Annotated in this window: 42 protein-coding genes, 3 tRNA genes and 1 pseudogene; 33 read left to right on the top strand and 13 right to left on the bottom strand. The window is 57.6% G+C overall.

The window, feature by feature from the left end; translation table 11 throughout:
* Positions 1-207: 207 nt before the first annotated feature.
* From HMPREF3044_RS01550 to HMPREF3044_RS01560, 3 genes are all read right to left on the bottom strand, one after another.
* The gene (locus HMPREF3044_RS01550; protein WP_070739000.1) at positions 208-2,031 is read right to left on the bottom strand and encodes a 6-carboxyhexanoate--CoA ligase; all 1,824 of its coding nucleotides are present in this window, start codon (positions 2,029-2,031) and stop codon (positions 208-210) included.
* Positions 2,032-2,154: 123 nt separating this feature from the next.
* A complete protein-coding gene (locus HMPREF3044_RS01555; protein ID WP_070739001.1) occupies positions 2,155-2,835 on the bottom strand; it encodes a 6-carboxyhexanoate--CoA ligase in 681 nt (226 codons plus the stop codon).
* A gap of 180 nt (positions 2,836-3,015) precedes the next feature.
* A complete protein-coding gene (locus tag HMPREF3044_RS01560) occupies positions 3,016-4,572 on the bottom strand; it encodes an aspartate:alanine exchanger family transporter (protein WP_236589108.1) in 1,557 nt (518 codons plus the stop codon).
* Positions 4,573-4,829: 257 nt separating this feature from the next.
* On the opposite strand from HMPREF3044_RS01560, the gene HMPREF3044_RS01565 reads away from it, so the two are divergent.
* Together HMPREF3044_RS01565 and HMPREF3044_RS01570 are read left to right on the top strand one after the other, a co-directional pair.
* Entirely contained in the window at positions 4,830-6,194 is a 1,365-nt protein-coding gene (locus HMPREF3044_RS01565; RefSeq protein WP_070739002.1) for a YkvI family membrane protein, read from the top strand.
* 310 nt (positions 6,195-6,504) lie between these two features.
* A complete protein-coding gene (locus HMPREF3044_RS01570) occupies positions 6,505-7,563 on the top strand; it encodes a sialidase family protein (protein ID WP_070739003.1) in 1,059 nt (352 codons plus the stop codon).
* On the opposite strand, the gene HMPREF3044_RS01575 is transcribed toward HMPREF3044_RS01570, so the two are convergent.
* On the bottom strand, positions 7,544-8,056 hold the full coding sequence (locus HMPREF3044_RS01575; RefSeq protein WP_070739004.1) for a GNAT family N-acetyltransferase: 513 nt from the start codon (positions 8,054-8,056) through the stop codon (positions 7,544-7,546). The two genes, HMPREF3044_RS01570 and HMPREF3044_RS01575, sit on opposite strands and share 20 nt — an antisense overlap.
* 357 nt (positions 8,057-8,413) lie before the next feature.
* On the opposite strand from HMPREF3044_RS01575, the gene HMPREF3044_RS01580 reads away from it, so the two are divergent.
* The 4 genes from HMPREF3044_RS01580 (at position 8,414) to mgrA (ending at position 13,829) form a co-directional block, all read left to right on the top strand.
* Positions 8,414-9,169, top strand: a complete 756-nt coding sequence (locus HMPREF3044_RS01580; protein ID WP_168167230.1) for a glycerophosphoryl diester phosphodiesterase — start codon at positions 8,414-8,416, stop codon at positions 9,167-9,169.
* A 565-nt stretch (positions 9,170-9,734) separates the two neighbouring features.
* A complete protein-coding gene (gatB, locus tag HMPREF3044_RS01585) occupies positions 9,735-11,240 on the top strand; it encodes an Asp-tRNA(Asn)/Glu-tRNA(Gln) amidotransferase subunit GatB (RefSeq protein ID WP_070739006.1) in 1,506 nt (501 codons plus the stop codon).
* A gap of 178 nt (positions 11,241-11,418) precedes the next feature.
* Positions 11,419-12,735: a YkvI family membrane protein gene (locus HMPREF3044_RS01590; protein ID WP_070739007.1), complete on the top strand. Its 1,317-nt coding sequence runs from the start codon at positions 11,419-11,421 to the stop codon at positions 12,733-12,735.
* A 20-nt stretch (positions 12,736-12,755) separates the two neighbouring features.
* Positions 12,756-13,829: an L-glyceraldehyde 3-phosphate reductase gene (mgrA, locus tag HMPREF3044_RS01595; protein WP_034989650.1), complete on the top strand. Its 1,074-nt coding sequence runs from the start codon at positions 12,756-12,758 to the stop codon at positions 13,827-13,829.
* A gap of 122 nt (positions 13,830-13,951) precedes the next feature.
* Here the strand turns inward: mgrA and HMPREF3044_RS01600 are convergent, their stop codons facing one another.
* Positions 13,952-14,635 (bottom strand): LysE/ArgO family amino acid transporter, encoded by a 684-nt coding sequence (locus tag HMPREF3044_RS01600; RefSeq protein ID WP_246820827.1) that lies wholly within the window; start codon positions 14,633-14,635, stop codon positions 13,952-13,954.
* A 141-nt stretch (positions 14,636-14,776) separates the two neighbouring features.
* On the opposite strand from HMPREF3044_RS01600, the gene HMPREF3044_RS01605 reads away from it, so the two are divergent.
* Complete coding sequence (locus tag HMPREF3044_RS01605) at positions 14,777-15,661, top strand: ArgP/LysG family DNA-binding transcriptional regulator (protein ID WP_005392241.1); 885 nt, start codon at positions 14,777-14,779, stop codon at positions 15,659-15,661.
* On the opposite strand, the pseudogene HMPREF3044_RS01610 reads toward HMPREF3044_RS01605, so the two are convergent.
* Positions 15,658-16,767 (bottom strand): annotated as a pseudogene (locus tag HMPREF3044_RS01610) (glutathione S-transferase family protein). The gene HMPREF3044_RS01605 and the pseudogene HMPREF3044_RS01610 overlap by 4 nt on opposite strands.
* Before the next feature lie 90 nt (positions 16,768-16,857).
* Here HMPREF3044_RS01610 and HMPREF3044_RS01615 point away from each other — a divergent pair.
* Positions 16,858-17,754: a DoxX family protein gene (locus tag HMPREF3044_RS01615; protein WP_070739009.1), complete on the top strand. Its 897-nt coding sequence runs from the start codon at positions 16,858-16,860 to the stop codon at positions 17,752-17,754.
* 6 nt (positions 17,755-17,760) lie between these two features.
* On the opposite strand, the gene HMPREF3044_RS01620 is transcribed toward HMPREF3044_RS01615, so the two are convergent.
* A complete protein-coding gene (locus tag HMPREF3044_RS01620) occupies positions 17,761-19,107 on the bottom strand; it encodes a glycosyltransferase family 87 protein (protein ID WP_005392245.1) in 1,347 nt (448 codons plus the stop codon).
* Positions 19,108-19,198: 91 nt separating this feature from the next.
* Positions 19,199-21,034: a dihydroxy-acid dehydratase gene (ilvD, locus tag HMPREF3044_RS01625; RefSeq protein WP_040429091.1), complete on the bottom strand. Its 1,836-nt coding sequence runs from the start codon at positions 21,032-21,034 to the stop codon at positions 19,199-19,201.
* Between ilvD and HMPREF3044_RS12835 the strand changes: the two genes are divergently transcribed.
* Positions 21,033-21,254 carry a hypothetical protein gene (locus tag HMPREF3044_RS12835; RefSeq protein ID WP_141759618.1) on the top strand — a complete coding sequence of 74 codons (222 nt, stop codon included), beginning with the start codon at positions 21,033-21,035 and terminating at the stop codon, positions 21,252-21,254. The genes ilvD and HMPREF3044_RS12835 overlap by 2 nt on opposite strands.
* Positions 21,255-21,294: 40 nt before the next feature.
* On the opposite strand, the gene HMPREF3044_RS01630 is transcribed toward HMPREF3044_RS12835, so the two are convergent.
* The gene (locus HMPREF3044_RS01630; protein ID WP_070739010.1) at positions 21,295-21,834 is read right to left on the bottom strand and encodes a PH domain-containing protein; all 540 of its coding nucleotides are present in this window, start codon (positions 21,832-21,834) and stop codon (positions 21,295-21,297) included.
* Positions 21,835-22,257: 423 nt separating this feature from the next.
* On the opposite strand from HMPREF3044_RS01630, the gene HMPREF3044_RS01635 reads away from it, so the two are divergent.
* The 11 genes from HMPREF3044_RS01635 to HMPREF3044_RS01685 all read left to right on the top strand — a co-directional run bounded on the left by HMPREF3044_RS01635 (position 22,258) and on the right by HMPREF3044_RS01685 (position 35,991).
* Complete coding sequence (locus tag HMPREF3044_RS01635; protein WP_141759619.1) at positions 22,258-24,219, top strand: acetolactate synthase large subunit; 1,962 nt, start codon at positions 22,258-22,260, stop codon at positions 24,217-24,219.
* Positions 24,212-24,742: an acetolactate synthase small subunit gene (gene ilvN, locus HMPREF3044_RS01640; RefSeq protein ID WP_005392250.1), complete on the top strand. Its 531-nt coding sequence runs from the start codon at positions 24,212-24,214 to the stop codon at positions 24,740-24,742. Before HMPREF3044_RS01635 ends, ilvN begins: the two co-directional genes overlap by 8 nt.
* A gap of 121 nt (positions 24,743-24,863) precedes the next feature.
* Positions 24,864-25,880 (top strand): ketol-acid reductoisomerase, encoded by a 1,017-nt coding sequence (gene ilvC / locus HMPREF3044_RS01645; protein ID WP_005392252.1) that lies wholly within the window; start codon positions 24,864-24,866, stop codon positions 25,878-25,880.
* Between the two features lie 258 nt (positions 25,881-26,138).
* Positions 26,139-26,723 (top strand): nucleoside/nucleotide kinase family protein, encoded by a 585-nt coding sequence (locus HMPREF3044_RS01650; RefSeq protein ID WP_070739012.1) that lies wholly within the window; start codon positions 26,139-26,141, stop codon positions 26,721-26,723.
* A gap of 422 nt (positions 26,724-27,145) precedes the next feature.
* Positions 27,146-27,970, top strand: a complete 825-nt coding sequence (locus tag HMPREF3044_RS01655; protein ID WP_070739013.1) for a cation diffusion facilitator family transporter — start codon at positions 27,146-27,148, stop codon at positions 27,968-27,970.
* 24 nt (positions 27,971-27,994) lie between these two features.
* Positions 27,995-29,800: a GmrSD restriction endonuclease domain-containing protein gene (locus tag HMPREF3044_RS01660; RefSeq protein WP_070739014.1), complete on the top strand. Its 1,806-nt coding sequence runs from the start codon at positions 27,995-27,997 to the stop codon at positions 29,798-29,800.
* A 568-nt stretch (positions 29,801-30,368) separates the two neighbouring features.
* A complete protein-coding gene (locus HMPREF3044_RS01665) occupies positions 30,369-31,811 on the top strand; it encodes a hypothetical protein (protein WP_070739028.1) in 1,443 nt (480 codons plus the stop codon).
* A 125-nt stretch (positions 31,812-31,936) separates the two neighbouring features.
* Positions 31,937-33,532 (top strand): phosphoglycerate dehydrogenase, encoded by a 1,596-nt coding sequence (gene serA, locus HMPREF3044_RS01670; protein WP_070739015.1) that lies wholly within the window; start codon positions 31,937-31,939, stop codon positions 33,530-33,532.
* A 66-nt stretch (positions 33,533-33,598) separates the two neighbouring features.
* Positions 33,599-34,018 carry a hypothetical protein gene (locus HMPREF3044_RS01675; RefSeq protein ID WP_231286173.1) on the top strand — a complete coding sequence of 140 codons (420 nt, stop codon included), beginning with the start codon at positions 33,599-33,601 and terminating at the stop codon, positions 34,016-34,018.
* A 127-nt stretch (positions 34,019-34,145) separates the two neighbouring features.
* Positions 34,146-35,162: a 3-isopropylmalate dehydrogenase gene (locus HMPREF3044_RS01680; RefSeq protein ID WP_070739016.1), complete on the top strand. Its 1,017-nt coding sequence runs from the start codon at positions 34,146-34,148 to the stop codon at positions 35,160-35,162.
* 73 nt (positions 35,163-35,235) lie between these two features.
* Positions 35,236-35,991 carry a fumarylacetoacetate hydrolase family protein gene (locus tag HMPREF3044_RS01685; RefSeq protein WP_083318097.1) on the top strand — a complete coding sequence of 252 codons (756 nt, stop codon included), beginning with the start codon at positions 35,236-35,238 and terminating at the stop codon, positions 35,989-35,991.
* 230 nt (positions 35,992-36,221) lie between these two features.
* On the opposite strand, the gene HMPREF3044_RS01690 is transcribed toward HMPREF3044_RS01685, so the two are convergent.
* A complete protein-coding gene (locus tag HMPREF3044_RS01690) occupies positions 36,222-37,322 on the bottom strand; it encodes an isochorismate synthase (protein WP_070739018.1) in 1,101 nt (366 codons plus the stop codon).
* A 33-nt stretch (positions 37,323-37,355) separates the two neighbouring features.
* Between HMPREF3044_RS01690 and gltX the strand changes: the two genes are divergently transcribed.
* The 4 genes from gltX to HMPREF3044_RS01710 all read left to right on the top strand — a co-directional run bounded on the left by gltX (position 37,356) and on the right by HMPREF3044_RS01710 (position 40,720).
* The gene (gene gltX, locus HMPREF3044_RS01695; RefSeq protein ID WP_083318098.1) at positions 37,356-38,837 is read left to right on the top strand and encodes a glutamate--tRNA ligase; all 1,482 of its coding nucleotides are present in this window, start codon (positions 37,356-37,358) and stop codon (positions 38,835-38,837) included.
* Between the two features lie 230 nt (positions 38,838-39,067).
* Positions 39,068-39,139 (top strand) — tRNA-Gln (locus HMPREF3044_RS01700).
* A gap of 33 nt (positions 39,140-39,172) precedes the next feature.
* Positions 39,173-39,245: transfer RNA gene (locus tag HMPREF3044_RS01705), tRNA-Glu, on the top strand.
* Positions 39,246-39,841: 596 nt separating this feature from the next.
* Positions 39,842-40,720: a DUF1963 domain-containing protein gene (locus tag HMPREF3044_RS01710; protein WP_070739020.1), complete on the top strand. Its 879-nt coding sequence runs from the start codon at positions 39,842-39,844 to the stop codon at positions 40,718-40,720.
* A gap of 300 nt (positions 40,721-41,020) precedes the next feature.
* Here the strand turns inward: HMPREF3044_RS01710 and HMPREF3044_RS01715 are convergent, their stop codons facing one another.
* Positions 41,021-41,221, bottom strand: coding sequence for a hypothetical protein (locus HMPREF3044_RS01715; protein ID WP_070739021.1), 201 nt, complete (start codon positions 41,219-41,221; stop codon positions 41,021-41,023).
* A 506-nt stretch (positions 41,222-41,727) separates the two neighbouring features.
* On the opposite strand from HMPREF3044_RS01715, the gene HMPREF3044_RS01720 reads away from it, so the two are divergent.
* The 8 genes from HMPREF3044_RS01720 (at position 41,728) to HMPREF3044_RS01755 (ending at position 50,469) form a co-directional block, all read left to right on the top strand.
* Positions 41,728-42,675 (top strand): carbohydrate ABC transporter permease, encoded by a 948-nt coding sequence (locus tag HMPREF3044_RS01720; protein WP_005392278.1) that lies wholly within the window; start codon positions 41,728-41,730, stop codon positions 42,673-42,675.
* On the top strand, positions 42,676-43,704 hold the full coding sequence (locus tag HMPREF3044_RS01725; RefSeq protein ID WP_005396128.1) for a carbohydrate ABC transporter permease: 1,029 nt from the start codon (positions 42,676-42,678) through the stop codon (positions 43,702-43,704).
* 165 nt (positions 43,705-43,869) lie between these two features.
* Positions 43,870-45,189: an ABC transporter substrate-binding protein gene (locus tag HMPREF3044_RS01730; protein WP_070739022.1), complete on the top strand. Its 1,320-nt coding sequence runs from the start codon at positions 43,870-43,872 to the stop codon at positions 45,187-45,189.
* Between the two features lie 43 nt (positions 45,190-45,232).
* On the top strand, positions 45,233-46,393 hold the full coding sequence (locus HMPREF3044_RS01735; protein WP_005396129.1) for an ABC transporter ATP-binding protein: 1,161 nt from the start codon (positions 45,233-45,235) through the stop codon (positions 46,391-46,393).
* 116 nt (positions 46,394-46,509) lie between these two features.
* The gene (locus tag HMPREF3044_RS01740; RefSeq protein WP_070739023.1) at positions 46,510-47,340 is read left to right on the top strand and encodes a DEAD/DEAH box helicase family protein; all 831 of its coding nucleotides are present in this window, start codon (positions 46,510-46,512) and stop codon (positions 47,338-47,340) included.
* 95 nt (positions 47,341-47,435) lie between these two features.
* Positions 47,436-48,665, top strand: coding sequence for a DEAD/DEAH box helicase (locus tag HMPREF3044_RS01745; protein ID WP_083318100.1), 1,230 nt, complete (start codon positions 47,436-47,438; stop codon positions 48,663-48,665).
* Positions 48,557-49,444, top strand: coding sequence for a DUF3427 domain-containing protein (locus HMPREF3044_RS01750; protein ID WP_083318101.1), 888 nt, complete (start codon positions 48,557-48,559; stop codon positions 49,442-49,444). Before HMPREF3044_RS01745 ends, HMPREF3044_RS01750 begins: the two co-directional genes overlap by 109 nt.
* Positions 49,369-50,469 (top strand): FGGY-family carbohydrate kinase, encoded by a 1,101-nt coding sequence (locus tag HMPREF3044_RS01755; RefSeq protein ID WP_246820829.1) that lies wholly within the window; start codon positions 49,369-49,371, stop codon positions 50,467-50,469. The genes HMPREF3044_RS01750 and HMPREF3044_RS01755 overlap by 76 nt, the downstream gene beginning before the upstream one ends.
* Before the next feature lie 104 nt (positions 50,470-50,573).
* Here the strand turns inward: HMPREF3044_RS01755 and HMPREF3044_RS01760 are convergent, their stop codons facing one another.
* Both HMPREF3044_RS01760 and thrC read right to left on the bottom strand, forming a co-directional pair.
* A complete protein-coding gene (locus tag HMPREF3044_RS01760) occupies positions 50,574-51,269 on the bottom strand; it encodes a metallophosphoesterase (protein WP_005392294.1) in 696 nt (231 codons plus the stop codon).
* Positions 51,270-51,954: 685 nt separating this feature from the next.
* Positions 51,955-53,328, bottom strand: coding sequence for a threonine synthase (thrC, locus tag HMPREF3044_RS01765; RefSeq protein ID WP_070739027.1), 1,374 nt, complete (start codon positions 53,326-53,328; stop codon positions 51,955-51,957).
* Between the two features lie 219 nt (positions 53,329-53,547).
* Between thrC and HMPREF3044_RS01770 the strand changes: the two genes are divergently transcribed.
* Positions 53,548-53,620, top strand: a tRNA-Glu gene (locus tag HMPREF3044_RS01770).
* Positions 53,621-53,789 lie beyond the last annotated feature (169 nt).

Consider the following 53,789-nt stretch of genomic DNA (forward strand, 5'->3'; position numbering starts at 1 on the left):
TTACGCTACTGCACAGGCACTCTTCGGGTAGAACAGCGATTCTGGCGGCTGGGTTTCTCTTGTAGTCCATGTCGCTCGCATGGGGCCATGCCCCCATCCGTAGGTTTCTTTGGCACCCACGGGTTGTGGGACCCTGCAGGAGATTCCCCTGCAGGAGATTATAGACACCCACAGGATTCATCCCGTGGGTGTTTTGCTTGTCGACGCCTATCGTCGCGGTGTGGTCGCAGTCTTGAGGAGTTCGGCAAGCCGGTCGATCTGACTGTGCGTGTGCGCCGCAGAGACCGTTACGCGGATGATCGCCTCGCCTCGTGGCACCGTGGGGTAGCGCATAGCTGGTGCCCACACGCCGTGCTCACGGAGAAAATCTGCAACGCGGACGGCATTGCGCTCGTCGCCAATCGTGACGGGAATAATCGGTGTCATTGGTCCCGCTTTGGAGGCATCGAGGGCAGTGCGTGCGTATTCGATGTTTGAATGGAGTATCGCCACAACGTCAGATTCCTGGATCAGTCGCAGTGCCGTGAGGCTTGCGGCTACCACTCCTGCGGAAAGCGCAGTGGAGTAAACGTAGCTGCGCGCGTGGTTGCGCAAATACATGCCTAGCTCTTTGTCGCAACATACGAAGCCGCCCTCGGAGCCGAAAGCCTTGGACAGCGTCCCGACGAGGATCTCCGGGCGCACACCGGTGAGCTCGGCTGCGCCTCTGCCCGTGTCTCCGAGCGTGCCCAGCCCGTGCGCATCGTCGACGATAAGTGGCGCACCGCAGTCATGTAATCCAGGAAGATCGGCGATGTCTCCTCCCATGGAGAAGAGACCGTCGGTAACGACGAGGGGGACTCGCCCGGAAACCTTTCCTGGCACCCCACCGTGCGCGTAGACGTGCATGGTGGCCCCTTTGCGGCGAGCGAGGGAGAGGCCGTCGATAAGCGAGGCGTGGTTGGCCGCGTCGGAATAGAAGGTGGGGGAAAGCTCACCCAGTGACTGAAGCAGCCCGACATTGGCCTGGTAGCCGGTGGCAAACAGGACACAATCCGGATAGCCCAGCCAGGAAGCAAGTTCTTCTTCCAACCGCGTGTGCAGGTGTGTTGTACCTGTAGTCAGCCTGGATCCTCCAGATCCCGTGCCGTAGCGATGGAGCGCGTCCGTGCTGGCTCGGACTACCTCCGGGTGTGTCGCAAGGCCAAGATAGTTTGAGGAAGAGAACAGTGTGTAGTTCTTCCCGTCCACGATGCACTCCGTGTCCTGGGCCGTGGTAAACACGTGCTCCGAGCGGGACAGTCCGCTTGACCGCCACGTCTTGTTACGGGAATGGAGCTCGTCAGTTAATGAGGTCAGCTGGGGCGGTGGTGTGCGCACGAGTACCGGCTCGTGCTCGAGGTAAGCGATAATTTGTTCGACACTTGCCTGCGTAAGGTCGACGAAGAACGCCCGGCCACCACGTGCGCCAGGTGCGATGCGGGGAATTCGGTGGTACACACCGTCGCGGGCAATATAGCCGGTGGTGTAGCTCGTGTCGTCAGAAACGCAGAGTTCTGCAACGATCCCAGGACAAGACAGCGTTTTTGTGGCCAAGACAAGAGCCTCGCGGAAGTGGTCCTTTGTTGCCTTTGCCTGGACCCCGTGAGTGAGCTCGGCCCAATCCATGTGCGTGACGCGTACGCCCCGCTCGTGATTGGGTTCGACCCGTCTGCCCGTAGCAATATCGATGAGCGCTGCCCCGCGCATCGTCTCCGGTGAGGTGACTACCTCCCATCCGCTTTCCGGAAGGCCGGAAAGAAGCTCCGGGATGCACTCGGGGCCAGCGTGTTCCTGCACAGCGAGGGGATCTAACAACCTGGGTGGGGAGGCCACCTGCTCGCAGGTGAGGGTAAGCGAGTCGGGCGTTCCGAGCTCGTGGGTGAAGCCCCGGGTAACCAAACTGGTGGCGATGCCGGGGATGTCTTCGGTGTGGGAGGTTAGGCGCTCTGCTCCAGAGATATGTGTGGATTGGCGGGATGCGCGCATGCGGACGGAGTAGAAAGGAGTCACCAACCCAGTGTAACTAGAACTGCGTTTAAGTTAAGCGAAATTAGTTAACAAGAGTTGGCATGAATACTGTTTTTTAAGGTGGCCCGTGACCGACAGGTGAGGTGCCCCGAACATCTTTCCGCCTTACATTTCCGTTTCGGCGCGGATGAGAACTGGGCGATGCTCCAGGTAGGCGATGGCCTCCTGCGGGGTGGTGACGTGGGTGTCAAGGTAGAACGCTCTACCCCCGCCACGCTGTCCTAGCTCTTTCATCTTGGGGATGCGGTAGAAGGCCCCGTCTCGGACAATATAGCCACTGGTAAACCCGGGGTCGTCACTGATAGCGAGCTCGGCGACCATACCGGGGCAGTGGTGCACTTTGGTAGCGAGCGCAACCGACTCACGGAAGTGGTCTTCTTCCTCTGTGATGGGCGTGAATTCCCAGTCCATCATAGAGACGCGAATACCTCTATCTGGGTCAGGTTCCAGGCGCTTGCCGGTGTGAACATCGATGAGCGCTGCCCCGCGCATACGGATTTCACTGGCTGCGATCTGGTGGCCGATCTCGGGAAGGCCGTCCAGAAGATCACCGACCTCTTTCACGTTCTTAACCGGCAGCTGGTTAAGAACGAGGGGCGTGGTTCGCACTTGATCCACAGTTATGTGGATTTCATCGGGGACACCGAAAGAGTGATTGAGTGCTCGCGATGTGAGCGCAGAGGTGATTGTCGGGATGTAGACCTGCTGGGTGATTCGCTCGGCGCCGGAGACGTGGATGCCACCGCGAGAAGCGCGCATGCGGACAGAAAAATACTCTTCATTCACATTTTTCTAGTGTACGTATTGCTCGATGGTTGTCGTTGAACAATACGCGGGATGTGGTGGAATTAACACGCCTTCTGGGGCTAGTGGAACGAGCAAACAGAAAGTCGGTGGCGGAGAAATCGGTGGGGCGGAAAAGGAAAACCCAGCCCGGGGGCTGGGTACGTGGGCGAGTGCGGAGGGTTACATGATGACGACCGCTTGCACCGCCAGGATTTTGATAATCATTGCGATGGCGAAGAGGGCAGAGTAACCGGAGTTGGTGCGGGGATCGTCGACAAGCGATTGCGCGTGGGTGAGTAGCGCTGGCTGGCCGACAAAGCCGGCCATGGCACCGGCGGTGCGTGGCATGGAGAGTCCCAGCGTGCGACCGACGAAGGCGAGGGCCACGAGCATGACGGCGAGGAGCACGCCGGCGATGAGTCCTACCTTGATACCCTCGGCGCTGAATGCCGTCGCCGCGAACATCTGGCCGGAGGACAGGCCTACCGTAGCGAGGAAGATGACCAGACCGAACTGGCGGATGGTGAGGTTTGCAGATGTGGGCATCCCCCAAACGAAGGGTCCGGTGCGCTCGAGGTAACCGAGCCAGATGCCCACAACCATGGGGCCTGCCGCGCTCCCCAGTGCAACGGCTGCACCGCCGATAGGCAGGGTGATGAGACCGAGGGCGATGCCGAGCGCGATACCCATGCCAGCTGTCATATAGTCCACCTCGGTGTTCTCCTTCTCGGAGTTGCCCAGGTAGTCCTTGATGGAGTCCAAGGCGGACACAGGGGAGACGACGAGGAGTCTGTCGCCGAGCTGCACCTCCGCCTCAGCCTCCGCGAGCATCACCTCGTCGCCACGGCGAATCCGCGTCACAATCGCGCCGAAGCGCAGCGGTATATAGAGATCTGCGATTGAACGGCCGGCGAGACGGCTGTCGGAGACAAGGATCCATTGGAAATCCACCTCGGAGCGATCCTCGGTGAGGTTGAGATCGGAGGCGTGGCCGAGAGCATCGACTGCTGTGTCCACGGCCTCCGGGTAGCCCACGATGACAATCGCGTCGCCGGGAAGAAGTTCCTGGGCTGGGTGCGCGACAGACGTGTGACCGTTTCGCCGGATATAGGAGACGCGTACCGAGCCACCATAGGTGCCGGGGACGGACGCGATGCCTGGGATTTCGGAAACGCGCATCGGTGTATCGACGATTGCTGTCGTGTTCACGAGACCTTCCGAGGCAGCGTGAGCGGGGTCATTTGTCGCGGGGAAGCGCATACGGGCCAGGATCGTCAGTGCGATCATCGTGACGATGACACCAACGGGGTAGGCGATGGAGTAGCCAACTGCTGGGTTCATCGCCCCGCCGAGGGCATCCTGCGCAGCCGCGAGTGCCGGGGTGGCGGTGAGCACACCCGCGTACATGCCACCGATCATGCCCGCGTCCACGCCAAAGAACTTACCTGCCACAACGGCCAGAGCAGCCATCGCGACGAGAATGACCGTCGCTCCGATGTACAGTTTGTACTGGCGTTTGAACTCGCGAACAAATGACGGACCAGCTGCCAAGCCGATGGTGTACACGAAGAGGGCGAGGCCTACCGTCTGTACGAGGCCGAGTCCCTCACCTAATCGTGGATCCAGCGCGCCGACGGCGAGACCAACGAAAAGTGCACCTGCCGGTCCGAAGCGTAACGGCCCGAATGGGATCGAGCCAAGGACCGTTCCCAAGGCGATCACAACAAACAGTGTCAAGATCGGAGTATCCGCAAGTATTTCTATCACCTAAGTATGTTCTCAAAGATTTCCCCATTCCGGAAAACGAGCACGTGAGAGAGGCAGTAAACCTGGGAATTTGCTAGCAATTCCCTTCGACCCGTTGTCCACTGGAAACACGTCCCATACAGGGCACAGGGGTCGCTAATTGTAGGGAAATAGCAGCGTAACGCATAGAAAAAATACGTTAGCTGTGTAGAATTGCCCCGTTACTGTATCCGATAACGGAGGTATGTGTGTCTTTTAGACGAACACTGTCCATCGCTCTCGCCTTCATTGGCCTCTTGGTCGGTGCGGGCTTCGCTACAGGCCAGGAGGTGATCCAATACTTCGTGGCTGCCGGCAGCGTCGGTGTCATCGGCGCCATTATCGCCGGTGTCATTATCGCCGGAGCTGGCCTCGTCATCCTTCAGCTGGGGAGCTACTTCCAGGCCGACGAGCACAACAAAGTGTTCACATCAGTTTCGCATGCCGTCGTTGCCAGATTCCTAGACATCGCGGTGATCATCACCCTGTTCGCTTTTGGTTTTGTCATGCTCGCCGGGGCCGGATCCACGTTGACTCAGCAGTTCGGCTGGCCAACATGGATTGGGTCCACGGTGATGCTGGCACTCGTCCTCATTTCCGGGTTCCTGGACGTGGAAAAGATCACCGATGTCATCGGCGCGCTCACGCCGTTGGTGATCATCATGGTGATCGTCGCGTTTGGGTACTCCATGACACAATTACCCGTTGATATGGAGACGCTGAACCAGGCCGCTCATACCGCCGACATGCCAGTCACGCCGTGGTACCTGTCCGCGGTGAACTATGCGGGACTTGCTCTCATTCTTGGCGTGTCGATGGTTCTCGTCATCGGTGGCAACTACCTCGATCCCCGGGAAGCCGGGGTCGGCGGCCTCGCTGGCGGTGTCGTGTACATGCTGCTTCTCGCCATGGCTGCCGTATCCATCTACATCAACATTGATGACATTGTGGGGACGGACGTACCCATGCTGGCTCTCTTCCAGAACTTGCAGGGCTGGACGGGATACATCATTGTGTTCATCGTCTATGCGATGATCTACAACACGTGCATCGGCATGTTCTACGCGCTCGGTCGCCGACTGGCAGCTGGCAAACAGTCGAAGTTCCGCGTTTACTTCACAATTTCGGCCGTCATCGGTTGGGCCGTGAGCTTCATCGGCTTCCAGGATCTCATGGGCGTTGTCTACCCCGCACTCGGCTACCTTGGCATCGTCCTCGTTGCCACGCTCGTCATTGCCTACCTCCGCGAGCGCCCGAAGATTTCAGCCGAGTCTCAGCGTCGTGTTCGTATTCGCCAACTTTTCTACAAGCACGAACACCCGGACAAGGGCGATCTGACCCGCAAGGAGCAGCGAGAGCTCACCCGTCTCGTGGAGCAGTCTCCGGTGGATAATGAGGACCTCCAGCAAACCGTGACCGAAGAGGTCGTGCAGGCTCTCGACAGCGATGATGATGTCGACTACTCCGCCGATGAGGAAGGCCAGGAGGCCACCTTCGACGATTTTGACATCGCACCGTCCGCACCTGCCACCGACTCCGGTGACACCGGCACTGCGACAAAGGTAGAAAAGTAAACAATCCAACGAAAACGAGGTCACCTTCACATGGGTGGCCTCCTTTTCTATCTGTACGTGTCTATCTGCACGCGTATCTCTGTACGTGTCAATCTGTACATATCTCCCTGTACGTGTCTACCTGTACACGTCCGGCTGCGAGCGAAAGTCGCTCGCTCATGTTGGTTATTCGGGGGTATGTAGTGAAAAGTGTGATTGGTTCTAAGCGGGTCCACGTGCATTTGTTTAGGGGGCTTGCCGTGGGGATAGACAAAGGCACGTTCATCTGCCAAAGTGAATAGGTATGACCACTGACAAAGGAAGGTGACCAGTGCGTTCTCTGACCATAGCCAGGGCCGGTGACCCATTCCCGGGCTCTGCCTTCGCGTCTCCGATCTATCGCATCCCCGCGCTGTGCGTAACGCAGAGCGGGCGCATACTCCTCGCATACGATGTCCGAGAGGATTGGCGTGACTTGCCGGCTGACTTCGACATCGCCGTGCGCCACAGCGACGATGGGGGGAAGACGTGGTCCGCACCGCGAGCTCTGCGTCGACACGAGCCAGGGCACGGTTTCGGAGATGCGTCGCTCACATGTGCGTCGATAAGCGGGGGAGACATCCTGTGCTGGTACGTCGGGTCGACGGGGGAGTCCTACTTCAGCGCGAAGCCAGGCGCGCCGGGCCTCGATCTGTGGCTTGCGCGCTCTCGAGACAACGGGTTGACCTGGGAGCACGAGCAGGTTGACGGCCTGCGTCCGGCGGGTGTCGGGGGGATGTTTGCCTCCTCGGGTAACGGTCTGGCGCTCACGGACGGGGGACTTGTGCAGACGTTCGTCGCGCGTGTCGACGATAGCAACTATGCCCTCGCCGCGCGCAGCGACGACAGCGGAAAGACGTGGCGGGCTGGCTCCCTTATCGGGCCGGATTGCGATGAAAACAAGGTTGTAGAACTGACAAACGGAGACATCCTCATGCACGCCAGGGCGGCACCTGCGCGCAGGCAGGCTGTGTCTCCTGACGGGCTGACATTTACGGAGCCCACTCCCGTGCCGACGCTAACCGATCCCGCGTGCAACGGCGGGCTCTGCCGGTGGGGTGACACCCTCGTAGCCAGCATGTGCGACCACCCGGAGGAGCGTGGCCGGTTGTGCCTCCACCTTTCCGACGACGACGGCATCACGTGGGGACCCGCTGTTTCCATCGACACAGGGGCTACGGCCTACTCGGTTCTCGCACCCGTGGACGACGACACGCTCGCGATCGCCTGGGAGGCCGATGACTACCGCACCATCCAGTTCGCCAGGATTACCTGCGGGGAAACTATCACGCCCCGTGTGGGAGAAGGGCAGTGGGCGAAGCCGCCCGTGGTCAACCCCTCCGGAAAATAAACTCGTGGTCGCGCTGTTTTCCCACCTTAAATCGGTATTCGCCCGCCTTGGAGAACCCGAAGCGGGAGTAAAACCGCTGCGCGCCGAAGTTCTTCGACCACACGCCGAGCCACAGCGTATCGCAATGCGTGTCTAGCCAGTCTACGCCGAGCCCCATGAGTACGCGCCCGAGACCCTTACTCTGGTGAGAACTGCGGATATACAGCCGCTTGATCTCGCCGTCACTCTCGGTCACCTCCGGATGGGGTAGGCCACACGGGCCAACGAGGACATATCCCACCGGGGTTTCCCCATCTCGCGCAATCCACACGGCGTGACAGGGACTGCGAAGCAGTTCTCCGAGCGCCTCTGTGGAATACGTTGTGGTCAAGAACTCGCGCAGATCAGCCGGCGGGTACAAGTAGCCAAACGTCTCCGTGAACGTATCGATGGAAAGCTGTCGCAGGTCGCCCACGTCGCCGTGGCGCGCCGGGGCGACCGTAATTGTCTGCATTGTGTGCATCTTCCTTCGGCTCGATGTGCTCTTCGCAATTGCGGAGGGGTTCGTCCAGCAACATGTGTGGTTTTACTGTAGCGTGCGCTGTGGGGAGCCCCGCCACTGACGGATTACGCGCTGTGGAAGGTTGCCCTGGGACACAGGTTTCCCTAGTAATGGTGGACTTCTCTGTGATCTCCGCGATACGGAAAGACCTTACGCCATCTCTCCCTATAGCATCACAGGTTGTGTGCGTCGTAGGTGAGGGAAAGGGCTGGGCAACATGGATAAAAAACATCAAAAAAGTTAATTATCAGACTGGTCATCTGCCAGTCATCTGCTACGCATCACCCACCCTTGAAGGAGGCTAGTGCAATGTCTGACTGCACTCTCATCGCCCACCGTGGCGCCAACACCCTCGCCCCGGAGAACACCTTTAGTGCTTTCCGCGCTGCGCTGGACAATGGCATCAACTGGATCGAAACAGACGTGGACATCATGGGGGACGGAACTCCCATTATCATGCATGACACGTCGCTTGACCGAACGACCAATCACTCAGGCCAGTACTATGACCTGGCAGTTTCGGATCTTGAGTCGATTGATGCTGGACGCTGGTTCGCGCCGGAATTCGCAGGCGAAAAGATCCCAACCCTTGCGGGCCTTATCCGGTTTATGAACGAACACGAGCTCAATGCCAACATTGAGATCAAATCCAACGAACAGGGAAAGAAGGAATCGCTCACGCTCATCGATAATGTGATCGCTGAACTTGAGAATCTTGATCCTGCACGCAAAGTCATCGTGTCTTCCTTCAACCATGTCTTGCTGTCCATTTTCAAGCAGCGCGCGCCCAAGCTCCCCGTCGGTTGTCTCTATGCAACAGCTGCGCTTTACGACGACTGGAAATCCATGTTGGAACTGGTCGGCGCCGAATACATCCATCCGGAGGATTCTTACCTGACCCGTGAGCGCATTGCAGCCTTCCATGAGGCTGGCTTCGGCGTCAACGTGTGGACGGTCGATGATGTGCGGCGTGCTAATCAGCTGGCAAACTGGGGTGTCGATAGCATCATCTCCAATGTCCCGCAGCTGTTTACAGGTATTAGCGGAGCGGTGAGCGAAAAGTAAAGGACAAAATAGGGTGACAGGACAGCGTGAAGAGCTTTCCGCGTGAACGTTGGGTTACCAATGAGCTGCCCGTGTCCTCCTAGAAGAGGCGCGTCGGTGGATTATCGGCATTTTTGCCCGCCTGTTCACCTCAGGTGAGGTCGAAGATGCAGTGGTTTTCCGTGATCCTTTTGGCGAACGCGTTGGACAAAGAATGCCCGTCTCGTAATCCGCAGGAGATAGCCTGGTATCGCCATGCTCCCGCACATCTCGGGTACCTGTACATCGGCTGGGTCTTGCCCTGAGGGGAAGCACATTCGCTCTATACCCGTGGTGGAATCGGCTCTAGGGCCTAAGCCTCGTGTTTTTGACGAAACGTATTGCCGTATGACGTACTGGCGCATGCGACTACCGGAGTCCGTCAAGAACGTCTCAATATGGAGCACTCAGAACCGGAAAGCGTGGTAGAAGACACTGCAAAGCGGGCAATAGGACGTGGCAAAGCAATCGCTAGACCGGCAGGAAAGCGAGGGGAATCGGGAGGCGAGGGCACCAACAAGTTGCGGACGCTATAAACTAGAGCGTTATGACGTACCAGGATACTGATCTCATGGATTTTGACGAGGTTTTGGAGACCTTCGACCCAGTTATGGGCCTCGAGGTACACGTGGAGCTACAGACGGAAACCAAGATGTTTTCGTCCAGTTCCGCCGATTTCGGCGCCCCGCCGAACACGCACACCGACCCCACGTGTCTGGGGCTGCCCGGTGCGCTCCCCGTTGTTAATGAGACCGGTGTCGAGTGGGCCATCAAGATTGGCCTTGCGCTGAACTGCAAGATCGCCGAGTACTCGCGCTTCGCGAGGAAGAACTACTTCTACCCGGATCAGCCCAAGAACTACCAGATTTCCCAGTACGACGAGCCGATTGCTTATGACGGCTACCTCGATGTGCAGCTCGACGATGGCACCACCTGGCGTGTAGAGATCGAGCGTGCCCACATGGAGGAGGACACCGCTAAGCTCACCCATATCGGTGGCGCAGACGGTCGTATCGCGGGTGCTACGCACTCCCTCGTCGATGTCAACCGCGCGGGTGTTCCGCTCATCGAGATCGTGACCAAGCCCATCGAGGGTGCTGGTGAGCGCGCTCCTGAGGTCGCCCGCTGCTACGTCGCTGCGCTTCGTGATCTGGTGAAGGCACTCGGCGTTTCCGATGCCCGTATGGATCAGGGTTCCATGCGTTGCGACGCGAACCTGTCCCTCATGCGCAAGGGCGCCACCGAGTTCGGCACCCGCACTGAGACGAAAAACATCAACTCCGTCCGCTCTGTTGAGCAGGCAGTTCGCTACGAGATGATGCGCCAGGCTGCAGCCCTCGAAGCCGGCGAGGAAATCATCCAGGAAACACGTCACTACCAGGAAGTGGATGGCTCTACCAAGAAGGGCCGCCCGAAGGAGACCTCCTCGGATTACCGCTACTTTAACGATCCGGATCTGCCCCCGGTGATCGTGTCCAAGGAGCGCGTTGAGGAAATCCGTGCCACCCTCCCTGAGCTTCCGTGGGTCAAGCGTGACCGCCTGCAAAAGGAATGGGGTGTCTCCGATGCTGAGATGCGCGACCTCGTCAACGCTGGGGCGCTGGACCTCATCGTCGAAACGACGGAGGCTGGTGCCAAGGCAGATGAGGCCCGTTCCTGGTGGACCTCTTACCTCGCACAGAAGGCCAAGGAATCCGAGGTGGAGCTTGAGGATCTGTCCATTACTCCGAAGCAGGTAGCTCGTGTGGCAGAGCTCGTCCGTGAGGGCAAGCTCACGAACAAGCTCGGCCGCACTGCAATCGACGGCGTTCTCGTCGGCGAGGGCGACGTGGATGAGGTTGTGGCCAGGCGTGGTCTCGAGGTCGTGCGCGATGACGCGGCGATTGAGAAGGCTGTCGATGAGGCAATCGCTGCCAACCCGGATATTGTCGAGAAGTACCGAGCTGGCAACAAGAAGGTCACCGGCGCCATCGTTGGTGCAGTCATGAAGGCGACGAAGGGAAAGGCCGACCCGAAGACTGTCAACCAGCTCATCGCCAAGAAGCTTTCCTAGGAGGAAAGCTACCGGCCCCGAAATTCGCCTGCTTGTGCAGGCGAATTTTTGTGTTTTGGAGTGTTATCGTGTTTTGTCACGGTTCGATTGCAATTTCCGCATAAAGCGCTGAAATCGTCGCAATCAACGCTCATTGGTGCATATTATGCGTGTGTAGCCCCACTAAAAAGGAGAACACATGATCAAACGTGCACTAGCAATGTCTATGGCCTTCCTCGGGGTGCTTGTGGGCGCAGGCTTCGCCTCGGGACAGGAGATCCTGCAATACTTCGGAGCTTTCGGGCACTGGGGGATCGCAGCAGCAGTTATCTCCGGACTCATCATGATGATTTCCGGCATGGTCACGCTCCAGTTCTGCTCCTACTTTCAGTCGAAAGAACACATGCCAGTCGTGTCCTACATCGCCAGCCCGTTTCTTGCGAAGTTTTTTGACTATGCCATCATGCTCACCCTCTTCGCCACGGGTTTCGTCATGCTTGCGGGCGCGGGCAGCAACCTCAACCAGCAATTCGGCTTGCCGACAATTGCAGGTTCTGTGCTCATGGTGGTGCTGGTCATTGCCGTTGGCTTCCTCGACGTAGATAAAGTATCCAACGTCATCGGTATCATCACGCCGTTTCTTCTCGTGTTCATGGTGATCATTTTTGCCAAATACGCTTTCAGTCCTACCGATTCCATCGCTGCTCTCGACGCACAGGCGGCGAGCGTCCAAGCGGGTCATCTTGTTCCGAACTGGTGGGTGTCGTCGGCAAACTATGTCGGCATGTGCCTCATGGTAGGGATTTCCATGGCGCTCATCATGGGCGGCAACAGTGCAGATCCGAAGGCCGCTGGTCTAGGTGGCATCATCGGTGGCGCCCTTTACGGATTGTGCCTTCTGGGCCTCGTACTGTCGCTGTATTTCAACATCGGCGATGTCGGTTCTTTTGACATGCCAACGCTCGCCCTCGTTTCTCAGATTCATCCGGTGCTGGGGACCATCATGGCGATCGTGATCTACGCGATGATTTTCAACACGGCCATTGCCATGTTCTACGCCTTGTCCAAGAGGTTGAGCGCCGAGAAGCCAGAGAATTTCCGTCGCTACATGATCGGCTCTACCCTTATTGGTTTTGTCTTTTCCTTCATTCCGTTTTCCACCCTCGTCTCCTGGTTGTATCCGCTGGTCGGCTACGTAGGCATCCTCCTTATTGTCACGCTTATCGTCTCGTGGGTAGCCACGCGGCCGGAGATAACGGAGGAAGGTTCCAGGCGTGAAAAAATCCGTCGCCTCGTGTCTCGTCGGCTCGATCCTCGCGCGCGCTTTACCTCCAAGCAACGCCGCAAGCTGCGCAATGAAGTGCGTGCTTCCAACGTGGAGGATAAAGAGTTGTACCGGGCTATTGAACAAGAAGAGGCGGACCGCCTCGACTCGGATGATGATGTTGAGTTTTCCTCGGACGAGTATTTCAAAGAGCGCTATCCGGAGGAATACGCTGACGGCGAAAAGTCCTAACCGTGGTTACACTCGGAAACATGTATACTTCACGCTCTGACAGGTACGAATCAATGGAGTACAGACGCGTTGGTAACTCCGGTCTGATGCTCCCCGCGATTTCCCTAGGTTTCTGGCACAACTTTGGCGACGATAAACCACGGGAGACTCAACGGGCGATTATGCGTCGGGCATTCGATCGCGGTGTCACCCACTTCGATCTGGCAAACAACTACGGCCCGCCAGCGGGCGCAGCGGAGACGAACGTGGGGGAGATACTGCGGCAGGACTTCGCTTGTCACCGCGATGAACTGATTATTTCCTCCAAGGCTGGGTGGCGTATGCAGCCGGGGCCGTATGGTTTTGGTGGGTCGCGAAAGTATCTCATGGCATCACTCGACGCGTCGTTGAAGCGCCTCGGTGTGGACTACGTGGATATTTTCTACCATCACCGGCCGGACCCAGATACGCCACTGGAAGAGACAATGTACGCGCTGCGGGATATCGTTGCTTCTGGAAAGGCGCTCTATGTGGGGATCTCATCCTATTCAGCGGATCTGACTGCCGAGGCCGCAGAAATCATGCGGGAGGAAGGGTGTCCGCTGCTCATCCACCAGCCAAGCTATTCCATCGTGAACCGGTGGGTGGAGGAGCCGGATGATAGCGGTGACAACCTTCTTACCTCCGCAGCTGACAACGGTCTCGGCGTGATCGCCTTTTCCCCGCTGGCGCAGGGGCTCCTCACTGATCGTTACCTCCACGGCATTCCCGAGGGATCCCGCGCAGCAAGTCACAAGTCCCTGAGCGAGGACATGCTGAGCGAGCGAAACCTAGACATGGTGCGAGCGTTGAAGGAGTTGGCGGACAAGCGTGGCCAAACCATTGCTCAGCTCGCTCTGGCGTGGGTGCTGCGCAAGCAGGGAGACTACGGAGAGAAGACTGTGACGAGTGCGCTCATCGGAGCCTCCTCCGTTGAGCAGCTCGACCAGAACCTGGATGCGCTCACGAATCTGGCATTTAGCCAGGAAGAACTTGACACCATTGACAGGGTTACGAGTGATGCCGGCATCAACATCTGGGGTGGGGCGACCCGATCAAAGTCAGCGGACGATTAACGGTCGACTAACGGAAAGACTAACAAGGCCGAAGAAAAGCCCCGGGGTTCACACAACTCCGGGGCTGTGTCGTGTCGTCCCGTTGTGTTGTTCCGTCGTTTTGACCGTCGTGCTGTCTGCCGCTACATGAAAAGGACACGGAAAGCCATGAAAACCATGAACAAACCGATGCCAGAGTTGATACAACGCCAGACTTTGGGGCTCGATAAAGGCTTTGACAGCGCTGCGGCACCGTAGCCAAAGGCTGGGAACCAAACAAGCGAAGCAGCCATTGTTCCGAGGAGGAATGCCCACTTATCCGGGCCGTAACTGGAAGAAATCGACCCGATGACGACGAAGAGGTCGACCCACGCAGCCGGGTTGATAACACTGACCACGAATGCAGCGACTGCGGGCCCCCTAATTTCCTGGGGTATATGGAAAGTGCGGCGGTGAGTTTTCTCCTTCACCGTCGTCGCTGTCTCCATGACCGTCGCTGTGGCCATCGTCGTTCCTGCGGTGGTCGATGATACGTCCGGCAGCTCCTCCTCATGCGGTTTGGTCTCAGAGACGGTTTCGGTCGCCAGCGTCTTGGGGTGGATGGCATCGCGGAAGCATGTGTACGCGAACCATAGGAGGTAGAGGAACCCTGCGTAGCGGAGGATCTCCAATACGATGGGAGCCTTCTGTAAAATCACACCGACACCTACACCGCTAAGCGCAATAAGCGTGATGTCGCACAGCGCACACACGGAGATAACCAGGGTGATGGCCTGGCGCCGCAGCCCGTACTTCAAAATGAGCGCGTTCTGGGGCCCGAGTGCCAAGATTAGGGAAAGGTTAAATAGCAATCCAGCAAAGAAAACGTTCACATACTTATTGTGAGTCAGCAACACACATAAGTAAAATGATAAATTCTCGGGTACCATAAAAGTAGCTTAACCTACGTGGGAGAATGTGGAGCAGTAATGAAACTTGAGCAAATGGAAACCCTCTTGGCGATCATCGACGAGGGGAGTTTCGAACGTGCCGCTACCGCGCTCGGGATTAGTGCGCCGGCTGTGAGTCAACGTATTAAGGCCCTCGAGCACAGTACCGGCAGGGTACTGGTGCGCAGGGAAACCCCGGTCTCCCCGACGGAGGCAGGCGAGGTCATTGCACAAGCTGCGCGGCGTGTGGCCTTGTTGCAGGCGGAGACCGAAGCAGCACTTGATCGGCGCCTGGCGAGCGTCCCCCTCAACGTGGCGATCAACGCCGATTCCCTCGCTACGTGGTTTCCGCCGGTGCTCCGTGAAGTAGCTCAGTGGGATTCAGCCTCCATTATGATGCGCTTGGAAGATGAGTCGCACTCGCTAGAACTCCTGCGCAGCGGTGATTGTCTTGGGGCTGTCACGCGCGAGTCCAAACCGGTCTCCGGGTGTGATTCCGTGCTTCTCGGCACGATGCACTACGTGGCCGTGGCGGCCCCCTGGCTGGCAGAGAAGTATACCCAGGACGGGGCCATTGATTGGGCACGCATACCTGCACTCCGTTTCGGACCCAGGGATTATCTGCAAGATCGTGATCTTGTTGGACGGCTTGATAATCCGCCGAAGCATCGGCGCGTGTCCGTAGTGCCGTCGATGGAGGCTTTTTTGCACTCCATCGAGGCCGGTTTGGGGTGGGCTATCGTAGTGGATACGCAGGCTAAGGAGATGATCGGGAAGGGGGTTGCTGTGTGGCTTGATAATCAGGTGATTAGCGCAGATTTGTACTGGCAACACTGGCGCCTTGAGTCGCCCCTTCTTGAGCTCCTCACCTCTGCTGTAACCCGCGCCGCTCGTGCCAATATCCCGCCGCGTCCGTCGCTCTAGTGATCCCAGCCGAAGAATTCAGACTGCCAAGTTTCGGGATTTTTGACTCTTTCCGATTCTGCGATCTCTCCGGGAAGAGACGTTCCCGGAGTGAAAGGCGAGCCACCTAACTCCTCTCGGTGGTGCGGCGTGACGAGGCCAGAAAGGTCTGGTCCAACGGGCACAATTTGGGAGGGGCTATTTTCCTTGTGCACGATGTAGTAATGCTGCTTCATCTCTGTGAAGTCGCACGTGTCGCCGAATCCTGGTGTCTGGAAGAGGTCGCGGAGGTAGCCCCACAGGTTCGGCATCTCAGTGATCTTGTTTCTGCTGGCTTTGAAATGACAGTGGTACACGGCATCGAAGCGAATCAACGTGGTAAATAGGCGAATATCGCCTTCAGTGATGTGGCTTCCCATGAGGTAGCGTCGGTGTGCGAGGCGCTCTTCCAGCCAATCGAGGGCCGTTCAGAGGCGGTGGTAGGCATCCTCGTAGGCTCCCTGGCTCGTGGCGAAGCCGCGCCGGTAGACACCATTGTTCACCTCAGTGAGGATGCGTTTCATCACCGGTTTCATTTCTTCCCGGAGTTCAGCCGGATAGAGGTCGGGTGCGTCCTTGTGGTGGAACTGCCTCCATTGCTGCCCAAAATCGATGGTGATGTCGGAATACTTGTTCGTCACCACCTTGCCAGTGGACACTTCAACGATAGCGGGCACAGTGATGCCATGGGGGTACTCGGGGTAGCGCGCGAAGTAGGCGTCCTGAAGCCGGGGGATCCCTAGAACAGGATCAACGCCCCCTGGATCAAGGTCGAAGGTCCACGAGCGCTTGTCGTGCGTGGGACCCGCCAATCCGAGAGAGATTGCATCTTCCAGGCCGTAAAGCCTGCGGGCAATAATAGTGCGGTGCGCCCATGGGCAGGCGCGGGCAGCGATGAGACGGTAGCGATCCTTTTCCACTGGCCAAACAAACGATCTGTCATCTGTTTGCTGTGGTGCAGATCCTGGTTCTAGATCGGCGACTATGCGGTCGTCAATGTAGTTGGTGTCGCGTACAAACTCGCCTTTGTCGTTGTTCGTGCGGTTTTCAGCGTCGCCCGCCCAGTCAGTATCTTTCGTCTTCGTCATGCAATCTAGTGTACGCATCAACAAAAGGTGACGGCGCGCCCGGAATGCGAAAACCGACAAGGTGGCATGTTCGTCCTTTAGGCTAGGGGCGTGGATAAGTTCAACACGCCAGATAAAGCAAGCCCCGTCGATTTCGATTCTGAGATCCCCACCTACACCGGCACCGCCGAGGGGAAAACCGAGGTTTTTGGTTCGCCTGATAGCCAGAAGACGACGGCCTTTAGTCGTCCAGGGCGTGCGAAGCCACAGGTTATTAGCCCCACGCCGAATGAAAACGCGGCAACTGCCGTGTTCTCGGCTTCAGAGTCGCCGGACGCAGATTTTGCGCCGACCGTGTCTACTCCGGCACCGAGTGTCCCAAGCCTCGCCACGGCGATTTCTACGCCCGCCACGACGGTAGCAGATTCCACTAAAGGCTCCTCTTATAGGCTTGGTTCTGCAGTGGAGGAGCCTGAAGAAGAGATCGCCGATTCCCGTCGCGGGACAATCGACTTCGGTCTCCTGCTCCTTCGGCTCGCCTTTGGTGGCTTTCTCGTCTTTGAAGCGATAAAGGTGTTCTTCAATCTCGGAGATGGGGGAGGCCTCGCTGGTATGAAGGACGCGTTCGCTTCCTACAGCATTCCCACGGTTCTGGCCATCGCCGTCCCCGCGATCGAGCTCACCGCAGGAGTCTTCCTTGTTCTCGGCCTTCTGACACCTGTCGCTGCGGCGCTGGCGCTCGTGGCAACGGGGTTTAACGCCCTTCACATGTTTGTTCAGAATGACACAACGAGCCTGTTCTCGGTGTCGCCGGCGGTAACACTTGCAGTCCTTCTCCTAGGTATCGCCCTCGCATTGCAGTTCACCGGGCCGGGGAAGATCGCCTTAGATTTCTCCCGGAGTTGGGCACGGAGACCACGTGCCTCCAGCTGGATCTGGTTCATCCTTGGAATCGTCGGCGCCGGCGCGCTCTGGTGGTTCGGTGCAGGAATTAACCCGTTGGCCTAGCAGCATTCATCGCCCCGCCTCGGCGGGGCTTTTTCGTGCGGACGTTACAGGGAGGTGTTGACAGGCGAGAGCATAGAGCGCCAACACAGCTAGGGCGAGCCAGACGTAGTCCGAGACTAAGAAGGTTTTCCACCAGGAAAGAGCATAGAGGTCAATGGCATCGCCGAACCACCATTTGGGAGGATTCGTCACCATGAGCAGAGTCCACATCCCCAGGACGAAGCCGAGGGCACGTGGCCTGCCAAAAACCGTGTACCACCGCCAAGCGAAGACGGGGATGAAAATGGCGACCCAGACCCAGTGATGTGACCAGGAAATCGGCGAAATGAGCAGCATGAGAATCGCATTGCAGAGCCAAGCGTCCACGTCTAGACCACGGCGGACGAGGGCGACCATCAGCCAGCCGACAAGTCCGATAGCCGCAAAGGACAGCACGAGCCACGTCACGTTGAGGAGCCCCGAATGAGCGTTCAGTGCGTCCTCAGAAGTGAACCACCGCATGATCATGCCCTTAAACGAGGAGTTGGACTGGTACGCAGTGTTTACGCCCGCGTCCTGACCGGAACCGAGCCCTAACAGGGTGGAGGAAAAGTACTCCACAGTCACATCCCAGCGAACGGCGGCCGCAATAAGCGTCGCAAGGATTGTCGAGGCGAAGCTGACAAGGATTGCGCGAATGTTCCGGTTCAGCAAGAAGAAGAAAAGCATGACGAGGGGTGTAAGCTTGATTGCCACAGCGATGCCGATGAGCGTTCCCTGGGGAAGAAACCTCCGTCGGGGGACAAGATCAAGTACAACGAGTCCCATGATGATGATGTTGATCTGTGCAAACGACGAGTTGAGGACGATGGGCTCCAACAACATGACCGCCGGCCACGTCACTGCCACAAGGACGTGCTGTGTAGTCGTCGACGTGCCAGCCGGAGTGAGAATAGCTCGAGCGACAAGATGCAGGCAGGTAAGCAACAACAAAGCGGAGGACGCGATCATGATATCGCCGGCTAGCTTCACGCCGAGCAAGGCCAACGGAACCATGACCAAGGCGCCAAACGGGGGATAGATAAACGGCAGCAGAACTGTTCCCACTTGCATCGGCTGGGAATATACCTCACCACCACGGATGAACGTCCGCACACCTTCGATATAGATAGCCATATCAATGGGTTCATCGTTCATCCGAACCTGCTGCCACAGCACTGCGAGCCCAGCGACAAGCCCCACGGTGATGAGAGCCGTGGGGTAAAGGGCTAATCCTTTATCCGCTCCATTCCTGGTCGCCACTCCCTGGTTCGGTTCACGCCTGTCAGGCACGTGCCTATCTGCGTTGTGCCCGTCCGCCACTTGTTTTTGCATGCGCACCTTTCGTCTCGACTCACTCCATAATCGCACACGCGCACAGAAAGGCGGGCATGTGCCGGGATTACAGTGCGTTCATGAGCCGGGATTACAGAGCGCGCACTGCACCTTTGTCTGCGGAGGTAGCAAGCTTTGCATAAGCCTGTAGAGCCTTGGACACGACACGATTTCGCTTCGGTGTCCACGGGTGCTCGGAGTTTTCCATCCGCTCACGGCGACCCTGGAGCTCCTCCTCGTCCACATCGAGGGTAAGAGTGCGGTTGTGTACAGAGATAGACACGGTGTCGCCATCCTCGATCAATCCGATGAGCCCGCCGTGGGCAGCCTCGGGAGAAATGTGTCCAATGGACAGTCCAGAGGTACCACCGGAGAACCGGCCGTCGGTGATGAGCGCGCAAGACTTGCCCAGGCCTGCACCTTTGAGGAAGCTCGTTGGGTGCAGCATCTCCTGCATACCCGGTCCTCCCGATGGGCCCTCGTAGCGGATGACCACGCAGTCACCCGGCTGAACCTCGTGGTTGAGGATCATGGAGACAGCCGCCTCTTGGCTGTCTACCACACGGGCGGGGCCGGAGAATTCCCAGAGATCCTCGTCAACACCTGCGGACTTCAACACCGCACCGTCTGGAGCCAGATTGCCACGGAGGATGACGAGGCCACCGTCGGAGGTGAACGGGTGGTCGACATCGTGGATGACACCGGCCACGGGGTCGGTATCCAGGTCGTCCCACCGGGTGGACTGTGAGAACGCCTCGTTCGTGCGTGTGCCACCGGGTGCGGCGTGGAAGAGCTCGATGGCTTCATCGGTGGCGTGCCTGCCACGGATGTCCCAATCGTTCAACCACGTGTCCAGATCGGGGTAAATGACGGAGCGCACGTCCTCGTTGAGCATGCCAGCCCTGTGTAACTCTCCGAGGATGGCGGGAATACCACCGGCACGGTGGACATCCTCAACGTGCGCGGTGCCGTTTGGGGCGATCTTGGAGATACAGGGAATTACGTGGGAAAGCTCGTCAATATCGTCGAGGGTGAAGTCCACCTCGCCTTCCTGCGCGGCAGCGAGCGTGTGCAAGATGGTGTTGGATGAACCGCCCATGGCCATATCCAGTGCCATGGCGTTGCGGAACGCATCACGAGTGGCGATTGAGCGCGGCAAAACCGAATCGTCTTCCTCACCGTAGTAGCGCTTGCACAGCTCCACGACGGTGCGCCCGGCGCGGGTAAACAGATCGCGGCGGGCGGTGTGGGTGGCGAGCGTCGTTCCATTTCCAGGAAGAGAAAGTCCCAATGCTTCCGTCAAGCAGTTCATCGAATTTGCCGTGAACATGCCGGAACAGGAGCCGCACGTCGGGCACGCGGATTCAACGATTGTGCCGAGCTCCTCGTCGCTCACGTTGTCATCGGCTGAGTACTGGATGGCATCGATGAGGTTGGAGTGGGACTTAGCCTGGCCGTCGACGACGATGGCTTTGCCTGCTTCCATCGGGCCACCCGAGACGAACACGGCGGGTATGTTCAGTCGCAGCGCTGCGTTCAGCATGCCTGGGGTGATCTTGTCACAGTTGGAGATGCACACCATGGCATCTGCAGTATGCGCGTTGACCATGTACTCCACCGAATCAGCGATGATCTCGCGGCTTGGTAGCGAGTACAACATGCCACCGTGGCCCATAGCAATGCCGTCATCCACGGCGATAGTGTTGAACTCCTTGGGTACACCACCAGCCGCGCGTACCGCTTCAGCAACGATATCGCCGACGTTTTTGAGATGAACATGCCCAGGAACGAACTGTGTGTATGAGTTGACGATGGCCACGATCGGCTTACCAAAGTCCTCTTCGGCGGTGCCCGTTGCCCGCCACAGTGCCCGTGCGCCAGCTGCCTGCCTGCCTACGGTTGTGACCTTTGAGCGAAGTTGAATCATGATGCGCTCCTCCTTGTGCCTGAAAGTGACCGGTAAAACCAACACAACGATGTATCTGGGGCGAATAAACGCCTTCACAGGTTGTGGTAAACATACCTTAGTCGCTTTCCCCCGGAAAAAATCCCAAAATGTGGTTAGTGTGTTCCGTCTGGCGGGAGAGAATGAGAAAAGCCACGTGCTGGGGCACGTGGCTGAAGGGGTAAAAGCGCTGTACTACTAGCACATCGTGCTACTCGTACTTTTTCGTGCGCGTGTTGCTGCTAGTGCTTTTTCTTGCGTGCTGCGCGCTTCCGGTCAAGATCTTCGGCCACTTTTTGTTCGCGCGCTTCCGCCTCCTCTTTGGAAACCAGTACTTCGTGGCCGTCCTTCGAGACGATTCGTACTTTGTCCTTGGCGGCTTCGTATCCATCGGTGTAGACGTCCGGGATGCGGCCACCGGAGGCCGCTGCAAATTTAGGAATGCTGTTAAAGGTGACGGCGGGGAGGGGGAGAAGGCGGCCATCCTTTGCTACTGCCAGTGTTCGCGACTTTTCAAAGCGTAGCTTGTCAAACTCGTCCCATGTCATGGATTGTGGCGCCTTAAAGGCGTAGCGTGCCGTGATGCCCGTCTCTGAGGCGACCGTGGTGGAGGAGCGAAGTGCCCACCAGACGAGGAGGGTGGGGATAATGACAAAAACATAGACCCACAAATCCCTGCCTGCAGCGATGAAGATAAAGAAGAGGAAGAAAAGAGCGGCGGCAAGGTGTCCCTTGGAGGGGGTGAACCTGGCGGCATTGCTGGGCGCGTTCGTCTTTGGCATGGGGCTTATTCTATGGCATTCCGGGCATCCCGCATGCATAGGGTGATTGGGGTGTAAGCTTGAAAATCTCGCCAAATGGGATAAGTATCCCAAATTTGGGGGTAGCGCAGTTGCGGTAGTGGAAGACCCGCTATAAAGTCTCAGACATGACAAATCTTCGACTTCTAGTGGTAGTGATTACCGAGCGGTGCAGGCCGCGGGCGCTACCAATGTCGTCGTAGAAAAAGCAACAGATGCTTTTATTCGCCCCCGTCTTCGCGCCGCACCCCGGTACCGAAGGCGGGGGTCTTGTCATATCACGTCAGGGCCATCCGCACTCATAGACGTAAACCGCACCATGGTTCACCCCACCTGTTGCGAAACGACAACTCCACCGAACCGCCCACGCCACACGGGGCAGATGAAGGGAAAGGGTACAAGGTTGTGACAAAAGGTAAACCCCCAACTCCAGCCAGCTTGCCCAAGAAGCTCAAAAACACGGCTTCTGGGCAGCACGAATCCGTCAAGCCGATCACGATGACAGGAGCAGAAGCCGTCGTGAGGTCTCTAGAAGAGCTCGGCGTAGATACCATCTTTGGTATTCCTGGTGGTGCTGTCCTACCGCTGTATGACCCCCTCTACAGCTCGGAGAAGATCCACCACGTGTTGGTTCGTCACGAGCAGGGGGCGGGGCACGCAGCGGAAGGCTATGCCACAGCTAGTGGAAAGGTCGGTGTATGCATCGCTACCTCCGGACCCGGTGCTACGAATATCGTGACGGCGCTGGCAGATGCCAACCTCGATTCTGTTCCGATTGTCGCCATCACCGGTCAGGTTGGTCGCAGCCTGCTCGGTACGGATGCCTTCCAAGAGGCTGATACTCGTGGCATCACGATGCCTATCACAAAGCACAACATGATGGCTCAGTGCGCGGAGGATATCCCCCGCATGCTTGCGGAGGCGTTTCACATCGCCTCCACGGGGCGCCCCGGTCCCGTCCTTGTGGATATCCCCAAGGATGTGCAGAATGCGACACTTGAGTTTCAGTGGCCACCGGAGATGAACCTTCCCGGGTACCACCCGGTAACCGAGCCACACAAGCGGCAAATCTCCGAAGCCGTGGACCTCATCGCTGCTGCACAGCAGCCGGTGCTGTACATCGGTGGTGGCGTGATCAAGTCGGGTGCCTGCAAGGATCTCCGCGCGTTCGCTGAGTTCACCGGCATTCCGTTGGTAACCACTCTGATGGCGCTCGGCGCGATGCCAAAACATCACCCGTTGAATATGGGAATGCCAGGCATGCACGGCACGGTTCCGGCTAACGCTGCTCTCCAACGCTCTGACCTCATCATCGCTATCGGAACGCGGTTTGACGATCGCGTCACCGGCGATGTCGAGGCCTTCGCGCCCCACGCAAAGATCATCCACGCGGATATTGATCCGGCCGAGATCTCCAAGATCAAGGAGGCGGATGTTCCCATCGTCGGCGATGCGGCGGAGGTACTGCGTGCGCTGTATGCGGCCTACAAACAGGCCGGACACAGCAAGCTTGAGCTGGGAAAGTGGATGACCTACCTGAACAATCTGCAGTCGAAATTCCCGCTCGGATACGACACGTCCGATGGCGACGATATCGACCCGCAGTTTGTTCTGCAGAAGCTTGCAGAGATCGTGGGACCCGACGCGATCTACGTCTCTGGTGTGGGACAGCACCAAATGTGGGCTGCCCAATTCCTCGAGCTCGATGCGCCTCGTACATGGTTGAACTCCGGAGGTCTCGGCACCATGGGGTACTGCATCCCAGCTGCACTTGGCGCTAAGGCGGCATGTCCAGAAAAGAATGTGTGGGCGATTGACGGTGATGGTTGCTTCCAGATGACAAATCAGGAGCTGGCTACCGCCGCGATCGAGGGCTACCCACTCAAGGTGGCCATCATCAATAACGGAAACCTGGGCATGGTGCGGCAGTGGCAGACGCTCTTTTACGAGGAGCGCTATTCCAACACACACCTGGGAGACCGTGGCTCCTATATCCCGGACTTCGTCCTGCTCGCCGAAGCCCTGGGCTGCGTGGGCATCCGCGTAGAGCGTGAGGAAGACGTGGAGCCAGCGATCCGGAAGGCGCAAGAAATTAACGACCGCCCCGTGGTCATCGACTTTATCGTCGCCGAAAATGCCCAGGTGTGGCCGATGGTCGCCGCCGGTGCGTCGAACTCGGACATCGAATACGCGCGCGGATTGCGCCCGCTTTTCGACGAAGACTCGGCCGCCGAACGCCTCACCGCCATCGACGCGGCACTGCAGGCACACACAGCGCCCCATAATTCGGATCACTCGGATCTAGCTGCCCCTGGGCCCGCGCCCAAGGTGAGCTACTTCACCTACGAGGAGGAGAACAATGGCTAACCGCGAGAAATCGATGCACACGCTCTCCGTGCTGGTGGAAGATGTCGACGGCATTATGTCCCGGGTCTCCGGGATGTTCACCCGCCGCGGCTACAGCATGCACTCGATCAACTCGGCGAAGACGGAAGTTCCCGGGTTCAACCGGATCACTGTCGTCGTTTGGGCAGACGAGGTGCACATCGAGCAGATCACCAAGCAGCTGAACAAGCTCATCAACGTGATCAAGGTGGTGCGCTTCGAAGACGAGGCTGCTATCGCCCGTGGCTTCCTCATGGTGAAGGTGGCGGCCGACACATCAAATCGGCCACAGGTGGTGGATGCAGCGAAGCTGTTCCGTGCACGCGTCATCGATGTAGCCCGGGAATCGGTCATCATCGAGGCGACCGGCGGTGAAGCGAAGCTCAAGGCACTGCTTGAGGTGCTGGAGCCTTTTGGGATTCTGGAGCTTATCCAGTGTGGCCAAATCGCCCTGGGCCGCGGACCACGGACAATGATGCCCCCGGCGCTCCGCCAGCAAAATTAAACTACTACTACACGGGCGGATTCACACCATGGTGATTCGTCCACCCGGATTCACCCTATGCAGATTATCCGCAGACGGTTCCGCATTCGAAATATCTTCCGTGAAAGGATACTGACACACAATGGCTATCGAAGTTCTCTACGACGATGACGCTGATCTGACCATCATCCAGGGCCGCAAGGTCGCCATCATCGGCTACGGCTCCCAGGGCCACGCGCACGCGCAGTGCCTCCGTGATTCTGGTGTCGAGGTCGTCGTCGGCCTCCGCGAGGGATCTAAGTCCGCAGTGAAGGCAAAGGAAGCTGGCTTCACTGTTACGTCCAACGCTGAGGCAGCCGCATGGGCTGATGTTGTCGTCCTGCTGGCTCCGGATACCTCCCAGGCAGCTATTTACGAAAAGGACATCGCACCGAATCTCAACCCCGGTGACGCACTCTTCTTCGGCCATGGCCTGAACATCCACTTCGACCTCATCAAGCCGGATCCGTCTATCACCGTCGGCATGGTTGCTCCGAAGAGCCCCGGTCACCTCGTACGCCGTCAGTTCGTAGATGGCAAGGGCGTTCCAATGCTCATCGCGGTCGATCAGGATCCGGAGGGCAACGGCCGTGACCTCGCCCTCAGCTATGCTGCAGCTATCGGCGGTGCCCGTGCCGGCGTGATCCCCACCACCTTCAAGGATGAGACGGAAACCGACCTCTTCGGTGAGCAGGCCGTCCTGTGCGGTGGCCTGGAGAAGCTCATCATGACCGGTTTTGAGGTGCTGACCGAGGCTGGCTACGAGCCGGAGATGGCCTACTTCGAGGTACTGCACGAAATGAAGCTCATCGTTGACCTCATCTATGAAGGTGGCATCGGCAACATGAACTACTCCATTTCCGATACCGCAGAGTACGGCGGATACCTGTCCGGCCCGCGCATCATCGATGACTCCGTTAAGCAGAAGATGAAGGACGTCCTGAAGGACATCCAGGACGGCACCTTTGTTGGCCAGCTGCTCAAGAACATTGAGGGTGGCAACAAGGATCTTGAGGCTCGTCGCACGAAGATCGCCGAGCATCAGATTGAGAAGACCGGCGCTGAGCTCCGTGACCTCATGAGCTGGGTTAAGAACCCGCTGAACGATACCGCTCACTAGCTCACCGCTCATTATTCGCAACGGTTGTTTCTCGCCGTAGCGGTACCTTTGCACACGGGACACACCGCCTCGCCTTCCGCGAGGCGGTGTGTTTGTCGTTTGCACCTTGTCTGATTGTCTACATGTCTGCTTGTCGACGACGTGTCGTCGCTTCGGTTTACTGCCTCTTCTCGGCTCGCCGGTGAGCCGGGACGGATGACGTGACGGCACCCGAGGGCGTCGACAAGCAAAAGGGAAACGAACCGTTACAGTGGAGGCATGGAGATAACCTACACAGCCGTTAGCTTTGAGCGCTGGGTGCGTGAGTTGGTGCGCGAGACACTGCGGTTCATTGCCATTGACGGGCGTGGAGGAGCAGGGAAATCGACGCTTGCTGCTCGGGTGGCGGAGCATCTCGGTGCCCCCGTGGTGCACGTCGACGATGTGTCGTGGAATTACGGTCGCTTCGACTGGGCGGATGAGCTAAAGAAGGGCATTGTCGACCCGCTTCTGCGTGGCCTCGATGTGAATTACGTCCCGCCGGGGTGGAAACCCCACGGCAGAACGGGGGCCATTGTCTTGCCGGGGAGCGCACCTGTCGTGCTCATAGAGGGGACGGGGATCATCCGACCCGAATTCGACTGGAAGAGCAGTGTGTGGGTGGCCGGTGACATACAGGAGCAGCGCCAGCGCTGCATAGACAGGGGAGAGGATCCGGCCTTTTTCGATGCTTGGCAGGACAAAGAAATTTCCTTCCTGGAGCACATGACACCGTGGGCGCACGCGACGTGGATCGTCGACGGCTCTGACGTTATGGGCGACACCCTTGCCGTTGCACGGCTGAGAGGTCAGAAGGAACCGTGAGAACCGGAAAGGTGAGCAGAAGAAAAGCCCTGTAAGCGGCAACGCCCGTAACCGAAATCGGTTGCGCGACCGCAAGGAAGCGCGAGCGCAAAGAAGCGCGAGTACGGAGAAACCCGAGCGGTAAGAGGTACACCCGCTGAGGAGTGAGAGCGGAAATAGGTGCGACCGCTAAGAAGTGAGAGCGGTCGAGATGTGCGATCGAAAGAGCACAGTGAAACCTATTCCACTGCCTCCAACAAAGGGTATCCTTAGTTTTGAAGTAAAAGTTTGCAGGCGGTATCAGGCTAGGAGAAACCGTGGAAGCTCACAATCATGCGCATGACGAGCACGAGCACCCACATGCAAGGGGGCACAACCACCATCATCATGCCGGGCACCATCATGCCGGGGCATCAGTTCGAGCACTGGCAATAGCGTGCACGATGACGGTGACCATCCTTATTGCAGAGGTTGTTGGTGGCATTGTCTCGGGATCACTGGCGCTACTCTCAGACGCCGCCCACATGCTGTCGGATGCCGCAGGCCTGATCCTTGCTCTTGTCGCAAGTTGGTACGGGCAGAAGCAAGCTTCGGGGAGGGCGACGTACGGAAACAAACGCTTCGAGGTGCTCGCGGCATTCATCAATGCCGTCGTTGTGCTTGCTATCAGTGTGTGGATCATTGTCCGCGCGATCATGCGTTTCATGGCTCCCGAACCTGAAGTGCATACCGGCGTCATGCTTGTTGTCGCTGTCGTCGGTTTACTCGCCAACGTCGTCTCCGCAATTATCCTTAACCGCTCTGCCAGCGACTCGATGAACGTCAAAGGGGCGCTACTGCACGTCTTGAGCGACCTTTTGGGTTCCGTCGCCGTCATCGTCGCGGGGCTCATAATCCAGTTCACAGGCTTTACTGCAGCGGACTCCATTGCGTCCCTCGTCATTGCAGTGATTATCGTTCCGCGCGCAACGAGCCTCGTGTTTAGCTCCGCAGGAGTCCTTGTCGAGCGTGCCCCGGAGACAGTATCTGTGAAAGCAGTCAGGCAACGCCTGTCAGCGCTTTCTGGCGTGGTCGCCGTTCATGATCTCCACGTCTGGTCGCTGGACGGGGAGTCTCTTCTCGCCACCTGCCATGTCGTTGCAGATGGGCCACACCACCCAGTATTGGACGCGGTCCACAGTGAACTAGTAAAAATGGGAATTGACCATTCGACCATCCAGATGGAGACCCCTGACCACGTAAAGTGCGAAGGCGAGCTGCATCCTTAGGCGAAAGAAGATAGATTTAAGGCCATGGGATTTTCAACACCGAGTTACGGTTTGCACGATCTTTTTGCGCGCATTGATCGAGGTGATCTCCAGCTCCCGGATTTCCAGCGAGGCTACAAATGGAACCTTGACGCTATCCGCGAGCTCATCGTTACAGTCCTCCGCGGTTACCCCGTCGGGGCGCTGATGGCGCTCGAGACCCGACATGTCCCCATCCGCTTCCGCCCGCGCCCGATTGACGGCGCTCCGGACATTAATGACAACCCCGGCCTGCTGTTGCTCGATGGCCAGCAGCGCCTCACATCGCTCTACCACACGCTGAAGGGCGACGGCTTTGTGAAGACGGTCGATTCCCGCTCCAAGCCCATCAAGCGACGCTTCTTCGTCGATCTCAACCGTGTGGCGGAGTCCGATATCCTTCCGGATGAGGCTGTCTTTTCCGTTGACCAGAAAGGAAAAGTGCGCAGTCACTTTGGCCCACAGATCGACTTCCCGCTGGACACTACAGAGGCTTTCCTCAAAGCCAACGTGGTGCCCGTTTCCAGCCTGTTGACGGACAAGGTGACCGATCTTCTCTTGGACATGGCATCCACCGGAAACATGCAGCGCCAAGAAGTCAAAGCCTTCAACAACAAAGTGGTCAAACCACTGGCTGGCTACCAGATTCCCGTTATCCGGCTCGACCGAGAGACGGCACAGGCGGGCGTGGGTTCTATCTTCGCACACGCAAATTCTGCAGGCCTGCAGATGGACGTATTCGAGCTCCTCACTGCCGTCTTCGCCGCAGAGGATCCGGAGTTCGACCTGAAGGCAGATTGGGAACGTACCAAGGGCATCTTGGAGGACCATCCTGTATTTAAAGACCTCGACCGCACGGACTTCCTCACCGCAGTCGCCCTGTATGTGACAGCAAAGAAGGGACACGCACGTGGCCACCGCGAGGACATCCTTCGGTTGACGTTGGATGACTACATTCCGGCCGCTGAATCCGTGCGCAAGGGGATTAAGTCTGCAGCCGAGTTCGTCACCGTCCGCGGCATGTTCACAGCTGAGCAGATTCCGTTCCCCAAACAACTCATTCCCATCACGGTCATTCTTTCGCTGCTCTCGGATACCCCGGAGGTGTTCGAGTCCCAGGATGCTGTCGACCGCATGAACCGCTGGTTCTGGTCGGGAGTGTTCGGCGAGCTGTACAGTTCCCACTCGCTGACCACCCGCATCGCCCACGACTGCTCCGAGGTGACTCGCTGGGTGCGTGCGGGAGCTGAGGACGACGAAACAGTTCCTGAGCCGGCGACGGTCGAGTCCGCCACGTTTAACGAGTCCAGGCTCTTCTCCGTCGGTCGTGATTCACCAGTGCACAAAGCGATCTACACGCTGCTCATGGCACGCGGTGCACGCGACTGGCGCACCGGTGAGCTGTTCAGGGAACAAACCTTCTTCGAGATGAAGACCGGCTTCCACACGATCTTCCCGGGCTCCTGGTGTGAGGACAACGGCGTTGATCGCGTGCTGGAAGAGTCCGTGCTCAACCTCACCCCTATGGCGCGACGCACGGAGGTTGTGCGTGCCGGAACATCACCAGCGCGTTACCTCGCCCGACTTATGGGCAAGTCGCTCATGGATCAGAACCAGTTCAACAAGGTCCTGGCTACGCATCTGCTCGACCCTGAGCTGCTGCAGGCCGGTGAGCCATTCAAGTTCTTCGCCGATCGGCGCGAGCGCTTTGTGAAGATGGTCGAGGAGGCCATGGGCAAGCCCGTCACTCACGACGTGGACGAAGCGGATCTCCGCGGAGGCTTCGAAGGCCCGGATGCTTTTGTTCAGTAGCCCCAGTCTCACCTTTGAGGTTTACTAATTCGCAAAAGGTCGGTGACATTCGTCGCCGACCTTTTTCGTACCTTCATAGCCCTTCAGGCTTGAAGGTTTTCAAGCGTCTACGCCTGTCGGTTCTCAATTTTTCTTGTCCGCGTTAGCAAGATACCCGTGGTTGCACGGTTCCGCGCTGCATGGTTGCTAATTTTCTGGTTTTTTGGCACCGTTGAATAGTTGTCTTTTTACTATTTGCCACCGGCGCATATGTCGGTGGTCTCGTTTGTGAAAGGTGCGGTCATTGTCCGTCCGTAAAAACCTTGCGCTCTGCGTTTCCACCATCCTCGTTGCAGGCCTGACCCTTGCTGGTTGCTCCTCGTGGGACGGTGATTCCGCTGTAGAAACGACAACCCAGGCTCAGCCAACGGGGTTATTCGCAGAGGCCAAGGCGCGGAACACGTCGAGGACAGTAGACGAGCGATTTCCAGCGACCCCTCACGTTGTTGCCGACGATTCCTACTCCGGAGTTAGTGCTTCCCAGACTTTCTTAGAAAAATCGGAGACAGCCATCGTTACAGGTCCGACGATGAATGAACAGCTGCGGGGTGCGTCCCTTTCCGTTGCTTCCTACGCGCCGATGTTCCGAATGACACCCGAGAGTCGGCAGTCGATTATCGACGAGCTCTCACGGCTTGGTGCACACACTATCCTTGCGGTAGGCGACGCAGACCTCACCGGTATCAGTCCAGAGACGACGGTGATCACCGATGACTTCACGGATCGCGGAGTCGAAGAGCTCATCGCTCTCAAGCTCAACCGCGTCCCAGTGGAAGCGCCGGAGGATGTCGCAAGCGCAGTTGCCGGGCTCGGCACGAACAACACTGTCCAGCTCGTACCCTCATTTGAACCCCTTGATCCGCATTTAGTGAAGACACCTGAGGACCCACACGCCAAGCGGACAGCGCTGCGTGCTTTTCCCATTCAGTCGCCCCGTGATGGTGGCATGGCTCCTGTCGTTTTGGCCTGGCCAGGGACCGCTGTGGCCTCCATCGCCAACGCGCGTGTTTACGGAGCAGAAGTACACGTTTTGCCCTACCCAGACCCGCGCGTGTCTAAGGAGTCAATGGAGCTCGTTGCAGGCCTCGCCGATAAGCCCCTCATCGCCCTCGGCAGCGCGTTCGGGACAGGGGAGTACCTTGCAGAGGAGATTCGCTTTGGTGAGAAGGAGCGGCCGACCCTGGCCACAGGCACTCCGTTGGTTTTGCCCGGGCAACGCATGGTTGCTCTCTACGGCCATCAGCTCACTCCCGTTCTCGGTGTTATGGGGGAGCAGCCGCCGGCGGAGTCCGTTGAACGTGTGAAGGAACTTGTTGCTCAGTACCAGCCATTTTCCTCGGAACCGGTCGTGCCCGCCTTCGAGATCATTGCTACTGTGGCTTCTGGTGGCCCAGGCCCGGATGGAAACTACTCCAACGAATCGGCTCCGGAGGATCTCGTGGGATACATTGATGCGATTACAGAGGCCGGCGGGTATGCCGTCATTGATCTGCAGCCGGGTCGGGCAACGTTTTTGGAGCAGGCAAAGCTTTACGAGGACCTTCTCAAACGTCCGAACGTTGGGCTTGCACTCGATGCTGAATGGCGAATCGGCCCCGATGAGCTGCCTATGCAACGCATCGGCTCCGCGACGGCCGCAGAGATCAACGAGGTATCTGAATGGTTGGCGCAGTTGGTGGAGCGAGAGAACCTTCCCCAGAAACTCTTCGTTTTGCACCAATTCCAGCTCGCCATGCTGCCCGATCGGGAGAACATAGATACTCGCCATCCCGAACTTGCTTTTGTGCTCCATGCAGATGGTCACGGTGTCCCGGAGCAGAAGTTTGATACGTGGAATATTTTGCGCCAGAATCTGGATTCACGGTATTTCATGGCGTGGAAGAATTTCATCGACGAAGACACGCCGACTTTCACTCCTGAACAGACGATGACGACGGTTGTACCACAGCCGTGGTTCGTGTCTTACCAGTAAGGAGCCTCTTTTAAAAAACGGTTCCCTTTATCCTCCAGGTGGGCTAGAATCTGTTCATTACAAAGTGAAAATATGCATTGCATTGCGAGTTATACGCCTTGTGGTGCCTGTAGTGAAGGAGAGACATGCCCAAGCGTAAACCTGTCGTACTCATCGCGGATAAGCTGTCCCAGTCCACGGTGGAGATATTGGGATCTGATGTTGAGGTTCGCTGGGTAGACGGCACGGATCGAGACGCTCTCCTCGAAGCCATTCCTGAGGCCGACGCTCTACTCGTGCGTTCGGCTACGAAGGTGGATAAGGAGGTTCTCGATGCTGCAGCGAACCTGCAGATCGTCGGACGTGCAGGAGTCGGCCTAGATAACGTCGATGTGGAGACGGCAACGGAGAAGGGGATTATGGTGGCTAACGCCCCCACGTCCAATATCCACTCCGCCTGTGAACATGCGCTGGCTCTGCTGCTCGCAACCGCGCGCCAAATCCCAGCCGCCGATAAGACTCTTCGCGATGGTGAGTGGAAGCGCTCGAAATTCAAGGGCGTGGAGATTTACGGCAAGGTGATCGGTATTGTCGGCTTTGGGCACATTGGTCAGCTGTTCGCCGAGCGTATTGCCGCCTTCGGCGTTGATGAGATCCTTGCCTACGACCCATATGCCAACCCTGCACGTGCTGCTCAACTTGGTGTGGAGCTGGTTCCCATTCGCGATCTGATGGAGCGGTCTGATTTTGTCACCATCCACCTTCCCAAGACTCCCGAAACGGAGCGCATGTTTGACCGGGACCTTTTAAGCTCCGCCAAGCAAGGCCAGATCATCATCAACGCCGCGCGTGGCGGGCTTGTCGACGAGCAGGCGCTCGCCGATGCGATCAACGAGGGGCGCATTCGCGGTGCAGGCTTTGACGTTTATGCTACGGAGCCGTGCACGGATTCGCCGTTGTTCTCGCTTCCCGAGACAGTGGTCACCCCCCACCTCGGAGCTTCGACATTTGAAGCACAAGACCGCGCTGGAAGCGACGTGGCGGACTCTGTTCTTATGGCACTCGCTGGCGATCTCGTACCTGATGCTGTGAACGTGCCCGGTGGGCGCCCGTCTCAAGAGGTATCCAGCTGGCTCAATCTTGCTCGCAAGCTGGGACTTATCGCTTCCGCAGTGCTGGAGAAGGCTCCGTCGACGGTGGAGATTGTCGCCCGTGGCGAGATCTCTCACGAGAACATCGAGCCTCTTGGTCTGTCTGCACTGCGAGGAATCTTCTCCAGAGTCGTTGACGAGGACGTCAGCTTTGTCAACGTGTCACGTATTGCTGAGGAGCGCAACGTCACCGTTTCTACATATACCGAGCCACAGGCACAGTCTTACCGCTCGACGCTGGAAGTGACCGTTATCGCTGCAGACGGATCCAAGTATTCGGCGAAGGGCGCGCTGTCCGGAATCGACAAGGAAGAACGCATCATCACTCTCGGCAGGCGTCCGCTCGATCTGCATGCAACGGGCAAGAACCTCATTCTCCGCTACCAGGATCACCCCGGTGCTATCGGCAAGGCGGGGTCACGCTTGGGGGCCGCTGGCATCAATATTCTCGCTGCGGCGATGTCGATCGACCGTGACTCCTCCGCAGCAACGCTGGTTCTGCGAGTCGACGGTGATGTAGCACAGGAGACTCTCGAGGATTGTGCACAGTCGCTCAAGGCGACGGCAGTGAAGATCGACCTCGGCAAATAGTGGGCAAATAGTGGGCAAATAGTATTTACCTCTCGCAGGGCACTGCGGGCCGGTAGCATGGTGTATATGACGCACAGATCAGTTATCGTCCGCAGTGCCCTTGCTGCTGTTCTTGCAGCTTCCTGTGTCGCGGGACCAGCTTCAGCTCAGTCAACACAGGGATATGACCCGGACACGCCGGTAGGGCAGGTCATGTACGCATCCTCCCAAATCATTTGGCCCCCACTTTTGGGTTTCATCAACTTCCTGCAAGCGGATAATGACAGGAACATGATGCTCAGTATCTATGCCGCGTCGCAGGGAGGCCTGGAGGTGCGGGGTTCTTTTAGAGAACTCGATCGTTGTGCGCAGGGACTGAATTCCTCTAACCCGGATACGATGGCACGGTTTTTTGGTGCGGGGGTCTGCCTCTTGGTTAACCCGTGGATTGTGGATCAATACCGGGAAGAGCAGAGGTACTTCGACACTGCGTACCGACTGTATTAGAAGTTTCTGGGCACACGCGGAGGGGGATCGTAGTGTGCTTTCCTGCGATTTTGTGTGGCATTGTTGCCGGGGGAGTAGGGACTGCTAGACTTCAACTAGTCACATAGTGAGAAATGGAGTTCATAATATGAGATTGGCAGTGATTGGTGGAGATGGTATCGGGCCAGAGGTTACCGCCGAAGCGCTTAAGGTTCTGAAGGCCGTCCGCGACGATGTTGAGGTCACCGACTTTGATCTCGGAGCGAAGCGCTACCTTGCTACCGGCGATCTGCTCACCGATGCGGATCTGGCTGCTCTTCGCGAGCACGATGCAATCCTGCTTGGTGCGGTTGGTGCGCCTGGCGAGGTTGCCCCCGGTGTGCTGGAGCGCGGACTGCTGTTAAAACTCCGTTTCGAGCTGGATCATTTCGTCAACCTGCGCCCGGCGAAGCTATATCCCACGTCCCCCAGCCCGCTGAAGGATCCCGGTGAGATCGATTTCGTTGTCGTCCGCGAGGGAACGGAGGGCCTGTACTGCGGCAACGGCGGCACGCTTCGCCACGGAACCCCGCAGGAGGTGGCCTCCGAGGTATCGCAGAATACGCGCTATGGCGTTGAACGCGTCGTGCGCGATGCCTTTGAACGGGCAATGAAGCGCCGTAAAAAGCTGACGCTTGTGCACAAAATGAACGTGCTTGTTAATGCTGGCGGTCTGTGGAAGCGCACTGTCGATGAGGTTGCCAAGGAGTACCCCGAGGTGGAAGTGGACTACAACCACATCGATGCCGCCACAATCTACATGGTGACCAACCCGGAGCGCTACGACGTCATCGTGACCGACAACCTCTTTGGCGATATCCTCACCGATTTGGCTGGTGCCATCACAGGTGGCATTGGTCTAGCAGCGTCGGGCAACATCGATGCGACTCGCACGAATCCGTCCATGTTCGAGCCCGTTCACGGATCCGCGCCGGACATTGCAGGAAAGGGGATCGCCGACCCGCGCGCTGCCATCCTTTCTGTGGCGATGCTCCTTGAGCATCTTGGCGATGACGAGAATGCTCAGCGCGTCCGTGATGCCGTTGCCCATGACGTGGAGACACGCCCGGCGGGCGAGGTCAAGACCGCAGAAATAGGGGATGCAGTCGCCGCAGCTCTCGCCTAGAGCCTGAACAACGTGCCCAGCTTCTTCTCGTTGGAAGACGCTGGGCTTTCTTGTTGTAGGTATAGTTTCCAATATGCGTTTTGCTCGAATTGCAACAAAAGAATCTATGAGCTTCTCCACCGTCGACGGTGAAGAGCAGAACCTGACGTTCCGTGCGATCGCCGGTCACCCCTTTGAGGAGCCGGAATACACAGGTAAGGAATTTCGCCCGGACGAGGTGAAGCTCCTCGCCCCGATGCTTTCCTCAAAGATCGTGCTTATCGAGGATAATCACGGTGATGGGGAGCCGAATTTCTTACTTAAGCCCCCGACTGCAGTTATCGGTCCGGGTGCCCCCATTAGGATTCCCGCAGCTGCCATGGGTGCGGCTTTTGAAGGCCAGTTGGCACTCGTCATCGGGAAGCCGTGCAAGGGCGTCGCTGCCGCAGACTGGCGCTCGGTAGTCTTTGGCGCCACGATTCTCAATGATGTCTCGGCTGTCGGCCTCGATACCCCCGGCGAACAGGCTGTTCGTGCGCGCGCATTCGACACCTTCTGCCCGGTCGGCCCGTGGATTGATACGGATCTCGAGTCACTCAACGTGGAGGACACCGTGGTCATCGGCCATGTGACCCGCGGTGAGGAAAAGACCACCTATGAAGAGGCGTCGACAAGCTCAATCGTGTGGAGCTTCGGTGAGATGATCGAATACGTCTCCCACACCATGACCCTTCTGCCGGGTGACATTATCGCCACCGGGCTGCCGGTGAAGCAGCACCAGCTCGCAGCAGGAGACACTGTCACTATTGAGGTAGAAGGCCTGGGGCAGCTGCGAAACCGAGTGCTCTAGAAAATCCTCAGGTTTGATAAAACCTGGTGATCGCAGGTAAGTGCTGGTGAATCGCGGACTGCTTGGTGATCTGCGGTACACCCTGGTGGGGCCGGGTAAACTCCCAGCTCCTCCGCTGGCAAAGACCCGCTAATGCGCTGGTGCTGGAGTGCCGCGCTGCGGTGCTCGCGCATCCTAGCGCCTGCGATCCGGGGAACTCTGGGTGAGTGGTAGAGCGTGGGGCAGAAAAATTACAACCCCAGCGAGCGCAGGATCGTTCCCAACTTGGCAGTTGTCTCCTCGAGTTCTTGCTGCGGATCGGACTGGGCAACGATACCGCCACCGGCCCATGCCCGGCCACGGGTACCGTCCTCTGACACCTCGGCGCAGCGGATAGCAACCATGAACTCGCCGTTTCCTTTCGCATCGGCCCAGCCGACAGTGCCCGCGTAAAAGTGGCGATCGGATTCCACATCGAGGATCATCTGGCGCGCGGCTTCCTCCGGGGTGCCACAGATCGCGGGTGTGGGGTGGACAGCGCGGGCAAGATCGAGTGCCGTGAGCGTTGGGTCGCTGAGTTTACCGCGTATGGGGGTAGCCAGGTGCCACACTTCGTTCGTGCTGGTCAGTTCCGGAGTGTCCGGGATAGTGAGAGACGAGGTGAGAGGTTCCAGCGACGCGCGGATGTCATCCACCACAAAGCGATGCTCCGCGAGATCTTTTGCCGATGCCAGCAGTCGGTTCGCTGCAGCCTGGTCCTCAACCGGATCTGCACAGCGCGGTGCGGTACCCGCCAGGGGGTAGCACGTGACTTCTGCGCCCTGCTTGCGTACGAGCACCTCAGGTGAACACCCAACAAGCCAGGATCCGCCAAGGTCAACGATGAAACCGTCATGGGATGACGAAGTGGCAATGAGCCGTGCGGCGACAAGGCGTGGGTCAACCGGCTCGTCAAAGGCGATATCGACTGCGCGCGCCAGGACCACCTTGTCCAGGTTGCCACGTTTTAGTGCCTCCACAGCTGCGGTAACGCGAGCTAGATGCTCTTCAGGAGATGGGTCGAACCCGGCGATGTGCGCCTTGAGCGTAGATCCCTCGCCGGTGAGGTAGTACGGGTGGGGATGCAGCGATGTCTCCTCCCAGATCACGGACTTGGGAACTGTCAGTGCAGCAGGGGCGGAGGGATCGAAGGGGAGCGCCCCTACTATGAGCCCTGCCGTAGGTAGCGCGGCGATCGCCTCGTCAACGGACGTGTAAAAGGCTGCTCGTCCCTGGGTGCGGACGGAGCCGTGGACACGTGACAAGAGGAAGTCCGGGGCTGAGTGTGGTCTGGAAGGTCTGCTTGGTCGCATGATGAGAAATTGTAGCGGGTAGACTTTTAGACCATGTCTGATGTACGCGTTCGATTTTGTCCGTCCCCAACCGGCACGCCGCACGTTGGTATGGTGCGAACAGCACTTTTCAACTGGGGCTATGCCCGCCACACCGGTGGCAAACTGATTTTCCGCATCGAGGATACCGATGCTGCCCGCGATTCCGAGGAGAGCTACCAGGCGATTATCGAGTCACTGCAGTGGCTCGGCCTCGACTGGGATGAGGGGGTAGTAAAGGGTGGTCCTCATGAGCCCTACCGCCAGAGCCAGCGAGGTGACATCTACCTCGACGTGCTGGAGAAGCTGAAGGAAACCGGATACGTCTACCCTGCTTACTCCACCAACGAAGAGGTTCAGGCTCGCCACAAGGCTGCCGGCCGTGACCCGCACCTGGGCTACGACAACTACGATCGCGATCTCACCGACGAACAGAAGGCTGCCTTCGAGGCAGAGGGGCGCAAGCCTGTGTGGCGCTTCAAGATGCCCGAGCGTACCTGGACATGGAATGACATGGTGCGCGGAGAGATCTCCTTTGCCCCGGAGACGCAGCCCGACTACGTTGTCGCTCGTTCAGACGGATCCCCGCTGTACACACTGGTGAACCCCATCGATGACGCGATCATGGGGATCACCCACGTGCTCCGCGGCGAGGATATTCTTCCTTCCACGCCGCGCCAGCTCGCGCTGTACGAGGCGCTGAAAGAACTCGGGATTGCGAAGCAGACCCCGGAGTTCGGCCACCTCCCATTCGTCATGGGTGAAGGCAACAAGAAGCTGTCTAAGCGCGATCCGCAGTCGAACCTCTTCAACCATCGCGATGCGGGCATCATCCCTGAGGGGATGCTCAACTACCTGGCACTGCTCGGCTGGTCGCTGAAGGGGGACCAGGACATCTTTAGTGTCGATGAGTTCGTTAAGGCCTTCGACGTCCATGACGTTTTGGGGAACCCGGCCCGCTTTGACCAAAAGAAACTCGAAGCGATCAACGCCGACCACATTCGTATGCTTGATCCGAAGGACTTTGAGGAGCGCCTCAAGACCTTCCTGGCAGAGCACTACGATTTCCATCTGCCCGATGAAGACTTCGCCTTCGCCGCGACGCTGGTACAGACGCGCATCAAGACGCTTTCTGAGGCCTACGGTCTGCTCAAGTTCCTTGTGATCGACGAGGACGAGTTCACCCTCGATGAGAAGGCAGCCCGCAAGAACCTCAAGAACGATGCGGTGCAGGCTCTCGCTGAATCTCTTGCTGTCCTTGAGCCCCTGGAGGAGTGGACGACGGAGAACATCGAGAAGGCGCTGTCGACGAGGCTTATCGACGAGCTGGAGCTCAAGCCACGTAAGGCTTACGGTGCCATCCGCGTAGCGACATCTGGTGAGGCTGTTTCTCCGCCTCTGTTCGAGTCTCTGGAGCTCCTTGGAAAGGAGCGCACGCTGGGGCGCATCAAGAAAGCTCAGACGGTCACTCCCTGGCAGGCTGAGGCGCAGCAGTAGGCAGAGAAGCCTTCGCGCATAAGCGTGTAAAAGCGTTCTTCACAACTGGCAGGCTCCTCGCACCTCAGGTGGATAGTTTCACCTGAGGCGCGAGGAGTTTTGCTAAATTCCGACGATGTCATTTTCGGCCGAATATCACACCCTAATACGAGCATTTACCTGGCGATTTGCTAGTAAACGGCGTTATGGTTATAGTTATCTGCGTTGCCGACGAGGAAGTCGGAAACAAATGGCCTATGGTGTAATTGGCAACACAGCGGTTTCTGGTACCGCCATTCTAGGTTCGAGTCCTGGTAGGCCAGCTCTTCATTTTCGGATGAAGTAAAAATAAATATGCCCCGTTCGTCTAGCGGCCTAGGACACCGCCCTCTCACGGCGGCGGCACGGGTTCAAATCCCGTACGGGGTACAGAGTTAAGGCAGTCAGTTTGTCACTGGCTGCCTTAGTTGTTTATTGGCGCGACGTGCATGGTATGACTGCCGGTGTGGGCTAGTGTGTGGCGCCGACCGGTGAAGAGCGTGACCCACTATTGAATTCCTTGCTGGTAGAGAGAACGCCAACTGGAACGGAAACGGCACTACGGTCTTCGCACGTTTTATTGTCAGGTATTTCTTTCGATTATTTCAGTCGGTCGCGATCAGCGAAGTTACTGTACTCGAAAGCGTGCTTTGGTCTCTCAGTAATTGTGAACAGCTTCAAGGAACCCCCGCAGTGATCGTTTCCTAGGGCGCGGGAGTAAGGATCATTACCGACCATCACGACTCCACCACGAGCCGATTGTTCCTTATACCGGGGTGAGGGGCGTGGGAGGGGGTTCGAGAGGGTTGGAGGGGGTACCCTCCCGGATTCTTCGCCGTGCGTTCAATGGTAGACGGTTTTACACTCTCAGTAACACATGGGAATGAGCACATCGGCGATGGAGAATCAGCCATTGTCGTGTACTCCCACCGTTGGATTACCCAATCGCATCGTCTCACATTGACCTTTTCGAGTAAGGAAAAAGAATGGTTGCTCTACATGGAACGTTCATTGGCGGAACACCCTTTTTGCCTGAGGGATATACATGGCCCAAAGGAAGATCTGGCCGGCCGCTGACCTTTGTTATCCAGGTTAATCTTGCTGATATTCCGACACTTGATGGCTACCCCTCACACGGGTTGCTGCAGCTCCTTACGGGAAATGATCTGTTTTTCGGCTCCGAAATTGAAGACACCTGCGATCTCGACAATCTTCGGAAGGATGCCGACGGCTGGGAACTGCGTTTCATCCCACGTATTCCCGGCACGGACTCTGCGGACCTTCCGCCTACTTCTCAGGATGCCATTCCTGCACCGAGTACCTTCGAGAGGTATCTGCCTTTCGTAAAAGAGGCAGATTATGTGTTTGAAAATCCGGTTGAACTCAACGGACGGCTGGCATCTTATCGTGGCAGCGAGCACTTCTTCGAGAAGGAAGAAGATGAACGCATGCGATTCCTTGATGAAGATGAGATGGAGTATGAGACCTGCTTTGTGGACTCAACTCCGGAGGTTGTGCAGTCGAGCGACAAGCTGTGTGTGGAGCTTGTTGACATTCTCGGTGAGGAAGAGGAGAGGGTATCCAATATCATCTTTGGCCCAGCCGGTACTTTTGCTAACGATCTCTTCTTTCCAGAGGGGTACACTCACCTTCTCAACCTGTCCACTGATAACTTTGACACGCTCATCTGGGGCGATTGCGGCACAGCGCACGTGTACGTCAGGGATGAGATTCTTGCTTATATGCGGCAGGAGAACGCTGAGCCACTCATTTTAGGCCCTCTTTCCTCTTTCGATGAGGCCCCCGGAAATCGTTTCGTGACAGAAAAAGAGCTACCTGTAATTTTTACGGTGGACTGTTTCTAAGAAATCCGCCCGAGACTGCACCATTGGGCTCTGACCTCATGCGTCTTTGAGACTGTCCACGTGCTCTACGAGCCGATGCCCCACTTAGATGCGTGGTTTTCCTCGCATCTGAGTGGGGCATTGTTTGTCGGAGGGTGTACGAGGCTTGTCGCAGGGTGTACGAGAGAGGGGGGAATTGGTTCTTGCGCTAGGAAGGGTTAGCCTCGGATTTGGCTCGGGTGGCGGTGATGGAGGGACCGGGCACTAGAGCAAAAAAATCGTGGCACGAAGATCGTGCCACGATTGAGGTATTCCTAGAAGTTACTTCTTGGAGATAGCGTCCTTGCCCTCGGCAACCTTGTCAGCAGCGTCTGCCTTGGAGGAGCCCTCAGCACCCTCGAAGGCGGAGCTGAGCTTGTCGAAGTTGGAGGAGAGGTTCTCGAAGTCGATGTCGCCGGAAGCGATGCCCTTGAGAGCCTTGATGATGGACTTTACAATGTTGAGAGTGGTGCTGAGATCCATGGATCTGGTCCTTCCTTTTCTTATGGGAATTTAAGGTTTCGCGCTACGTCTTTGTGGCGCGGTTTCTGATAGTAGCAGACAGCGTGTGGAGTTTGTCCAGCGCAACGCCCCATTCTTCTTTAAAGATATCACCTTAGCGCACATAAAGCCTTACTCTTAGTAAAAGTTAAGTTTTAGGGGGAAAGTTTTGTATTTTGGTATTCTCCCAGCTAATCGCGGAGCGGAAGGTGGATTTTGGGTGCCGGTCGGTTGTTTTTCTTATGTTCTACAAAGTTTCCCTACGGCAGGGGTGTGTACCCTAAACCGGGGGTAATTAACGCAATCGGGCTGCTATTCGCAGGTGGATTTTGAAGGGTGTTGCTGAATGAGCGTGCCTATCCGCCTCTCGCCCCGCGTTCTACGAGCGGACAGTAAAGGTGCTGCAAAGCCAAGTATTAACAGAGAGTTAACTGTTTAGGTCTGCGTAGGTAACTAACCGTTAACGTAATACGTTTAGGTTCACATTCATGGCTACGCTAATACCTGCGGTGAGCGAAAGGCCTGAGGTATCCGAAACATTCGCGCATAAGAAGCAACGTCCGCAATACAGCACCAAACAGATGCTGTTGGCGGCAGCGCTGGTGCTTCCGAACCTCATACTTCTGGTCATCTTCACCTACCGCCCTCTCATCGACAACATCAGGATCTCGTTCTATAACTGGAACATTTCCTCCCCGCGAATGAAGTTTGTGGGCTTGGATAACTACATTGAGTGGTTCACTGCCCCGGAGACAAAAACGGTTGTTTTCAACACCGTCGTGTTTACATTCTTCGCAGTGGCGGGTTCCATGATGATTGGACTTGCACTGGCGCTTTTGCTGGACCAAAAACTGTTCGGTCGGAGCGCGGTGCGATCCATGGTGTTTGCACCTTATGTCATTGCCGGCGCCGCCATCGGCGTTGCTTTCCAGTTTGTGTTTGACCCCAATTACGGACTCATCCAGTACTTCCTCGGTTGGTTCGGGATCGAATCACCAAACTTCTATCAAGAGTCCAAGTGGGCGCTGTTCATGATCACAACCACGTACGTGTGGAAGAACGTGGGCTACGTATTCGTCATTTACTTGGCTGCACTGCAGGGGCGCCGTAAGGATCTCGATGAGGCAGCGGAGATTGATGGAACTCCGCCGATGCGTCGCTTCTTCCGAGTTGTCATGCCTCAGTTGCGCGGGACGACATTTTTCCTGTCGATCACTGTGCTACTGAACTCCTTCCAAGTTTTTGACATCATCAACGCGATGACAAAGGGTGGGCCGTTCGGCTATGGCACCTCAACCATGGTCTTCCAGGTGTACCAGGAGACCTTCGTGAATAGCCGTGCCGGTTACGGTGCTGCCGTCGCCACGATCATGTTCCTTGTCGTTCTCGTTATCACCGCTATCCAGGTGTACTACCAAGAAAAGGGGGATAAGTAAATGTCGAGCGCAATTAGTGTAGGCACAGGAGATGGCACCACCAGGCGCACGAAGCGCCGTCTGACCAGTGGACGTAAGCGCCAGCTCCCACTGCCGGAAGGCCCGAAGAAGAACCTGCCGCCAGTTCCAGGATCGCGGGGAGAGGGCGAGCCCGTCATCACCGACGCGCAGCTGAAGCGTGTTGCGCGAAGCGGGGGAATGGAGCATACGTCCACGATTGCCAGGGTGTTCGGGTACATGGCGCTGGCTGCCACTGTCCTTGTCATCCTCGTGCCGCTGTACTTCATTGTTGTTACCTCGTTTAAGACATTCCAGGATGTCTACTCGGATCCAATTACTTTCTGGCCAAATCCTTTTGCTCCAGAGAACTATTCCTATGTGATGGAAACCTCAGGCTTCAACCTTTATCTGAGAAACTCTGTCATCATCACGGCGATACTCACCGTAGTGGAAGTCGGGCTGGGTGTGATGAGCGCCTATGCGTTTGCGTTCCTCAAGTTCCCCGGTCGCAACCTGCTTTTCATGCTCGTCATTGCGACGCTCATGGTGCCGAACCAGATCACGATCATTTCAAACTATGCGCTGGTCGCCTCCCTCGGTTGGCGTAACACATTCGCCGGTGTGATCATCCCGCTTGCCGGCGTTGCTTTTGGCACGTTCCTCATGCGTAACCATTTCATGAGTCTGCCGAAGGAAATCATGGAAGCTGCCGAAATGGATGGTGCTGGATTTTTTACCACGCTTTTCAAGGTTGTCCTGCCGATGAGCTGGCCGACGTTGTCGGCGTTTGTCCTCATTACGGTTGTCGGTGAATGGAACCAGTACTTGTGGCCATTCCTTATCACCGACACCGCGGCGACTGCTCCACTTCCTGTTGGCCTTACACGCCTGCAGGATGCCGAGGGCCTCACCAACTGGGGACCAGTTATGGCGGGCACTGTGCTCACCACCGTCCCCATGCTCGTTGCCTTCCTATTGTTGCAGAAGAAGATGATCAAGGGCTTGACCGCAGGCGCGGTCAAGGGCTAGATCACAGAGCCTTGTTCCGGAAAACAATCCTGTATCGCAGAACAGAGACTCTGCCGGACAACAAAGACCGTCCCCATCAACAAGACAACCCCTGGAAACACATCCCTTTTCCTGCCGGCGCGTGTCGCACCGTCAGCTAACACACCTCATTCAAGGAGAATCACAATGAACCCGCTCAACATTGAAATCAGCCGTCGTAAGGCTCTCGGACTCGGCGTCATGGGCGCAACCGCCCTCGGACTGGCATCCTGCGCTGGTGGTAGCACCAGTGCCGCCGGTGGTGGCGGACAAGAAGGAAACGGCACGCTGCAGTTCTGGTCCAACCACCCCGCTAGCTCCAAGGATATGGAGCAGGAGATGATTGATGCCTTCATGGCGGAAAACCCGGATATTCCCGTCGAGCTTGTGAGCGCAGGCGCCAACTACGAGGAGCTCGCTCAGAAGTTCAACGCAGCTCTTGCCGGCGGAGACCTGCCGGACGTCATTGTCGCTAGCGACGTGACCTGGTTTAACCTCGCCTTCAACGAGGCCACCACTCCGCTGGATGACCTGTGGAAGGAAGTAGGAACCGACCAGGATAGCTACGTTGACACCCTCCGCGAGGACTATGCCTACGATGGCAAGCACTACGGCGTTCCATACTGCCGCTCCACCTGCCTCATGTACTTCAACACGGACATTCTGGCTAAGGCGGGCCTTCCCACCGATCGTGGACCGAAGACGTGGCAGGAGTTCGCAGAGTGGGCACCCAAGCTTGTAGAAGCCAACGGCGGCAAGCCGGCGGTTGTCGTGCCCGATGGTTCGAACTACCTTGACTGGTACTTCCAGGGCATGATCTGGACCTTTGGTGGTGCCTACTCCAAGGAGTGGGAGCCCACGTTTACGGATCCGAAGTCCATCGAGGCGGGAGAGTTCCTCAAGGAAATGGTGGGGAAGAGGTACATCGACGTTCAAACCGATCCCACTGTGCAGTTCGGCGCAGGTAACGCCGCAGGTTTGTTGGAGTCCACAGGCTCGCTGCAAGGCCTGAACAAGACGGCCACCATTCCGTTCATCACCACCTACCTCCCGGGGCCGACCCCGGGCTGCCCGACTGGCGGTGCCGGCCTCGCCGTGGCCAACGGTATTTCCGATGAGCGCAAGCGCAACGCCGTAAAGTTCATCGACTTCATGACAAACGTAGAAAACACGGTGAAGTTCTCCCAGGCCACAGGCTACATGCCCGTACGCAAGGAAGCTATTGAGCATCCAGACGAGAAGGCGTACCTGAAGGACAACCCCAACGCCCAAACAGCGATCAAGCAGCTCGCTGAGAACACCGCTCCGCAGGATTACGCCCGCGTTTTCGTGCCCGGTGGCGGAGCCCGCATCGGCGGTGCGCTCGATCGCATCACCGTGGGACAGGAAGATGTCACCGCTGTGTTTGAGGATCTTCAGAAGGAAACCCAGAAGACCATCGACCAGCAGATCACGCCGTTCCTCTAAGCCCAGGTACGACAAAGGGAACGTGAAAGGAAGATAGTAGACAATGGCAACTGTAGAGTTTCGCCAGGCCTCCCGGATCTACGACCCGGCGCGCCCGCCTGCAGTGAGCAGGATCAACCTCACCATCGACGATGGGGAATTCCTTGTACTTGTCGGACCATCTGGCTGCGGCAAGTCCACCACCCTGCGAATGCTTGCTGGCCTCGAGCCCGTCGATGAAGGGCAGATCTTCATCGATGGACAGGATGTCAGTGAGTCCCGAGCTCGCGAACGCGACGTGGCAATGGTGTTCCAATCCTATGCGTTGTACCCCAATATGACGGCACGCCAGAATATCTCGTTCGCTCTGGAGAATCAGAAGGTTCCGAAGGAAGAGATCGACAAGCGCGTCGATTTCGCTGCGAAGATGCTCCAGCTGGAGGATCTGCTGGATAAGAAGCCGGCGGCGATGTCTGGTGGCCAGCGCCAGCGTATCGCCATGGGTCGCGCAATTGTGCGGGAGCCAAAGGTGTTCCTCATGGATGAGCCACTCAGTAACCTTGACGCCAAGCTTCGTGTGTCCACACGTGCCCAGATCGCTGCCTTGCAGCGTGAGCTGGGAGTTACGACTGTGTACGTGACCCACGACCAAACCGAGGCTATGACCATGGGGGACCGTGTGTGCGTGCTGAAGGACGGCATCCTGCAGCAGGTCGATGTGCCCCAGGTGCTGTACAACAACCCCGGTAATACGTTCGTGGCGCAGTTCATCGGGTCCCCGTCGATGACGCTGCTCGATGGTATCGCCGTGGAAGAGGGGCGTGCGGTTGTCGGCGAGGGACACCGTATGGATCTCAACTTGGCGCGGGAAAACGCGCTAAAGCTCAGTGGTAATACCGTGATCGCTGGAGTGCGACCGGAAAACTGGGAGATTGTCTCCGTCAACGAGGAGCCCGAGGAGTTTTGTCTACCACTCGACGTCGCTATCGTCGAACACCTCGGTGCGGAAATTTATACTTACTGTCACGCACACATGACAAAGAATTCTCCGGTTCGTGTCCGTGGCGAGATGGTCACCGTACGTGCCGGTAAGCACGATGTCCTTGAAAAGGGCGACCAGATCTGGGTGCGCCCAGTGCCCGATGGTTGCGTGTTCTTCGATCCGGAGACGGAGATTAACCTCTCCTACCTCCCCAATCGTGAGACCGCGCCACTGGCTCATTAGGTAGCTAAGCCGAACAGATTCGTTGACCCCGCATGTTCTCGCATGCGGGGTCTACGTTATGTGTGGACGGCCGCGTTTACTTCCCTGGGCGGCGGTGGGCCCGTAGGGTTAGTGTTATGCAAGATGATCTGATTCAAGCGGTGCGCTACGGTTTTGTTTCTGCGGCAACGCCGTTTTTTCTCAGCTCATCCCCACTCTCTCTTGTCTTTAACCAGGGCGCGACCATGCTGGAGGCCCTGCGCGCCGAAATTGCGATCGCTGGGTCTTTTCACTTTTCCGTGGCCTTTATCAACACCAGCGGCATTGGCGCGTTGAAACAGTCCTTGGTGGACTCCGGGCGCCGGGCTCTCCGCCAGGGCACGCGCAATACGATCATCACCTCCACCTATTTGGATTTCAACGATCCGGAGGCCTTGCGTGAGTTGATGGCCCTGCCGGGTGTGGATGTGTATGTTCACACGGATCTCGATCGGGGTTTTCATGCCAAGGGGTACGTCTTCGAGCATGAGGGTGGCGTGGCTACTGCCATCGTGGGAAGCAGTAACCTCACCAACAATGCGTTGGCGAGCAACGAGGAGTGGAACTTCAAGTTTTATACAACCGGCGACGGTGACGTGGTCGAACTGCTGAGGCGGGCCGTCGACAAGCAACGATCTCAGTGCATCCCGCTCACTGAGGCCTGGATTGCAGACTATGAGAAGCGCCGGCGCAAGCGTGTGATCACCGTCGATGGCGATCAACCGCGGGTGGGGGAGAAGCTCGTTCCCAACCCGATGCAAGCGGTGGCGCTGGAGCAGATCGAGGACGTCCGCGAGGCGGGGGAAACGCCGGCGGTGGTCATCTCGGCCACCGGCACCGGCAAGACAATTCTTGCAGCCTTCGCTGTTTGCCATGCAGACCCCACGCGCGTGCTCTTCATCGCTCACCGTGAACAAATCCTTACCTAGGCGCGGAGCGAGTTCGAGCGGGTGCTGGGGGCAAAGAAGTACGGCTTTGCCGTGGGGGCCGGGCAGACTGGTCGGCCGATTACCTGTTCGCATCCGTGCAGACGCTGTCCAAGAACCTGCACATGGTGCCACGGAAGAGGTTTGACCACATCGTCATTGACGAGGTTCACAAAGCCGGCGCCGACAGCTACCGGGCGATTATTGATTACTTCACGCCTGGGTTCTTGCTCGGGCTCACGGCTACGCCGGAGCGAACCGACGGGTTCAACATCTATGACCTCTTTGATTACAACGTCTCCTATGAAATCCGCTTGGGTGAGGCGCTTAAGCAAAAGATGCTGGTTCCGTTGCACTACTACGGCATCGCCGATACTGGGCGGGTCGAGGATGTGGTGGACACGCTGCACACGTACGGCAGAGTAGACGATGTCCACGGGTTAATTTTTACCTCCAGCGTGGAGGAATTCCACGCACTCGCCGAAGAACCCACCCGGCGGGGGATCCGCGCAGTTGCGCTCGCCGGCGCGGATGCACCCGCGCGCCGGGAAGCAGTCGTTGGGCAGCTCGAACAAGGTGAGATCGACTACATCATCACCGTGGACATTTTCAATGAAGGTATCGACATCCCCTGTGTCAACCAAATCGTGCTCATGCGTGAGACGCAGTCCGCCATCGTCTTTACCCAGCAGCTCGGCCGCGGGTTACGCAAAGCGCCGGGGAAGGATCACCTACGCGTCATCGATTTCATCGGCAACTACAAGAACAACTACATGATCCCCATCGCCCTCACCGGTGACCAGTCTCGCAGCAAGGAAGCGTTGCGCAAGAAGGTGATCACCGGGGATGGGGTTCCCACCAATTCGACGGTGAGCTTCGACCGGATTGCTACCAAGCGTGTACGTGACGCAATCTCGACCAGCAAGATTGACGGTATGCGGGAGATCCGATCCGCTTTCACGGACCTCTCGCACCGCTTTGGACGGATTCCCCGGCTCATGGATTTTCTCCGCTTCGAAACGATGGAACCCGATGTTGTCGTTCGGAAGAAAAACTACTGGTCATTGTTGTGCCAGTTCCGGGCGGTGGAGCACGCGCCCACAGACGAGGAGGCACGTTTCCTCACCTTCATGTCGCAGGAGCTTCTCGACGCCATCCGACCCCAGGAACTGCACATCTTACGCTCCCTTACCCGCGGCGCCGGGGACGGCGTTGACCCGTGGAACTCATCCCGGATCCTGTCATTCGCCGTAACGTCTATCGGGTACTTACCCTGCAGTTTTATTCCGCCAAACAGTTCGGTGCACGTTTCGGCACAGTGCCGCTGATCCGCGAGGCTGGTGGTCGATGGTACCTCTCCGATTCTTTCTCCAGCCTCTACAACTCTTACTCTCCGGATGCCGATCCCGCGCAGTCCTTCCGCGCCCACGTCGACGATGTCCTCGACACTGGCCTTGCCCTGTCGCGCCTACGTGGCACCGACACGGGTGAGCTCGTAATCGGACGCCAGTACAGCCGCCGACAAGTGTGTCGCATGCTCGGCTGGGACACGAACCAAGAAGGCGTGATCAACGGCTACAAGGTAGACACCGCAACGTCGACATGCCCTATTTTCGTCACCTACGACGGGGACATGTACAACGATCACTTCAAGGACAACGACGTCCTGCATTGGTACACGCGTCTGGATCGCACACTCGTTTCCCCAGAAATTAAACGCGTCCTCCAGTCTGAGGTTGCCCACCACCTGTTTGTTAAAAAGAGTGACCAGGAAGGCAAGAGGTTCTACTATTTAGGATGCGTTGATCCTCACGGTGCAGCCAATAGCAGCCACGGCGGCAAGCCCGTCGTCACCATGGATCTTGTCCTCCGTTCGCCGGTGGAGGAGCACCTCTACCGCCACCTCTCTAAATCTGAAAAGCCCCCGACTCCCCATGACCGTGTATGCCATCGATTTTGGAATCTCCGGTGCCAAGCGCTCCGACGGACGTACCGTAACGTACCCCACGCGCTATCCCCGCCCCTGGCCAGGTGGAGCAACAACCATCCGATTGGTTCCGCGCGTTCAACGAGCTTTTCGACCCTACAGCAGAGGCCATCGTCTTAACGGACCAGATGCACGACCTCATTTACCTGGATCGCGACGATGATGTCGCCGTCTTATATTCGGATACACGGTCCTCAGTACCAGACATCGCTGAGTGGGAGATCATTACCGGCAACCAGCAGGGGCCGACCTCGAACGTCGCGATGATGCATACACTCGGTGTTGAGCGAGTGGTGTTTTCTCCATCCGGCTATATCGCACACCGCCTTGGGCTTGGTCACTATGTAGATCCAACCACAGCATCGACCACCGGCTTTATGGACCTCGCCACGCGCGCGTGGTCTCCCGCCATCTGCGAGGCAATCGGTGTTGATCCGGCCGTGCACCTGCCCACGATCGGGCAGGGGCACATCGGCACCGATCAGGGGGTCGATATCATCCTCGCGCCGGGGGATGCTGGTACAACTGCACTTGGGATCGGGGAGGAGCACATTTACATGGGCACGACCGGGTGGCATGCGAGCATCGATATGGTAGTGGCGACCCGTCGGCGGGAGAAACACACCCTTGCCTTGGAGAATGACAAGTATCGCAGCATTGCTGCGGTCCAGGCGGCGGGGTCTGCCCGGGAGGAAGCTCTGCGGCTTTTCCCCATCGACGGGGCGCTGCCGTCTGGGCCCTCCGGTGTCGTCGCCCTGCCGACCTTTTTCCGTGAGCGTTTCCCCCGCCGTGTAGAGACCCCTGGAGCAGCATTCATCGGCGTGACGCCGCAGACTACCCAGGCACACCTGCACAAGGCCATCTTGGAAGGGGGGTGCCTGGCGCTGAGCTTTGATATTGAGCCCAATGGTGCCCCGCTCGCTACCGTTGGCGGATGCACGCGGTCACCGGAATGGATGCAGATCCTCGCCGATGTTACGGGCTGGGTCATCGAGGTGCTTCCCGATTTCGACGCTGGAACAGTGGGGGCGCTGCGGTTCGCCGGTGTGGATATCCCCACGCCACCGCCCACTGCGGTTTACAAACCGCAGGAATCATACGAGCAGGAAAAAGACCAGTTCGCCACTGTACGCGCAGTGCTCTAGAACTAACAGCTCTTAAACTAACAGTGCGCGTTCCAGCCAGGCGCTGAGCACACTGAACCTACTGCAGACTCCATTCGGCTCCTCTCGGCTAAACGATAGAACTGCTAGCTGGCTCGAGAAGGCAAGGAAAGCTCGCGTAACTGGTACGTTTTCTGTTGCTGCCTCTCGGTTTTCCGAGCCATTGCGGTCATATAGTGGACATCTCTCAGCGACACTGGTGCGAGCCCTGTGGCCTCTAGACTGAGGTTGACAAAGTTATGGTCGATGAGGGTCTCGCGGTGAGTATGGCCGTGCACGTTGACAAGGTACCCATTCATTTTCGGGGCGAAACGGACGAGGTGCGGTTTGGTATAGCGGTTTTCCGCCTCGTTGCACGGTAAGTGGCTGAGCAGAACGTGGCCCACCTGTGGTACGTAGGTTTCCAACTGCAGAGTGATGTAGTCGAATACGGCGTTGAAGGGGGCACTCCATCGGAGGTTTTGGTCTAGCCCACACATGGGGTGAACCATGTCATGGTTTCCAGGAAGGAGAATGAGACTAGAAAGCTCCAATTCATGTTTCAACTGGTCAATAACCTCGAGGGCGTAGTCTTCGCGCCGCACAGTGATATCTCCCATGACTATGAGGTTTGCGCCGTGGGGGGTAACCCTCCTGATAGCGCCGATAATGTATTCGTCGTGCGCGTCTGTTGTAGAAAATCCTCGCTTTCGGCTCACCAGAGGGTGCCCGAGGTGTAGGTCGCTGACGAAGAATGTTCGATCCAGATCCTTAAATACGGAGTTGTTTTTCCTACCGTCCATTGTTTTTCACGTCTCCTTGACAGGTAGTGGAATGATTGTGGCATGGCATGTAGAGCCAGAAGATGCCAGGTTCGAGATGATTGTTACGTTATATGTCTGTTGCGACCCGACCCGTTTTGAAACGGCTTATTCTAAAAAGTTTGCTTGCCTTTGGAGGCTCTACTCTGCGTGAATGAGAATGGGGTTGCACAAGAGACAAGCCTTATGGAGTGGCACTCGGTGATCGCGACGCGCGTTAGAAGCGTGCGTCGAACCATGATCCCGCATCGATCTCCTCCCTTCCCCGAGTACCCGTCGTTTTCACCTAGGCGGGTGCAGTTTTTCGGTGTTCTGCACACATGTGTCAAGTTCTGCCTGCGTCAGCCTCTGCGTATTCTACTGCGGATTTTCGTGCAGGGTGTCACAACGGTGACGACGCGTACTTTATGCCACGCGACCGTCTCCCCGCTACCCGAACGTTGCACCCGCACTAATTTGAGTTGTTGATTTCGGTGACTATCCCCCCGCTCCCGATAGCAGACCAGCTTGTGTGAGACGTAGAGGCTCCTGCACGCCTTTGCTCATGGGCGTGGGGCCAGCCACCTTACAGTTAGTGTCCGGGCGGCCCCCCTTCTCGCTGCTGGCAGAAAAGCGCGGTTACCACTGGCTGGCAGTCGCCAACCAGCAGACACAGAAAAATGAGTAGTTAGCCTACCTTCTCGGCAATGAACCGTTTGACGGCTTCCGCATCATTTGGCATGTCAGTGACGTGGCGCTCACCAGATTCGATGTCACGGAAACGCTCGGGGACGGTGGGACTCTCGCCGATAGCCTCGTAGATAGTCTCGGCGAACTTCACAGGTAGAGCGGTCTCTAGGCAGATGACGGGGCCTGTGACCGTGCCGGCGGAAAGTAGAGTTTCCGCCACGTGAATGCCGTCTGCGGTGTGTGGGTCCACGAGCTGGTCGTACTCGGAATGCAGGCGGGCGATGGTAGCCAGCCTGTCTGCGTGGGTAGAAGACCCCGAGGCGAACCCGAACTCGTCAGAGACGCGCGCCATCTCGTCGTCGGAAAGCGTAAACGAGGGGGAGGTAGAACCGAACAGCTCCGCCGTGCGCTGAGCACCGACAAGATCGTGAATGAACCGCTCAAAGTTGCTGGCCTTGGAAATATCCATCGAGGGGGAGCTCGTGGCGAGCGTCTCCGCCGCCGAACGGGGCCTGTAGGTGCCCGTGCGGAAGAACTCGTCCAGGACATCGTTCTCGTTGGTGGCTACGATCAGCGACGTAATCGGAACACCCATTTGGCGGGCAATGTGGCCGGCGCAGATGTCGCCGAAGTTGCCGGTAGGAACGGAGAAGGCAATCGGAGCGCCGGCCTGCAGGTAGAGCCAGACATAGTACACCACCTGTGCCAGCAGCCGCGCCCAGTTAATCGAGTTGACCGCGCCGATGTGGTACGTCTCCTTAAACTCCTTATCGGCAGAGACGGCCTTGACAATGTCCTGGCAGTCATCAAAAACACCGTCGACGGCGATGTTGAAAATATTCGGGTCGTCGAGGCTAAACATCTGCGCCTGCTGGAACGGTGTCATACGGCCCTTCGGGGTGAGCATGAACACCCGGATTCCGTCGCGTCCGCGCATGGCGTATTCCGCAGAGGAGCCGGTGTCGCCACTTGTGGCACCGAGGATATTCATCTCCTTGCCGGAGTCCTCAAACAGCACACCGAGGAGCTGCATCGCCATGTCCTTAAAAGCTGCCGTCGGCCCCTGAGACAGATGGCCGATGAACAGGTTGTCGGTGACCCGCGTCAGCGGGACGATCTCCTCGGAATCGAAGGCCGTTGTCGTGTAGGCCCGGTGCGCGAGGTGGCCCTTGCCAGGTGCGTACAGTTCGATAATGGCCTCGGCCACCTCAGGGTAGGTCTTCCCCTTGAGCGCGTCTAAGTCCTCCTTGCTCAGCTGCGGGTAGCTTTCGGGTAGGTACAGGCCGCCGTCGGGGGCTAGCCCCCGGATGAGTACGTCATCGAAGCTGGCAGGGGACTGGTGGTTGTAATCGCGGGTGGAGAAGTACTTCATGGGTAGGAATCGTACCGTACCGCCCGGTCTGTAGGTGGTTTTTGCTTGTCGACGCCTCGTCTCACCGTATCTTCTCCCTCACTCCCGACCGCTCGTAACCGCCCGAAAAGCTATATGACGTGCGCATTTGGTAATTCGGTGACGGTTACGTAGACTCGTGGGCACGCTCAACGGAGTATAACCGTCAGAGTAAAAAGTGAAAACGCATACGTTGCGTATGCCCCGTTCGTCTAGCGGCCTAGGACACCGCCCTCTCACGGCGGCGGCACGGGTTCAAATCCCGTACGGGGTACAAGGAAAGGCACTCAGTGGAGACACTGAGTGCCTTTTTTAATGCGGTGGTAGACACGCCAACAGGTGGCATGGAGAGGGCGGGTTAAATGCCAGGTTCTCACACATACTGCAGGTGGACAACGTTAGAACGAATGTGGGTTAAGCGCCAAAACGTGTGTCTTTTCGGC

Origin of the sequence: Corynebacterium sp. HMSC073D01 (assembly GCF_001815555.1) — a bacterium.
Taxonomy (GTDB): domain Bacteria; phylum Actinomycetota; class Actinomycetes; order Mycobacteriales; family Mycobacteriaceae; genus Corynebacterium; species Corynebacterium glucuronolyticum.

Bases quoted from the DNA above. Each gene is read 5' to 3' on its own strand.
- HMPREF3044_RS01590 (WP_070739007.1), top strand. From the start codon at position 11,419: ATGATCAAACGTGCACTAGCAATGTCTATGGCCTTCCTCGGGGTGCTT.
- gltX (WP_083318098.1), top strand. From the start codon at position 37,356: ATGTCTGATGTACGCGTTCGATTTTGTCCGTCCCCAACCGGCACGCCG.
- HMPREF3044_RS01580 (WP_168167230.1), top strand. From the start codon at position 8,414: ATGTCTGACTGCACTCTCATCGCCCACCGTGGCGCCAACACCCTCGCC.
- thrC (WP_070739027.1), bottom strand. From the start codon at position 53,328: ATGAAGTACTTCTCCACCCGCGATTACAACCACCAGTCCCCTGCCAGC.
- HMPREF3044_RS01575 (WP_070739004.1), bottom strand. From the start codon at position 8,056: ATGCAGACAATTACGGTCGCCCCGGCGCGCCACGGCGACGTGGGCGAC.
- HMPREF3044_RS01665 (WP_070739028.1), top strand. From the start codon at position 30,369: ATGAATGAACAGCTGCGGGGTGCGTCCCTTTCCGTTGCTTCCTACGCG.
- HMPREF3044_RS01740 (WP_070739023.1), top strand. From the start codon at position 46,510: ATGCAAGATGATCTGATTCAAGCGGTGCGCTACGGTTTTGTTTCTGCG.
- serA (WP_070739015.1), top strand. From the start codon at position 31,937: ATGCCCAAGCGTAAACCTGTCGTACTCATCGCGGATAAGCTGTCCCAG.
- HMPREF3044_RS01620 (WP_005392245.1), bottom strand. From the start codon at position 19,107: ATGCAAAAACAAGTGGCGGACGGGCACAACGCAGATAGGCACGTGCCT.
- HMPREF3044_RS01605 (WP_005392241.1), top strand. From the start codon at position 14,777: ATGAAACTTGAGCAAATGGAAACCCTCTTGGCGATCATCGACGAGGGG.
- HMPREF3044_RS01760 (WP_005392294.1), bottom strand. From the start codon at position 51,269: ATGGACGGTAGGAAAAACAACTCCGTATTTAAGGATCTGGATCGAACA.
- HMPREF3044_RS01715 (WP_070739021.1), bottom strand. From the start codon at position 41,221: ATGGATCTCAGCACCACTCTCAACATTGTAAAGTCCATCATCAAGGCT.
- HMPREF3044_RS01735 (WP_005396129.1), top strand. From the start codon at position 45,233: ATGGCAACTGTAGAGTTTCGCCAGGCCTCCCGGATCTACGACCCGGCG.
- HMPREF3044_RS01655 (WP_070739013.1), top strand. From the start codon at position 27,146: ATGACGGTGACCATCCTTATTGCAGAGGTTGTTGGTGGCATTGTCTCG.
- ilvD (WP_040429091.1), bottom strand. From the start codon at position 21,034: ATGATTCAACTTCGCTCAAAGGTCACAACCGTAGGCAGGCAGGCAGCT.
- HMPREF3044_RS01710 (WP_070739020.1), top strand. From the start codon at position 39,842: ATGGTTGCTCTACATGGAACGTTCATTGGCGGAACACCCTTTTTGCCT.
- HMPREF3044_RS01685 (WP_083318097.1), top strand. From the start codon at position 35,236: ATGCGTTTTGCTCGAATTGCAACAAAAGAATCTATGAGCTTCTCCACC.
- mgrA (WP_034989650.1), top strand. From the start codon at position 12,756: ATGTATACTTCACGCTCTGACAGGTACGAATCAATGGAGTACAGACGC.
- gatB (WP_070739006.1), top strand. From the start codon at position 9,735: ATGACGTACCAGGATACTGATCTCATGGATTTTGACGAGGTTTTGGAG.
- HMPREF3044_RS01690 (WP_070739018.1), bottom strand. From the start codon at position 37,322: ATGCGACCAAGCAGACCTTCCAGACCACACTCAGCCCCGGACTTCCTC.
- HMPREF3044_RS01660 (WP_070739014.1), top strand. From the start codon at position 27,995: ATGGGATTTTCAACACCGAGTTACGGTTTGCACGATCTTTTTGCGCGC.
- ilvN (WP_005392250.1), top strand. From the start codon at position 24,212: ATGGCTAACCGCGAGAAATCGATGCACACGCTCTCCGTGCTGGTGGAA.
- HMPREF3044_RS01680 (WP_070739016.1), top strand. From the start codon at position 34,146: ATGAGATTGGCAGTGATTGGTGGAGATGGTATCGGGCCAGAGGTTACC.
- HMPREF3044_RS01730 (WP_070739022.1), top strand. From the start codon at position 43,870: ATGAACCCGCTCAACATTGAAATCAGCCGTCGTAAGGCTCTCGGACTC.
- HMPREF3044_RS01720 (WP_005392278.1), top strand. From the start codon at position 41,728: ATGGCTACGCTAATACCTGCGGTGAGCGAAAGGCCTGAGGTATCCGAA.
- HMPREF3044_RS01675 (WP_231286173.1), top strand. From the start codon at position 33,599: ATGACGCACAGATCAGTTATCGTCCGCAGTGCCCTTGCTGCTGTTCTT.
- HMPREF3044_RS12835 (WP_141759618.1), top strand. From the start codon at position 21,033: ATGATGCGCTCCTCCTTGTGCCTGAAAGTGACCGGTAAAACCAACACA.
- HMPREF3044_RS01725 (WP_005396128.1), top strand. From the start codon at position 42,676: ATGTCGAGCGCAATTAGTGTAGGCACAGGAGATGGCACCACCAGGCGC.
- HMPREF3044_RS01630 (WP_070739010.1), bottom strand. From the start codon at position 21,834: ATGCCAAAGACGAACGCGCCCAGCAATGCCGCCAGGTTCACCCCCTCC.
- ilvC (WP_005392252.1), top strand. From the start codon at position 24,864: ATGGCTATCGAAGTTCTCTACGACGATGACGCTGATCTGACCATCATC.
- HMPREF3044_RS01650 (WP_070739012.1), top strand. From the start codon at position 26,139: ATGGAGATAACCTACACAGCCGTTAGCTTTGAGCGCTGGGTGCGTGAG.